Annotated in this window: 41 protein-coding genes and 2 tRNA genes (1 of these 43 cut by a window edge); 17 read left to right on the top strand and 26 right to left on the bottom strand. The window is 36.5% G+C overall.

Annotated features, from left to right (window positions below):
• Positions 1-63: 63 nt before the first annotated feature.
• Positions 64-1,239, bottom strand: coding sequence for an 8-amino-7-oxononanoate synthase (locus ACSVH7_RS14195; RefSeq protein WP_438067342.1), 1,176 nt, complete (start codon positions 1,237-1,239; stop codon positions 64-66).
• A gap of 131 nt (positions 1,240-1,370) precedes the next feature.
• A complete protein-coding gene (locus ACSVH7_RS14190) occupies positions 1,371-1,859 on the bottom strand; it encodes a DUF1761 domain-containing protein (RefSeq protein WP_438067341.1) in 489 nt (162 codons plus the stop codon).
• 179 nt (positions 1,860-2,038) lie between these two features.
• Between ACSVH7_RS14190 and ACSVH7_RS14185 the strand changes: the two genes are divergently transcribed.
• Entirely contained in the window at positions 2,039-2,857 is an 819-nt protein-coding gene (locus tag ACSVH7_RS14185) for a leucine-rich repeat domain-containing protein (RefSeq protein ID WP_438067340.1), read from the top strand.
• A 191-nt stretch (positions 2,858-3,048) separates the two neighbouring features.
• On the opposite strand, the gene ACSVH7_RS14180 is transcribed toward ACSVH7_RS14185, so the two are convergent.
• Positions 3,049-3,121, bottom strand: a tRNA-Met gene (locus tag ACSVH7_RS14180).
• Positions 3,122-3,156: 35 nt separating this feature from the next.
• A tRNA-Met gene (locus tag ACSVH7_RS14175) sits at positions 3,157-3,229 on the bottom strand.
• A gap of 116 nt (positions 3,230-3,345) precedes the next feature.
• Between ACSVH7_RS14175 and era the strand changes: the two genes are divergently transcribed.
• The gene (gene era, locus ACSVH7_RS14170) at positions 3,346-4,227 is read left to right on the top strand and encodes a GTPase Era (RefSeq protein ID WP_438067339.1); all 882 of its coding nucleotides are present in this window, start codon (positions 3,346-3,348) and stop codon (positions 4,225-4,227) included.
• A gap of 266 nt (positions 4,228-4,493) precedes the next feature.
• On the opposite strand, the gene ACSVH7_RS14165 is transcribed toward era, so the two are convergent.
• Positions 4,494-4,988, bottom strand: a complete 495-nt coding sequence (locus ACSVH7_RS14165) for a hypothetical protein (protein ID WP_438067338.1) — start codon at positions 4,986-4,988, stop codon at positions 4,494-4,496.
• A gap of 140 nt (positions 4,989-5,128) precedes the next feature.
• Between ACSVH7_RS14165 and der the strand changes: the two genes are divergently transcribed.
• Entirely contained in the window at positions 5,129-6,439 is a 1,311-nt protein-coding gene (der, locus tag ACSVH7_RS14160; protein ID WP_438067337.1) for a ribosome biogenesis GTPase Der, read from the top strand.
• 100 nt (positions 6,440-6,539) lie between these two features.
• Here the strand turns inward: der and ACSVH7_RS14155 are convergent, their stop codons facing one another.
• From ACSVH7_RS14155 to ACSVH7_RS14130, 6 genes are all read right to left on the bottom strand, one after another.
• Complete coding sequence (locus ACSVH7_RS14155) at positions 6,540-7,268, bottom strand: DUF2490 domain-containing protein (RefSeq protein ID WP_438067336.1); 729 nt, start codon at positions 7,266-7,268, stop codon at positions 6,540-6,542.
• Positions 7,269-7,619: 351 nt separating this feature from the next.
• Positions 7,620-8,432 carry a TPM domain-containing protein gene (locus ACSVH7_RS14150; protein WP_438067335.1) on the bottom strand — a complete coding sequence of 271 codons (813 nt, stop codon included), beginning with the start codon at positions 8,430-8,432 and terminating at the stop codon, positions 7,620-7,622.
• 3 nt (positions 8,433-8,435) lie between these two features.
• Positions 8,436-8,873, bottom strand: coding sequence for a TPM domain-containing protein (locus ACSVH7_RS14145; RefSeq protein ID WP_438067334.1), 438 nt, complete (start codon positions 8,871-8,873; stop codon positions 8,436-8,438).
• Between the two features lie 43 nt (positions 8,874-8,916).
• Complete coding sequence (locus ACSVH7_RS14140) at positions 8,917-9,504, bottom strand: LemA family protein (protein ID WP_438067333.1); 588 nt, start codon at positions 9,502-9,504, stop codon at positions 8,917-8,919.
• 32 nt (positions 9,505-9,536) lie between these two features.
• Positions 9,537-9,869, bottom strand: coding sequence for a MerR family transcriptional regulator (locus ACSVH7_RS14135; protein ID WP_438067332.1), 333 nt, complete (start codon positions 9,867-9,869; stop codon positions 9,537-9,539).
• A gap of 59 nt (positions 9,870-9,928) precedes the next feature.
• Complete coding sequence (locus ACSVH7_RS14130) at positions 9,929-10,900, bottom strand: M23 family metallopeptidase (RefSeq protein WP_438067331.1); 972 nt, start codon at positions 10,898-10,900, stop codon at positions 9,929-9,931.
• 321 nt (positions 10,901-11,221) lie between these two features.
• Here ACSVH7_RS14130 and alaS point away from each other — a divergent pair, with 321 nt between their 5' ends.
• The 4 genes from alaS to ACSVH7_RS14110 all read left to right on the top strand — a co-directional run bounded on the left by alaS (position 11,222) and on the right by ACSVH7_RS14110 (position 16,165).
• Entirely contained in the window at positions 11,222-13,852 is a 2,631-nt protein-coding gene (gene alaS, locus ACSVH7_RS14125) for an alanine--tRNA ligase (protein WP_438067330.1), read from the top strand.
• A gap of 174 nt (positions 13,853-14,026) precedes the next feature.
• Entirely contained in the window at positions 14,027-14,404 is a 378-nt protein-coding gene (locus tag ACSVH7_RS14120) for a GxxExxY protein (protein ID WP_438067329.1), read from the top strand.
• 172 nt (positions 14,405-14,576) lie between these two features.
• Complete coding sequence (locus ACSVH7_RS14115) at positions 14,577-15,542, top strand: GSCFA domain-containing protein (protein WP_438067328.1); 966 nt, start codon at positions 14,577-14,579, stop codon at positions 15,540-15,542.
• 2 nt (positions 15,543-15,544) lie between these two features.
• Positions 15,545-16,165, top strand: coding sequence for a DUF4230 domain-containing protein (locus ACSVH7_RS14110; RefSeq protein WP_438067327.1), 621 nt, complete (start codon positions 15,545-15,547; stop codon positions 16,163-16,165).
• Positions 16,166-16,363: 198 nt separating this feature from the next.
• Here ACSVH7_RS14110 and ACSVH7_RS14105 read toward each other — a convergent pair whose 3' ends face one another.
• The 5 genes from ACSVH7_RS14105 to ACSVH7_RS14085 form a co-directional block, all read right to left on the bottom strand.
• Positions 16,364-18,127 carry an aromatic amino acid hydroxylase gene (locus ACSVH7_RS14105; protein WP_438067326.1) on the bottom strand — a complete coding sequence of 588 codons (1,764 nt, stop codon included), beginning with the start codon at positions 18,125-18,127 and terminating at the stop codon, positions 16,364-16,366.
• A 539-nt stretch (positions 18,128-18,666) separates the two neighbouring features.
• Positions 18,667-19,062, bottom strand: a complete 396-nt coding sequence (locus ACSVH7_RS14100; RefSeq protein WP_438067325.1) for a group III truncated hemoglobin — start codon at positions 19,060-19,062, stop codon at positions 18,667-18,669.
• A 69-nt stretch (positions 19,063-19,131) separates the two neighbouring features.
• Positions 19,132-19,668, bottom strand: coding sequence for a DUF4136 domain-containing protein (locus ACSVH7_RS14095; protein ID WP_438067324.1), 537 nt, complete (start codon positions 19,666-19,668; stop codon positions 19,132-19,134).
• 179 nt (positions 19,669-19,847) lie between these two features.
• Positions 19,848-21,833 (bottom strand): urocanate hydratase, encoded by a 1,986-nt coding sequence (locus ACSVH7_RS14090; protein ID WP_438067323.1) that lies wholly within the window; start codon positions 21,831-21,833, stop codon positions 19,848-19,850.
• 684 nt (positions 21,834-22,517) lie between these two features.
• Positions 22,518-22,703 (bottom strand): DUF5522 domain-containing protein, encoded by a 186-nt coding sequence (locus ACSVH7_RS14085; protein ID WP_438067322.1) that lies wholly within the window; start codon positions 22,701-22,703, stop codon positions 22,518-22,520.
• Positions 22,704-22,805: 102 nt separating this feature from the next.
• On the opposite strand from ACSVH7_RS14085, the gene ACSVH7_RS14080 reads away from it, so the two are divergent.
• The 4 genes from ACSVH7_RS14080 to hemL all read left to right on the top strand — a co-directional run bounded on the left by ACSVH7_RS14080 (position 22,806) and on the right by hemL (position 26,296).
• On the top strand, positions 22,806-23,147 hold the full coding sequence (locus tag ACSVH7_RS14080) for a hypothetical protein (protein ID WP_438067321.1): 342 nt from the start codon (positions 22,806-22,808) through the stop codon (positions 23,145-23,147).
• A gap of 111 nt (positions 23,148-23,258) precedes the next feature.
• On the top strand, positions 23,259-24,149 hold the full coding sequence (locus tag ACSVH7_RS14075) for a 1-aminocyclopropane-1-carboxylate deaminase/D-cysteine desulfhydrase (protein ID WP_438067320.1): 891 nt from the start codon (positions 23,259-23,261) through the stop codon (positions 24,147-24,149).
• Positions 24,146-24,949, top strand: coding sequence for a glucosaminidase domain-containing protein (locus ACSVH7_RS14070; protein ID WP_438067319.1), 804 nt, complete (start codon positions 24,146-24,148; stop codon positions 24,947-24,949). The genes ACSVH7_RS14075 and ACSVH7_RS14070 overlap by 4 nt, the downstream gene beginning before the upstream one ends.
• A gap of 60 nt (positions 24,950-25,009) precedes the next feature.
• Entirely contained in the window at positions 25,010-26,296 is a 1,287-nt protein-coding gene (gene hemL, locus ACSVH7_RS14065) for a glutamate-1-semialdehyde 2,1-aminomutase (RefSeq protein WP_438067318.1), read from the top strand.
• 43 nt (positions 26,297-26,339) lie between these two features.
• On the opposite strand, the gene ACSVH7_RS14060 is transcribed toward hemL, so the two are convergent.
• From ACSVH7_RS14060 to nadA, 3 genes are all read right to left on the bottom strand, one after another.
• Positions 26,340-26,801 carry a hypothetical protein gene (locus tag ACSVH7_RS14060; protein WP_438067317.1) on the bottom strand — a complete coding sequence of 154 codons (462 nt, stop codon included), beginning with the start codon at positions 26,799-26,801 and terminating at the stop codon, positions 26,340-26,342.
• 71 nt (positions 26,802-26,872) lie between these two features.
• Positions 26,873-28,414: an L-aspartate oxidase gene (gene nadB / locus ACSVH7_RS14055; protein ID WP_438067316.1), complete on the bottom strand. Its 1,542-nt coding sequence runs from the start codon at positions 28,412-28,414 to the stop codon at positions 26,873-26,875.
• Entirely contained in the window at positions 28,414-29,343 is a 930-nt protein-coding gene (gene nadA, locus ACSVH7_RS14050; RefSeq protein ID WP_438067315.1) for a quinolinate synthase NadA, read from the bottom strand. The genes nadB and nadA overlap by 1 nt, the downstream gene beginning before the upstream one ends.
• Positions 29,344-29,657: 314 nt before the next feature.
• Here nadA and cobA point away from each other — a divergent pair, with 314 nt between their 5' ends.
• The gene (gene cobA, locus ACSVH7_RS14045) at positions 29,658-30,431 is read left to right on the top strand and encodes a uroporphyrinogen-III C-methyltransferase (RefSeq protein ID WP_438067314.1); all 774 of its coding nucleotides are present in this window, start codon (positions 29,658-29,660) and stop codon (positions 30,429-30,431) included.
• Positions 30,432-30,500: 69 nt separating this feature from the next.
• Here the strand turns inward: cobA and ACSVH7_RS14040 are convergent, their stop codons facing one another.
• From ACSVH7_RS14040 to ACSVH7_RS14030, 3 genes are all read right to left on the bottom strand, one after another.
• Complete coding sequence (locus tag ACSVH7_RS14040; RefSeq protein WP_438067313.1) at positions 30,501-31,049, bottom strand: acyl-CoA thioesterase; 549 nt, start codon at positions 31,047-31,049, stop codon at positions 30,501-30,503.
• 161 nt (positions 31,050-31,210) lie between these two features.
• Positions 31,211-32,644 (bottom strand): rubredoxin, encoded by a 1,434-nt coding sequence (locus ACSVH7_RS14035; protein WP_438067312.1) that lies wholly within the window; start codon positions 32,642-32,644, stop codon positions 31,211-31,213.
• 36 nt (positions 32,645-32,680) lie between these two features.
• Positions 32,681-36,193 (bottom strand): molybdopterin-dependent oxidoreductase, encoded by a 3,513-nt coding sequence (locus tag ACSVH7_RS14030; protein WP_438067311.1) that lies wholly within the window; start codon positions 36,191-36,193, stop codon positions 32,681-32,683.
• 280 nt (positions 36,194-36,473) lie between these two features.
• Here ACSVH7_RS14030 and ACSVH7_RS14025 point away from each other — a divergent pair, with 280 nt between their 5' ends.
• The 5 genes from ACSVH7_RS14025 (at position 36,474) to ACSVH7_RS14005 (ending at position 42,180) form a co-directional block, all read left to right on the top strand.
• Positions 36,474-37,178, top strand: coding sequence for a Crp/Fnr family transcriptional regulator (locus ACSVH7_RS14025; protein WP_438067310.1), 705 nt, complete (start codon positions 36,474-36,476; stop codon positions 37,176-37,178).
• 305 nt (positions 37,179-37,483) lie between these two features.
• Positions 37,484-38,911, top strand: a complete 1,428-nt coding sequence (locus ACSVH7_RS14020) for an alginate export family protein (protein WP_438067309.1) — start codon at positions 37,484-37,486, stop codon at positions 38,909-38,911.
• 118 nt (positions 38,912-39,029) lie between these two features.
• Positions 39,030-40,241 (top strand): CmpA/NrtA family ABC transporter substrate-binding protein, encoded by a 1,212-nt coding sequence (locus ACSVH7_RS14015; RefSeq protein WP_438067308.1) that lies wholly within the window; start codon positions 39,030-39,032, stop codon positions 40,239-40,241.
• Positions 40,242-40,363: 122 nt separating this feature from the next.
• On the top strand, positions 40,364-41,251 hold the full coding sequence (gene ntrB / locus ACSVH7_RS14010) for a nitrate ABC transporter permease (RefSeq protein ID WP_438067307.1): 888 nt from the start codon (positions 40,364-40,366) through the stop codon (positions 41,249-41,251).
• 122 nt (positions 41,252-41,373) lie between these two features.
• On the top strand, positions 41,374-42,180 hold the full coding sequence (locus ACSVH7_RS14005) for an ABC transporter ATP-binding protein (RefSeq protein WP_438067306.1): 807 nt from the start codon (positions 41,374-41,376) through the stop codon (positions 42,178-42,180).
• Positions 42,181-42,668: 488 nt separating this feature from the next.
• Here the strand turns inward: ACSVH7_RS14005 and ACSVH7_RS14000 are convergent, their stop codons facing one another.
• The 4 genes from ACSVH7_RS14000 to ACSVH7_RS13985 all read right to left on the bottom strand — a co-directional run.
• On the bottom strand, positions 42,669-44,006 hold the full coding sequence (locus ACSVH7_RS14000; protein WP_438067305.1) for an MFS transporter: 1,338 nt from the start codon (positions 44,004-44,006) through the stop codon (positions 42,669-42,671).
• Positions 44,007-44,380: 374 nt separating this feature from the next.
• Positions 44,381-45,046 (bottom strand): response regulator transcription factor, encoded by a 666-nt coding sequence (locus ACSVH7_RS13995; RefSeq protein ID WP_159686535.1) that lies wholly within the window; start codon positions 45,044-45,046, stop codon positions 44,381-44,383.
• A 101-nt stretch (positions 45,047-45,147) separates the two neighbouring features.
• A complete protein-coding gene (locus ACSVH7_RS13990; RefSeq protein WP_438067304.1) occupies positions 45,148-46,959 on the bottom strand; it encodes an ATP-binding protein in 1,812 nt (603 codons plus the stop codon).
• Between the two features lie 6 nt (positions 46,960-46,965).
• Positions 46,966-47,459, bottom strand: partial view of a DUF4202 domain-containing protein gene (locus ACSVH7_RS13985; RefSeq protein ID WP_438067303.1) — the 3' portion only. The gene runs 94 nt beyond the window's last position; only the last 494 of its 588 coding nucleotides appear in the window; its start codon lies beyond the right edge, outside the window; its stop codon occupies positions 46,966-46,968.

Genomic DNA, 47,459 nt, shown 5'->3' with positions numbered 1-47,459 from the left:
TGCGTTGTAGAATTATTTTTTTTCAATTTTTGAAGGTGTTAGTGTGAAAATACTAGCACTTTTTTATTGAAAAGGATTACGTTCTTGCCAGGAAGTTTTGGGTTCTAAAAAGTGAAAGAAATAGGGTAAAAAATAGTTGATAATAGGATTTTTATGTTCCATTAAGCCAAACATAGTTTCAGGTTTTGCACCAACTGAACTTTTAATCTCTAGCGCTGTCCTAGCAAAAATGATTGTTTTGAATTTTTTTTTGATAGAATAGGCAATCATATCATATAGCATGTTCAAATAGAGCATTTTTTCTCTCTGTATGCTGTTGTCGTATCCTAAAAAATAGGTATCCATTGCCGATCCATTTTTGATTAAAGTGGTAAATCCAATTAATTTTTCATCCATAAAATAGCCGTAAAAAAGAAAATTATCTTTCCAAATTTTTTTCAATTCAATAAAGTGGTTTTGGGATAGAAAGAAGGAGTTAAAAGGAGCATTTTTGGCTACATGATAATAGAGGTCATAAATCAATTCTTGATTGTCTTCAATTTCGCTGATGGATAGTTTTCTTTTTACAATTCCTATCGCTTTTTTTCTTGCTCTTTTATATTGATCTCTGTATTTTTTGGTTAGTTCGGCAACATAATCTTCTTCGTTTTTCCAAGATTCAGAGATAGAAAAAATCATATTAGGTTGCGTCGTAAATTGGAAAACATCACAAATGGAAGTCTGATTGATTTTGGTAATCTCTTTTATGGAGAAATCTTTGCTTGTCAATAAATGTATTGTAATTCCTTGTTTTTTTAAAATTTTTTCAATCTCATCTCGAGCTTCATAGAGTACTTTTATTTGTTTTTCAAAAGGAACAGCCTCCGAAAAGACATAGGCATTTTCTCCAGTAAGCATGCAGTTTCCTATAAACAGAACATGAGAAGCAAAGCGTTTGAATAAAAAATTGCGAACGATTGTTTTAAGGCATTTGTCGCGTTCGCCAAAGGATTCTAAACTTTTTAAATCTAAAAATTGACTTATGGCGACTCCTACCAATTCTTTGTTTTGGAAAATGCCTATAAAAAAACATTTCATATTGCTAGGACACGAATGCTCTAAAATTTCAAAATATTTTTTTTGTAAAAAAAGAGTAGTATTAGCCACATGGTCCCAAGTATCGGGAAGGTCGCTACTAGATTGATAAATGACGTGGGAAAGGGGAGTGTTCAAAGAGATTAAAGTTGAAATGGTAGACAAATTTAATCTAAAAAAGTAAAAGTTGTAAGGGAATGTTGAAAAAGCCTTAATAGAAATTATGAGGTAACTACTTCTTCTTGGATTTTGTTGCCGATGCGCTTCAATACTAATAAAGCGCATCGGAAACTATATTAAATCCAACCACAAATAATAGCGCCCATGCAGGTAAGAGTAACAATCCAATAGCCTGAATGGATGAAAATGTATTTCCAAGATTTTCTTTCGAAAAGGCCATTGATAGCAATCATAGGAAAAGCAAAAAACAGTCCCGACAAAAATCCATGAAGTGCACCGTGTTTGTAGGTTCTAAAGGCGGTTCCATAATCTGACATAAATGCCGTAAACGAGGGGAGTACCTCATTTATTTTAGAAGGGCCTCCCACCATTCCCAAGGCTCCCATTTGATGAATGGTAAGTGTCATTTCTATAGAAGCAATAAAAAGTCCGAAGAGATACGTACATCCGAAAATCATGAGCATATTTCCGGTTTTTAGCTGGGCCTCCGTTAGACTCGCTTCTTTCATCCATAAGGTGCCAAATACTTTGGGGTGATACCAAATAAATCCTATTAACAGGGTTACTAAAGCGGCTACAAATAATGATTGAAAATTCATTTCCATACTTGATTTGTTTTAAGATTAATACCCAAATGTATGAAAAAAACGCACTTCTTTTTTTAAAATATTTTGTAGGAATATATGTTTTTTTAATTTTATTGATGTATTTCATCGATTTTATTTGTATTTCATCTTTATGTATTCTATTTTTAGAACATTAATTTTGAATATATTTAACAATCATGAAAAAAACATTTTATCTTTTATTTTTGTCTTTTTCTCTCAGTTCTTTTGCTGCAGTTTCTGTCGTTGAGCGGGAAGCTTTGTTAGATTTATATCAATCTGCTAATGGTAAAAAATGGATAAATCAATGGGATTTATCGGCACCAATAGCTACTTGGTTTGGGGTTGTTCTTAAAGAGGATAAAGTGGTAGGTCTTGATTTATCAGGAAACAATTTGACAGGGAGTTTGCCAGTAACCATCGGAAATTTATTTTATTTGAAAGAATTAAATCTTAGTAAAAATAGGCTAGAGGGATGTATACCGAAATCTATTGGTAGTTTGAATTCTTTAGAAAGTCTTGATTTATCTTATAATCATCTTTCGGGAAGTATTCCTTCAACGATTGGTGCACTTCTACATGTGAAAAAGATGATTTTGTGCATGAACAAGTTAACTGGTGTTTTGCCTTTTGAATTAGGAAAACTTCACCATTTAGAAGTTTTGTCGCTTCACAATAACGAAATAGAGGGTAAAATTCCTAGTTCTTTGTTTGGGATTCAAAGATTGAAAATGATGTTGTTGAGTGGGAATAGATTAAGTGGGGAATTACATTCTGATATTGCTAAGTTAAAAGATCTTGAAACTTTAAGCTTATTTGATAACGAACTAAAAGGATTGATCCCTAAGGAATTGGAGTCGTTACGAAAATTACGAGAGTTAAATATTTCTTACAATCATTTCAACGGTCCGGTTTCTAAAATTTTAGTAGATAAAGATGTTTTAAATATGACAATGCTAACCTCAAATGGAAAAGTTGTCCTTTTGGAAATAATATAATTTGTATTGATGTGCTTTTAAATTTAGTTACTAAAACCTGCTTTTTTGCAGGTTTTTTTTGTAGAATTTTCTTAAAAATTTTGCTCCGCAACTTTTTCAAACTGATTTTTGCTTTGATCTCCCTTTTTTGAACTGATGCTTTAAAATTTCAATAAAAAAAAACACCAACTTGTGAAAGTTGGTGTTTTTAGTAGCGGGAACAGGACTCGAACCTGTGACCTTCGGGTTATGAGCCCGACGAGCTGCCTACTGCTCTATCCCGCGATGTGCGTTTTGTAATCTCAGTAAAATTAACTTAGTAGCGGGAACAGGACTCGAACCTGTGACCTTCGGGTTATGAGCCCGACGAGCTGCCTACTGCTCTATCCCGCGATGTTTCGGGTGCAAATATACGTTGATTTTATTGAAATGCAACTAAAATTTTAAAAAATGTTTTATTTCGTCTATTGGGTTGATATGGCTACCTTTGCAACATAAATTTATTTGAAATGACACATAAAGCCGGTTTTGTAAATATTATAGGGAATCCAAATGTTGGAAAATCAACGTTAATGAATGCGTTTGTGGGAGAAAGATTGTCCATTATTACTTCAAAAGCACAAACTACTCGACATAGAATATTAGGAATAGTTAATGGAGACGATTTTCAATTGATCTTATCGGATACTCCTGGAATTATTAAGCCTGCTTATGAAATGCAAGAGGCGATGATGAGTTTTGTAAAATCGGCATTTGAAGATGCTGATGTTTTGATTTACATGGTCGAAATTGGAGAACAAGAATTGAAGGATGAGGCTTTTTTTAATAAAATTATCCATTCTAAAATCCCAGTTTTGTTGTTGTTAAACAAAATTGATAATTCAAATCAAGAACAATTAGAGCAGCAAGTAGCTTTTTGGACCGAAAAAGTTCCGAATGCAGAGATTTATCCCATATCGGCTTTGCAGAATTTTAATGTTCCTGAAGTGTTTCAAAGAATTATTGCTTTGTTACCAGAATCGCCAGCTTATTATCCTAAAGATCAATTGACGGATAAACCGGAACGTTTTTTTGTGAACGAAACCATTCGCGAAAAAATATTGTTGAATTACAGTAAAGAAATTCCATATGCTGTGGAAATCGTGACTGAAGAATTCGTCGAAGACGAAAATATTATCCGTATCCGTTCTCTAATTATGGTAGAGCGTGACACACAAAAAGGTATTATCATTGGCCATAAAGGTGCCGCTTTGAAGAAAGTAGGAATGGATGCCCGTGTTGATTTGGAAAAGTTCTTTGGCAAACAAATTCATATTGAATTGTATGTAAAAGTGAATAAGAATTGGAGAAGCAATGCTAATATGTTGAAACGTTTCGGGTATAATCAGTAGGGACAGGTCGCGACCTGTCCGTACAAAAATTGGAGAGCAACGCCAATATGTTGAAACGTTTCGGGTATAATCAGTAGGGACAGGTCGCGACCTGTCCGTAAGGATGTTTTTTAGCCCAGATCGTAATGAAAACCCCGGAGTGCCAAAAACTAGTGGTTCTTGTGCTGGCAGAGCGACCAACGGAAGCTCCTGCAAGCGCAGTAGAACCACAGTTTTTTGGAACGAGGAGTTGTAATGGAGAGCTGGACTAGCTACTAGAAAACAAATTATTCTAGGATTTTTAAAAATAGTTCTTCTAGATCATTCATCTGTTTTTCGCCATTAGATCGGATTTGTCGGGCGATGACATAGAGCAGAAACCAAGCAAAAATCATCATGGAGAGTACGATGCAATCCCATTGTGTGGATTCTTTGAGAACATAATGGGTGTAGGCAATACCGCAAAATACGATGAAAGTGCCGGCAATCATAAAATGCAGAAACATAAATAAGGTCCATAAAGTTGGGTCTGGACCGAAGAGGCCTCGGATATGGGTTTCGTTTTCGGATTTTTTCTCTAATTCGAGATGTAAATGGGGGGACCAATATCTTTTTTTATCACCTTTTATGTTGAGCCAAATGTGATACCCTCTGATTTTTGCATAATAATCTGGTGATTTTTCATAGATAAAATTTTCGAATTTTGCTCGAATGGTGTCGGTGTTTTCGATGATGTCTTTGTAGAACCTAAGGCGTAAACGTATCTCATTATCTGGACTCATGGTGGTTTGGGTGAAGAAGTTGAACAGGTCAAATTACGCTAATATACCAAAAAAATTGATTCTCATGGTTTTAAACACTACCTTTGCACGCCTTAACCGCAAAAGTGTGCGCTAAGGATAACTATTTGAATACGAATAAAATGAATAATATTGTTGCGATAGTAGGAAGACCTAATGTAGGGAAATCGACCCTTTTTAATAGGCTGATACAAAGAAGAGAAGCTATTGTGGATTCGGTTTCTGGGGTGACCAGAGATAGAAATTACGGCAAAAGCGAGTGGAACGGAAAAGAGTTTTCTGTGATAGATACGGGTGGATATGTCCGCGGATCTGATGATGTTTTTGAGGGAGAAATCCGCAAACAAGTAGAATTGGCGATAGATGAAGCCGATGTAATTGTTTTTGTGGTGGATGTAGAAGAGGGAATTACACCGATGGACGAGACGGTGGCTAAGTTGTTGCGTAAAGTGACTAAGCCAGTTTTATTGGCTGTGAACAAGGTGGATAATGCCATGCGTGAGAAAGATGCTATTGAGTTTTACAACCTTGGTTTAGGAGAATATTTTACTTTTGCTAGTATTTCAGGTAGTGGAACAGGAGATTTATTAGATGCTTTAATCGATGCTTTTCCAGTAAAACCTGAGCCAGTTCAAGAAGAAGTGGTTTTGCCACGTTTTGCTGTAGTAGGTCGTCCTAATGCTGGAAAATCTAGTTTTATCAATGCCTTGATTGGGCAAGATCGTTTTATGGTGACGGATATTGCGGGTACAACTCGTGATGCTATTGATACTAAATTTGACCGTTTTGGATTTGAGTTTAATTTAGTGGATACAGCCGGAATTCGTCGTAAGGCCAAAGTTAAGGAAGATTTAGAATTTTATTCTGTGATGCGCTCCGTTCGTGCTATTGAACACGCTGACGTTTGTATTTTGGTGATTGATGCTACTCGTGGTTTTGAAGGACAAGATCAAAGTATTTTTTGGTTGGCAGAGAAAAACAGAAAAGGGGTAATCATTTTGGTAAACAAATGGGATTTGGTAGAAAAAGACACCATGTCTACTCGTGATTACGAAGAAAAAATTAAAAAGGAATTAATGCCGTTTACCGATGTGCCTATTCTTTTTGTTTCGGCTTTGACCAAACAACGTTTGTTGAAAGCGCTTGAAGCGACTGTAAAAGTATATGAGGATAGACAACAAAGAATACCTACTTCTAAGTTTAACGAATTCATGTTGAAGGTTATCGAGGCCTATCCACCACCAGCTACTAAAGGGAAATATGTGAAGATTAAATATTGTATGCAGTTGCCAACGGCTACACCGCAATTTGTATTTTTTGCGAATTTGCCACAATATGTAAAAGAGCCTTACAAACGCTATTTGGAAAATAAAATTAGAGAACAATGGGATTTTTCTGGTGTTCCGATTGATATTTATATTAGAGAAAAATAAAAATGTAAAGACCAAAACTATTTGTAGTTTTGGTCTTTTTTTGTTATAAATTGTAGTTTTCTTTCAAAGCTGACAGCAGAATATCTTCTTGAGAGGCTTTTTATAAATGGATTTTGTGAAAAACACTTAAGCGAATAATATCTCTATCAAAATAATCGATTCCGCTGGGACGTTGTTGAAAACTTTTGAGATAGCCTAGTTCTACTGCAATATTTTTATTAAATCCATATTGTAGGGCCCCATAAATTCTGTTTTGGTCAAAAGTGTTGTACACTATATTTTTTCCGGCATTGATTAGAATTTCATCATACACAATTGCTTTGAGGTACTTATTTTGCTTTTCCCAAACTGGATATTCTGCTTGTAAACGATAGCGAAATCGCCAATTAAAAGTGGTTCCTTCTAACAGTTTTGTTTTTGAGGCGTTGTGTATGAATCGTTCTTCGATTTGAAAGCGTTGGTTAATAGTTATTTTATTGTAATTTTTCTTGTAAGTAATATCTTGTTGTCCCCTGTATTCAGGAATTTCAAAGCCGAAATTTTTATTTGGATCTTGAGTATAAACCGAAAAATAAGTGAAACCACTACCAACTTCGACAGCAGAATTGATTTTATATCTCCCTTGGATTCTAAAAACAAATAGGTTTTCGGCAATAGGTTTTAAAAAAACACGATTGTCAAATTCAGTATGTACGGACCATTTGTTGTTTAAAGTCAATTGATTGTAATAGCGTGTCCAAAGAATGCTTTGATGATCAACTTTTTTTTCATTTTGCGAAAAGGAAAAAAGGGAGGATAATAAAAATAGAATCAGGTGTTTTTTTTTCATTATGAAAAGTGTTTTTAGATAAAAACAGATGTTACTGGTTTATAGGTTAGTTTTTTTGTGGTAAAATAGGTTAAAATAGCTATTTTGTTACTAATTGTTTTAGCTCTGTTGATCAAAAATAATTTTTTTTCATAAAAGTATACTCTAATAACTATTGTTTTTCGGAAACAAATATAATATTAGTTCTATTAAATTAGTAGAATTATTAAAATATTTTTTATCTAAAAGCAAAGCACTGATTAATAAGGTTTTTTGGTTTGAATTTAAAATAAAAACAGCGCAATGTACTATCATTGCGCTGTTTTTTTATGCTTTTGTGAATGTGTTTTTATGCTAAAGTAGAAGTTTTACTTACCAACTTCCGCTTGATCCACCACCAGAGAATCCGCCTCCGCCGAATCCACCTCCGAATCCGCCACCGCCAAAACCTCCGCCGGATGAACCACCAAATCCGCCTCCGCCGCCACGGCCAAGGTTACTTAAAATGATTACATCAAGTAGGCTAGGACCACCACCGCCTCGGTTTCCAGAATTGCCTCCGCCTTTGTTTTTAGAGAACAAAATTATTAGCATGACAATAATAAAGATAAGGGGAAGAATAGGAAAACTATCTCCTTTTGCTTTTTTTCGTTCTCCTTTGTATTTGCCTTTAAAAACATCGAATAGGGCATCGGTTCCTTTGTCGACGCCATTATAATAGCTGCCTGCTTTGAATTCTGGAAGAATAATGTTTCGGATGATTTCGCCGCCAATACCTGCAGTCAGTCGATCTTCCAGACCATAACCCGCTTGAAGCGCAATTTTTCGGTCATTTTTTGCAATTAAAAGAATGACTCCATTGTCTTCTTTGGCTTGACCAAATCCCCAAGTTTGTGCCCACTTGGTCGCTAATTGATTGATGTCTTCATTTTTTAAACTTTCAATCGTAATAACCACAATTTGTGTTGTAGTTGAATCAGAATAGTGTATGAGTTTTTCTTCTAGTTGGGCTTTTTCATTAGCATCAAATAGACTGGCGTAATCATACAGCGAAGTTTGAGCATTGGGTTTTTCTGGAATCGTAAATTGAGCAAAGCCAATAGTGAAGGTAAAAAAGGCTAGTAATAAGAGGGCTAATTGAAAAATTCCTTTGGAATTTGGAGTTTTAAATTTGGAGTTTTTCATTCTTTATCCTTTAGAAATTTCATTTGATAATTCGTTGGTGTCGCCTTCTTGCCAAGGAAAGTGTTTTTTGAGTTGTTCGCCAGCATTCAGGATACCATCAATCAAACCTTGTTTGTAATTGCCTACTTTGAACTGGCTAATCATAGCGTCTCGCGTACAGTTCCAAAAATCAGGGGTTACAACATCGTTGATGCCTTTGTCTCCGCAGATTACAAAAGTTTTGTCGGCCACGGCCAAATAAATTAATACCCCATTTTGTAATTCGGTAGCATCCATGTTGAGTTCGTGAAAAACTTCCATAGCGCGATCATAGGCATCTAGAGAAGTGGTAGCTTCTATGTGAACTCTAATCTCACCCGAAGTGTTTTTTTCGGCCACACGAATGGCTTCCACTATGGCGCTTTCCTCTTCTTTAGTTAAAAAGTCTTCTACTTTTGACATTATGTTGTGTTTTAATCCCCTCTTTTAGAGGGGATGGGGAGGATTAGAATTTTACTTCCACAGGTTTTTCTGCACCTTCAACAGCTTGGAAATAGGCTTTTTCTTTAAAGCCAAACATTCCAGCAAAAATGGAGTTAGGAAAGGTTTTAATGTGCGTATTGTAAGGTTTTACCGCTTCGTTAAAACGAGTTCTAGAAGTCAAAATTTGATTTTCAGTACTAGCCAATTCGTCTTGTAACTTCAAGAAGTTAGCATTAGCTTTAAGATCAGGATAGCGCTCTACCGATACCAACAATTTAGATAGTGAAGAGGAAACACCTGATTGTGCTGAGTTGAATGCTGTTAATTGTTCTGGTGTAATGTTAGTTGGGTCAACGGTAACCGAAGTAGCTTTTGCACGGGCTTCAATAACTGCAGTTAATGTGCTTTTTTCAAAGTCAGCGGCGCCTTTTACAGTGTTTACTAAGTTGCCAATCAAATCGTTTCTTCTTTGGTACGAAGTATTGACATTACCCCATGCTTCGTTGATGGTTTGTTCGTAACCAACAGCCGTGTTGTTAATTCCTTTAACCCAGCTGTATATTCCAAAAATTACGACAGCTCCGATAATCCAAGGCAAAAATCTTCTCATGTTTATTTAATTTTAGTTGTTAATTTTAATTTTTAAAGTTCTGTTTTTATTTGTACTAATTGTGTTTTTATGGCTTCTAATTTTTGAATAATTTCAAACTTGTCTAGACTTTTCTTTTGACCTTCTTTCAGATGGGTTTTGGCACCTTCTAATGTAAACCCTCGTTCTTTGACCAAGTGATAGATTAACTGCAGATTTTTAACATCCTCAGGAGTAAACATTCGGTTCCCCTTTGCATTTTTTTTGGGTTTTAAAATATCAAATTCACTATCCCAGAATCGAATCAATGAAGCATTAACGCCAAAGGCTTTGGCTACTTCACCTATGCTATAATATCTTTTATCTGGTGCTAATTCTATATGCATTTTCTCTTGTTTTTTTAACGCTCTTTTTATAATTATATGAACCGATTACTTCTGAAGTATTAATCCAGAGACTGGTTTTCTTGGTTGGCAGCATTAGAAATAGCTACATATTCTACCGCTGAAATTGAACCGTAATAAAAATTCAACGGATTGACTACTTTACCATTTTTGTGCACTTCATAATGTAAATGTGGAGCCTCGGAGCGTCCTGTACTTCCTACATAGCCAATGATGTCTCCTCTTTTAACACGTTGTCCCGCTCTGCACTTGTATTTGCTCAAATGTGCGTATAGCGATTCGTAGCCATAACCATGCCGAATTACAATATGATTCCCAAATCCAGAAGCCGAGTTGTCTGCTCTAGCTACAATTCCGTCGCCACTAGCAAAAATTGGTGTTCCAGTTTTTGCTGTAAAATCCATCCCCTCATGCATTTTGCGTGCTTTAGTAAACGGGTCGGTACGATAACCAAAACCAGAAGCAACATATCTTAATTTTTCATTTTGCACTGGCTGAATGGCAGGAATACTGGCCAAAAAGTCCTGTTTGGCTTCTGCCAATTTCAAAATAGCATCTAAAGATTTTGATTGAATCGCCAATTCTTTACTCAAAACATCTACTTTCTTCGTAGTTCTAATCACCAATTCAGAATTGTTATACCCTTGCAAGGCAACATAACTTTTTTTGTAGCCCGACTTACGCTCTTCTTCAGTGATGGGAGCCGTATTAAAATAGGTTCTGTACAAATTATTGTCGCGCTCAGCCATTTGGTCAGCAACTACTTGCAATTGCTCCAGTTTTTTATTTAAAATCGAATAATTTAGCCTCAAATTTTCAATCTCTCTTTGCTGAGCTCTATCATTCGGAGTCTTAAAATAAGGTACATTCAATAAAACAACAAACGACAAAAAACCAAACAAAGCCGAAGCAACAATAAATAAGGCAGCAAAACCAATCTTTTTTCTCTTCTTGGGCGTAATTTTTCGGTACGCTAATTTTTCGGAATCGTAATAATATTTTACTTTCGCCATAGTTTAAAATACCCTATTTTTGCAACCTGTAAAGAGTTAGTCGAACAAATTTAAGAAATGTTTCAAATCTTCTTTCTTTTTACATAAATAAAATAAGGGCCTAATCCAGCTATTCGTTGCAAGTTCTCGGTTACAAGCCTTTTTTTTCTAGCTACGTCAGGAGCTTCCTCTGGTCGCTCTGCCCCAGCAAGAAAAAAATAGTCTTCTAATCCTCAAAGCTTTCCACTACTATCTGGGGCAAAAGTTGAGCGGTTACATTGCCGTTTCGTCATTTCGAGACACTCAAGAACCCATCAACAAATAACCGATTAAAAAATAGAAATGAAATCACAAGACGTACGTAAGCAATTTTTAGATTTTTTTGAAAGCAAAGGACATTTAATTGTTCCTTCTGCGCCTATCGTTCTTAAAGATGACCCAACGCTGATGTTTAATAACTCAGGAATGGCACAATTCAAAGAGTATTTTTTGGGTCTAGGAACGCCAAAAAGCCAACGTATAGCCGATACTCAAAAATGTTTGCGTGTTTCAGGAAAGCATAATGACTTAGAGGAAGTAGGTATTGATACCTACCACCACACAATGTTTGAGATGTTGGGGAACTGGTCTTTTGGAGATTATTTCAAAAAAGAAGCCATTCACTGGGCTTGGGAATTGCTAACAGAAGTCTATAAAATAGATAAAGACATATTGTATGTAACTGTTTTTGAAGGAAGCGTTGAAGAAAATGTTCCTTTCGACCAAGAAGCCTATGATATTTGGAAAACTTTAATCGCTGAAGACCGAATTTTATTAGGAAATAAAAAAGACAATTTCTGGGAAATGGGAGATCAAGGTCCTTGTGGTCCTTGTTCCGAAATTCACGTAGATATTCGTTCAGCCGAAGAAAAAGCAGTAATTGACGGTAAAGAATTAGTCAATGCTGATCATCCTCAAGTGGTGGAGATTTGGAATAATGTATTTATGGAATTCAACCGTAAAGCCGATGGTTCTCTTGAAAAATTACCAGCACAACACGTAGATACAGGTATGGGATTTGAACGTCTTTGTATGGTTTTACAAGGGGTTCAATCGAATTATGATACGGATGTGTTTACCCCAATTATCAGAGAAATCGAGACGATTACTGGGACAACCTATACCATCAAAGCTTCCAATGAAGAAGAAGAAAAAATAAATATTGCGATTCGTGTGATTGCAGATCACGTTCGTGCAGTTGCTTTTGCCATCGCCGACGGACAATTGCCATCCAACACAGGCGCAGGATATGTAATTCGAAGAATTTTACGTCGCGCTATTCGTTACGGCTTTACTTTCTTGAATACCAAAGAACCTTTTATATATAAATTAGTAGATACGTTAAGTGCACAAATGAGTGCTTCTTTCCCTGAAATTCGTTCTCAAAAAGCCCTTTGTTCTAACGTAATTCGTGAGGAAGAAAGTTCATTTTTGCGTACTCTAGATCAAGGTTTGGTTTTATTAGATGCAGTGATTGCAAACAATCAAAGCAAGGTGATTGATGGTAAAAAAGCTTTTGAATTGTACGATACGTATGGTTTTCCAATCGATTTAACAGCTTTGATTTTATCTGAAAAAGGATTGCAACTAGACGAAAAAGTTTTTGAAGAACAATTACAATTGCAAAAAGAACGTTCACGTGCGGCTTCAAAAGTTACTGCGGGTGATTGGAATGTAATTGTAGAAGATGATATTCAGGAGTTTGTAGGCTATGACCGTTTGCAACACCAAGTAAAAATCACAAAATACCGTAGAGTAGAGAGTGTAAAAGAAGGGGAAATCTTTCAATTAGTTTTTAATTCTACTCCTTTTTATGGGGAAAGTGGAGGACAAACTGGCGATAAAGGATATCTTGAAGCTAGCAATGGAAACATCACTTACATCATCGATACCAAAAAAGAGAATAATCAAACGATTCACTTGGCAAAATCATTGCCAGAAAATTTAACCGACACTTTCCAAGCGATTGTAGATGTAAAACAAAGAGCAAGAACGTCTTCTAATCATACCGCAACCCACTTGTTGCATCAAGGATTGCGTAAAGTGTTAGGAACGCATATTGAACAAAAAGGTTCTATGGTGCGTTCGGCTTCTTTACGTTTTGACTTTTCTCACTTCTCTAAAGTAACAGACGAAGAATTGAAAGAAGTAGAAAATTTTGTTAACGCAAGAATTCGCGAAAGTTTGCCATTAATTGAGAAGCGTGGAATTGCCAAAGAACAAGCGCTAGAAGAAGGAGCTATTGCTTTGTTTGGCGAAAAATACGGCGACTTGGTGCGTATGATTAAGTTTGGAGACTCCGTTGAACTTTGTGGAGGAACCCACGTGGCGAATACTTCTGAGATTTGGCATTTCAAAATTGTTTCAGAAGGTGCTGTTGCTGCAGGTATTCGAAGAATTGAGGCAATCACCAGTGAAGCGGCTAAGGATTTCTTTGAATCCCAATTGATTACTTTTGGAGAAATGAAAGAAGTGTTGAAAAATGCTGTTGACCCTATAAAAGCGATTCAAACACTGCAAGATGAGAATGCTTCTTTGAAAAAGCAGATAGAAGCGTTGCTAAAAGACAAAGCCAAGAATATGAAAGGCGAATTAGCAGCAGCTTTCCAAGAAATAAACGGTGTTAAATTCTTAGCGCAACAAGTAGATTTAACGGCTGAAGGTGCCAAAGATTTGGTGTATGAATTAGGTAATTTAGGAAACAATATTTTCATTGTTTTGGCTACTGTAAATGAAGACAAGCCAATGTTGACCTGCTATATTTCTAAAGAATTAGTAGCTAATAAAAATCTAAATGCTGGACAAGTAGTTCGCGAATTAGGGAAATACATCCAAGGAGGCGGAGGAGGACAACCGTTCTTTGCTACAGCTGGTGGAAAGAACGCAGCTGGTGTTCCTGAAGCTTTAGCAAAAGCTATTGAGTTTGTGAAGTAGTTCGCTAATCTTTTAGACAATAATATCTCGCAAAGACGCAGAGCCGCAAAGTGTTTATTGAATACCTATTTGATAAGCTATAAAATTTGCTACTCTGCGTCTTTTTTTATTTTATGAATAAATGGCATTATTTTTTTTGAAGGAATTTTAGTATTTTGTATCAAAATTACAAATATGACTGAAAACGAAATTTTCAGAATTGTTGTTAATGTTTGTTATAAAATTCATACTAAACTTGGGCCAGGATTGTTGGAGTCGGTTTATGAGGCTATACTTTATTACGAGTTGACTAATAGAGGATTAAAAGTTGAAAGACAGAAGCCATTACCAGTAATTTGGGATGAAGTATTTTTAGATATAGGTTTTAGAAGTGATTTGATTATCGAAGAAAAAGTGATTATTGAAATAAAATCGGTTGAACAAATAGCTAATGTCCATCCTAAACAACTTTTGACCTATCTGAAAATAACTGGAATGAAATTAGGGTTGTTGATTAATTTTAATGAATCATTGATTAAAAACGGAATTACAAGAATTGTGAATAATCTTTAGTCTATAACTCTAAGTTTAAGGATTATTTCTCTCAAGGATTTTACTAAATTTATCTCACAAAGGCGCTAAGGGCAAAAGTAGAGTTGTGTTTTCTTTGCGACTCTGCGCCTTTGCGAGAAAATGAGTTTTAAACTATTTTTATTTTCAATGATCAAAACTTGAGAGAAAAACTATGAACTTTACAACGAAAATACCCATTTCCCAAAATATCAAGCCAATAGATTATAACTCTAACATTGTTTCTTTAGGTTCTTGCTTTGCCGAAAATATGGGGGATAAATTGCTCTATTATAAATTTCAAACCCAAGTGAATCCTTTTGGTATTATTTTCAATCCATTCTCTATTGAAAAACTTATTGAAAGAGTGGTGTTACAAAGATTTTTTACCAAAGATGATATTTTTTTCTTCAATGAAAGATGGCATTGTTATGAAGTTCATTCTGAATTGAGTGACGCTGATTCTGAAGTATTCTTGAGTAAACTGAACCAAATTCTTTTAGACACCCATAAGCAATCACAGCAAGCGACGCATATCATTATTACCTATGGTACTTCTTGGGTGTATCGACATATTGAAACCAACGTTATTGTAGCAAATTGCCATAAAGTACCACAAAAGCATTTCAGCAAAGAGTTGTTGTCGATTGATAACATCCAAAAAGCGATTCAAAATACAGTCTCTTTGATTGCAACCCTAAATCCAAAATGTAATTTCATTTTTACTGTTTCGCCCGTTCGCCATCTCAAAGACGGTTTTGTCGAAAATCAAGTAAGTAAAGCGTATTTGATTGCGGCTATTTATAACTTTATACAAGAGTCGGAAGTAGTTCCCCCTTCGGGGGCTAGGGGGCTTTTTCCCAGCTACGAAATCATGATGGACGAGCTTAGAGACTATCGTTTTTATGCCGATGATATGATGCATCCTAGTCCAATGGCGATAGATTACATCTGGGAACGATTTACAGCCACTCAAATTGACGCCAGTGCAATAACTACAATGGAATTGGTACAAACCATACAAAAAGGCTTGGCGCACCGACCCTTTAATCCAAATTCAGAAAGCCATCAAAAGTTTGAGGCGAATCTGAAAGAAAAAATAGCTACATTAGAGGCACAGTATTCATTTATGAAATTTTAGTTATGTTGAAACGCATTTTAATTGGAGTTGGAGTTGTAGTCATTGGCTTGTTGTTGTTCAAATACTGCGATTTTAAAAAAGAAAAAGAAGACGAGTTCGATTACAATACGAATCTCATTCAGCAACAAATCCTAAATGTGGGGAAATTGGTGGTGACCGAAGGACATTTTTCGGAAGTCATCACGTTTAAGAATTCGAATAAGTACTTTTTGGATATGATTTCTTTTGAAAAAAAGGCGATTGTGATTGTGAATGCCAAAGTAACAGTGGCTTATGATTTGCATCAAATGAAATACGATATCGATGAAAAGAACAAAACCATAACGATTCTTTCCATTCCAAAAGAAGAGATTTCGATTTATCCTGACATCCAATATTATGATGTGGAGCAAAGCAAACTCAATGAATTCACAGGAGCCGATTACAACAAAATCAATAAAACGGTTAAAACCAGAATGGCTCAAAAAGTAGAGAAGTCAACTTTGAAAACCAATGCTAAAAATCGTCTGGTAAGCGAAATCTCTAAAATGCTCATCTTAACGAATTCTTTGGGCTGGAAACTACAATACAATGGTGAAGTCATCGAGAATGAAAGCCAGCTAAAACAGGATTTGAAGTTATAAAGCAAAAGTAAATTACAAAAAATAAATTCCAAATTCCATAAAAAAAACGGTTTACATCGAAAGGTGTTTTTAAAAATTAAACCGCCAATTCGCAAATTTTTATTTCATATTAAAAATTTGCGAATTTGCGGTTATTTTTTTTATTTGATTGATAAGTAGCAGTTAAAGGGGAATCTACACAATCTGTGTTTGTAAATTTTAGTGAACAGTTTCCTCTTTTTCAAAAATCAATTCCAAACCATTTGAAATTAATTGGGCAACTTCAGGACGCTGTTTTTTAAGATTTTCTAAATGAGAAAGAATCTCGGTAAGTAATTGCGTTTCGTTTCTTGCTTTTAAAAGTTCTGCCAATTCAACGCAAAGTAACCAATCATTAAAATGTTCTTGTTTTAATTTTTCAAAAATGGGAGCCAATGAGGTCGTCGTGTCTTTTGTCTCACGGATATTTCGAACGGTTTGATACAATACTTCTAAGGCATCTCTTTCTTCTGAGGTTGAAGCTTTGATGGTTTTGCTGCTCGGTACGTGAGCAATCAAATCAAAACTATTCACATCCGCAGGGCCAGAAAAAGCCGAAACTAATTTTTTACCCACCGCCATATCATAAGTACCCCATTCTGGTTGAAAAAGAACCGTTTCACCGTGTGTAACCATACAGTTTTTGAAAGAAATTAAGATGATTTCGCCGTGTAGATTTCGTTTCCCAGTTATGATTTCCCCAACTACTTTGATGTTACCTTCAAATTCCAAAGTGGCGGTTTCGCCTTCGTAAATGTCGTATGCTTTTAAGTCACGTGGACTCATATCTTCAATAGCAAGGTTGATGCCTTTGAGTTTCCCGATGGGACTACCAAAACCTTCTAAGTGAGCAGCAGTTCCGTGTCCTACTAATTCTTTTTCACGATTGGCCAAAGCTGTTTTTCCAGTCGTTTGTAAGTAAATCGGTTTGCCTTCGTGTTCTATTACGTTGGTAAAAACACCCGATATTTGTAAACCAGTACTCAATTCCACAGTTCCCAAAGCTTTGGAATCGATGAGTTTTTGGATACCAGATAAACCGCCTGTTCTCAAAGCCATCGTGTTGGCAAATTCTTCTAGGATTAAACTCAAGTAAGCAAAATCAGGAGTTACATAGAGTTGAGGTTGTACTTTGGTAATGTCAAAACTTTGTTGTGCTGCACTAAACGTGTACGGTTTTTTTTTGACGTTATCGGTCATACACCAAGCGCTTTCTCCAATAGAGGAAAGTAAGCCGGCGCCGTAAATTTTTGGGTTTTCAAGCGTGCCAATTAAACCGTACTCCACGGTCCACCAATGTAAGTTTCGGATTTGAGCCATTTCGGAGAGTTCGCCCATATTGTTTTGTAAATCTTCTACTGCTTTTTCAGCAGCTTCTATTTCGCTTTGTGGGGTTCCTTCGGCTTCTTTTAAAATCGAAAGTAAACGGATGGCTTCATACATTTCGTAATCTTTGTGCGAAGAGATGGCTTTGCAACCAATTTCGCCAAAACGTCGCAAGTATTCCGCATACTCTGGATTAGCAATAATAGGAGCGTGTCCCGCGCCTTCGTGAATGATATCTGGAGCTGGAGTGTATTCGATATGTTCAAGTTGACGAATATCTGAGGCAATCACCAGCACATTATAGGCTTGAAATTCCATAAAAGCGTTGGGTGGAATAAAACCATCAACGGCAACCGCTGCCCATCCAATTTCGGACAGTATGCGATTCATACCGTACATACTCGGAATGGAGTCGATTTCGATGCCTGTTTTTTGTAACCCTTCGAGGTAGGAACTGTGGGCGACCTTGGATAGGTAGTCCACGTTTTTGCGCATCACATAGCGCCAAACGGCTTGGTTGATGGGCGTGTAATCTTCGTAATCTTGAGGTTTGATAAACTGTTTCAAATGTTTCGGTAATCGCTCAATTAGGGGATTACTTTCTATTTTTGCATTCATATCGAAATCGGTATAGTTTTTTGTAAAAATACAATTTCGAATGATTATTTGCAGTTTTTTATTGGGGATTTTTAGTAAACCAAGTGTTTTTATAGGATTTTAACAATGGTTTACTTTTTAAAAATAGTCCCAATGAAACCTCTTTAGCCCCGACAGTAGTGAAAATCCTTTGGTGCCGGGGTTCGGCACCAAAGGATTGTAGCGGATGGCGGGAACCCATACTGGCTGATAATGCCTTTTGTTTCGCTCCTGATTGTAAGGCTAATTTTCTTAGACACAAAATGACACAGATTTTCACAGATTAAAAAGACAATGTGTCTTGTAACTATTCAGCTCGTTTTGCTTTCAATTGGCTCCAGCTTTAGCTGGAGTAATGGGTGTGGATTTGTGTTGGCTTTAGCCAAATAAATCAGCTAATTTTGGCTAAAGCCTTTAAAATATTCAAATTTCACTCCTCCAGCTAAAGCTGGAGGCAATTGAAGTCCAAAAAAACAACTGAACAATTACCTGATTTTTATGCTTTTGTCTAGGAGACAGTACTATTTCAATTGGTCTCTTTCGGCTTGTCTGAAATACTCAATCTTATAGTGGAACATTTCGGCCATATTTTTGGCTCTAAACTTAGCTTCTTCGGCGAGTGGGCCGGCAAACAAGCCGTCGATTGTGGTGGTAAAAATCGCCATCCAGCGATCGAAATGGGTTTTGTCTACGGGCAATTGTTTGTGTGGCGGAAACGGACTTCCCGAATAGGTGTGAACTTCGAGTAAAATCGTTTGCCAAAAGCGGTACATTTTCTCGAGATGTTCTGGCCAGCGTTCGCCTATTTTTTCATTGAAAACTGGGCCAATAGCTGCATCTTGGCGTACATTGGTATAAAATGTATCGACCATTTTTTTAATATCGTTTAGGTCTTGTATGTCTTGGGGGGGTGTCATAATATATAAATAAAAAAGCCTATGCAAAGATAGGCTTTTGGTGTTTTTATTTCTTTTAAAATAGAAGTGTTATTTTTTTACAGGAGGATATTGTGCTAAAATTTTTCCAACAAATTCAGCAATTACTTCGTCTTTTTTGTCCGTGTTTTTAGTTAAGGTCCCAATACCTTCACCTTGCCAAATCATTTCTTTCTTTTTGGCATCGATGAGGTCGATAAACAAAGTGCCTTCGGTAGAGGTAGAAACGGTGGTTTGGTTACCGCCCATCATCCAAGGATTCCAGCCCCAACCCCAGCCGTAACCCCAACCTGCGTTGAATTGGTTTACATTGACTTGCTCTCTGGATTTGGTAAAAATATTAATTAACAAATCAGGTGTTTCGCTTTTAGTAAATCCTTTGGCTGCCATTTGTTGGTCAATGGCTCTCAAAATACGTTTTTTGTCCAAATCAGAAATCTCTACTTTATCAATGCCTGCTTTATAATACGCATAGGTTTTGTAAGGAGAAAAATCTACATTTTTATCGTAATCCGAATATACTCTAACGGAACTACAAGAACTAAAAAAAACAACTAGCACTAAGGCAAATAATGATATTGGTTTCATATGGATATTATTTAAATTATTATCTATTATGATTCTCGCTTTATGCTGCAAAATAATCTATTTTCAGTTCAAGATAGTTTTTTTAACATTAGATTATAACTATCAAAATGTTTAGTTTAAAACCATCAGTACCTTTCAAAAAACGGATTTGTAATGAAGATTTCAAAGGAAATCCTATGTTATAGCAAATGGTCTTCAACAGCATTCGGAAGTGTCACTTTTAGTAAAGGTTCTACTTCCATAGCACGTTTGATGGCAAAAATCGCTCCTTCGTTACGCGCCCAGCTTCTGCGAGAAATTCCGTTGTTGACATCCCAAAACAACATTGATGCCAAACGTTTAGAAGCTTCTTTAGAACCATCAAGAACCATACCAAAGCCGCCATTAATAACTTCTCCCCAGCCCACACCGCCGCCGTTGTGGATAGATACCCAAGTTGCACCACGGAAACTATCGCCAATCACATTATGAATGGCCATATCAGCGGTAAATCTTGAACCGTCATAGATATTTGAAGTTTCTCGATAAGGCGAATCGGTTCCTGAAACATCGTGGTGGTCACGGCCTAAAACTACATAACCAATTTCGCCTTTGGCAATGGCTTGGTTAAATGCTTCGGCGATTTTAGTACGACCTTCGGCATCGGCGTATAAAATTCGCGCTTGTGAACCTACCACTAATTTATTTTCTTGAGCTCCTTTAATCCATTGAATGTTGTCCTGCATTTGTTGCTGAATTTCTTCAGGAGAGGTTTCCATCATTTTTTCTAAAACTTCGCAAGCAATAGCATCTGTTTTGGCCAAATCTTCTGGTTTTCCTGAGGTACAAACCCAACGGAAAGGACCAAAACCATAATCAAAACACATCGGTCCCATAATATCTTGCACGTAAGAAGGGTATTTGAATTCTCTACCAAGCGTTGGATTTTCGGCCATCACATCGGCTCCCGCTCTTGAGGCTTCTAGTAAAAAGGCGTTGCCGTAATCAAAGAAATACGTGCCTTTTGCGGTATGTTTGTTGATAGCCACAGCGTGACGACGCAAAGTTTCTTGCACTTTTTCTTTAAAAAGTTCCGGTTGGTTCGCCATCATTTCATTGGCTTCCTCAAACGAAATGCCCGCAGGATAATACCCGCCAGCCCACGGATTATGCAATGAAGTTTGGTCAGAACCCAAATCGATATGCATATTTTCTTGGTCAAAACGTTCCCAAACGTCTACGATATTACCTAAATACGCAATAGAAACGGTTTCGTTATTCGTTTTTGCCAAGGCAACACGTTGCACTAAAGCGTCTAAATCTTCAATCACTTCATTAATCCAACCTTGGCTGTGACGAATGTGGGTAATTTTTGGATTCACTTCGGCGCAAACGGTGATACAACCCGCAATATTTCCCGCTTTGGGTTGCGCGCCACTCATGCCGCCCAATCCAGAAGTTACAAACAAACCGCCTTTTGGACTCTTTTTGATCTTTCTAAAACCATTCAAAACCGTGATGGTCGTTCCGTGAACAATACCTTGTGGACCAATGTACATATAACTTCCAGCCGTCATTTGTCCGTATTGCGAAACGCCCAAGGCATTCATTTTTTCCCAATCGTCTGGTGATGAATAATTCGGAATCACCATTCCGTTGGTTACCACCACTCTCGGCGCCTCTTTATGCGACGGAAACAATCCCATCGGATGGCCCGAATACATCGTCAACGTTTGCTCATCGGTCATTTCCGACAAGTAGTGCATTGTCAACAGGTATTGTGCCCAATTTTGAAACACCGCACCATTTCCGCCATACGTAATCAATTCGTGCGGATGCTGCGCCACCGCATAATCCAAATTGTTTTGAATCATCAACATAATGGCTTTCGCTTGCTCGCTTTTCCCGGGATATTCGTCAATCGGACGCGCGTACATTTTGTAATCAGGACGAAAACGGTACATATAAATACGCCCGTATTTCTCTAATTCTTCCGAGAACTCAGGCACTAATTCCGAATGATGTTTCGGGTCAAAATAACGCAACGCATTGCGCAATGCTAACTTTTTTTCTTCAGCCGTCAAAATCTCTTTACGTTTCGGAGCGTGATTTATGGTCGCATCATACGGCTTAGGTTGTGGTAATATATCGGGAATTCCTTGTTGGATTTGTTCTTTAAATGTCATTTTTTTTTGTTTTTAAAATCGAAAATAAAATAATATTGATACCCATTTCGTGAAATTATTTTTACCACATAGAATCATAGAATTTATAGTTTTTTAAAAGAAGTCAAGAGACGTTTTACTATTCACATAGCTAATCTATTGTGAGAAATAGTGCTATTTCTTTTTTTTCTATGTTGATTTGCTAGTAATCTATGGCTCTAGCCTGCACTGAGGCATCGAAGTGTGGTTAAGTTTTTATTTTATTAAATTTCACCCAATTGGCTAATAGCGATACTTTTTAGTAAGATTTGGGCGAGACCCCAATACCCCAAGTGGCCAATGCAGCGTTGTCGTGATACGGCCACTTGCGGTATTGCGGTCGGGCTATCCACGCTACTTCGGTAGCCAGTTCCTATCCCTCTCGCGACCCGTTGATCAAGGGCTTTTCGTTTCAAAAACTACTTTAGGTATATATCGTCACCCTCTAGTTGGTAAAAACCGACTAAGGATACCTAATATCCGACCGATGGTAGGACTTGTATATTTTGATTCTGTATTGTAAAGAAACGATATCCATTTCTAAGAGTTTTTTATATTTTGAGTTCAATCATTTCATCGAGACTTGTGAACTTTGATTAATCGGCTATAGCTACAATCTGTTTTGTATTTTATTCAATCTGAACACTAAAAACTGACCACTGACCACTACTTTTCTACCTTCTTAAACCCTCCCGTCTTCTTATCAAAACCATAGGGACAATGACGGCAACCGCTTTTGCAACAATACCCTCTTTTTAGGTGGTGTTTTTCAGTAAAACATTTATAGCCTTCGGGAGTAAAGTAAAAATCTTCACCTTCGATTAATTTATTTTCATTACTTTGCTCTAACATAAGCGATTTGTTTTTTTGGAAGGTTCGTGCAAATAGAACGAATAGTATTTTTCCTTAAATAAAAGGGTATAACAGTTGCAAATCTATAAATTTTAAAGCGAAATGATTCTTATTGTTGCTAAATATTTAATTCCAAAAGGATATAGCGGTTTGGCTGCTTTTCCGTTTGTGTTCGTTAAAAAAGCAGGATATAAAGCGAACCTCATTTTTCTCAATCACGAAAAAATACATTTGCGACAACAACTCGAATTGCTGATTGTTCCTTTTTTTATTTGGTACAGCCTTGAGTTTTTAATCCGTTGGTGTTACTATCAAGATAAAAATGTAGCGTATCACAACCTTAGTTTTGAACGCGAAGCTTATGCCAACGAATCCAATTTGGAGTATCTTAAGACTAGAAAATATTTTAGTTTTTTAAACTATTTGCAAACAAAAAAAAATTAAAAGCCTATTTAACCGCAAGGTTCGCAAAGAAAGCGCAATGACCGCAAAGCTGAGTGAACTTTGCGTAAATCTTTGCGAACCTTGCGGTTAATTTTATAAAATCTATACACTTTGAATCAAGAAATAGCATACGAATTGCCCAATGGAATTACCCTTGAAATAAAAAGAGAGGATTTGCTTCATCCTTTTGTCTCAGGCAATAAATTCCGAAAACTAAAATACAATGTACTCCAAGCCAAAGCCGAAAATCATTCGGTTTTGCTCACTTTTGGGGGCGCTTTCTCCAATCATATTGCTGCTGTGGCCTATGCTGGAAAAGAGCAAGGTTTTGAAACTATCGGTGTGATTCGAGGTGATGAATTGCGCGATAAAATTTCGGATAATCTTACCTTGTCTTTTGCTCAAGAATGCGGAATGCGTTTTGAATTTGTCACCCGCGAAGCCTATCGTCATAAAACCGACGCTGCATTTATCGCACAACTGCAAGCACAATTCGGGTCTTTTTATTTGGTTCCAGAAGGTGGCACGAATGATTTGGCCGTCAAAGGCTGTGAAGAAATTCTAACCGAGCTTGATGCCGATTTTGATTTTGTTTGTAGCGCTGTTGGAACGGGAGGCACCATTTCGGGACTCATAAACAGTGCTTTGCCGCATCAAAAAGTTTTGGGATTTCCAGCGTTAAAAGGAGATTTTTTACAAGATGAAATTCGTAAATTTGTAACCAATAAAAATTGGGATTTGGTAACCGATTATCATTTTGGAGGATATGGTAAAGTAACCGATGAATTGATCGATTGGATCAATAAGTTTTTTCTCCAAACCCAAATTCCGATAGATCCTATTTATACAGGAAAAATGGCATTTGGGGTAGTAGATCTTATTCATCGCAATTTTTTTCCGCCGAAATCCAAAATATTGATGATTCATACGGGTGGACTACAAGGGATTGCAGGGATGAATATTCAATTAAAAAACAAGCACAAGCCAATAATTTTACAATGATTAAAAAAGCATTATATTTTTTTACCCTAATCGTTTTGGTGAGTTGTAATAGTTCTAAAAAAGCAGTTACTTCTTCAAAAAACAACACTTCTTACTCCAAAAAAAATAAAACAGAAGTCATTCAATCTACCTCAAAAACGGTAACTACCAATGATGTGGTGCACAGATACATTGCCCGTTACAAAGAGGTAGCCATGAGCAATATGAAGCAATACGGGATTCCAGCTAGTATTATTTTGGCCCAAGGAATACTGGAATCGGGAGCAGGAAGAGGTACTTTGGCGGTCAATTCCAACAATCATTTTGGGATAAAATGCCATAGCGATTGGGCAGGTGAGAGTGTGTATCACGACGATGATTCGGCACAAGAATGCTTTCGGAAATATGATAATCCCGAAGGTTCTTATAAAGATCATGCGTTGTTTTTGACCAGCAAAAAGAGATATTCGGCATTGTTTTCCTTAAAAAAAGGAGATTACGAAGCTTGGGCGAAAGGTTTGCGAGCCGCAGGTTATGCCACCGATCCTCAGTATCCCAATAAATTAATTTCGTATATCGAACGTTACAATTTGCATCAGTACGACAATAAAGTTCTCGGAAAAAAATATTCTTTTGATGAAAGTCAAAATGCCGTAACCACAACAATTGAGAATCAAAATTCCTCTCTGTATGAAGTCCAAAAAGGCGATACTTTGTATTCTATTTCCAAAAAATTCAATGTTTTGGTCGAAGATTTGCAACGAAAAAATAATTTAAAAGATAACGCCATTTCGATTGGACAAAAATTGATTGTGAAGTAAAATTGGCGTTCATTAGAATTGATTTTTTAAAATTAAATATACTTTATAAATAGTAAAAATATGATATACCAAAGAAGCAGTCAGCTTTTTGCTGAAGCGGAAAAAGTAATTCCAGGAGGCGTAAATTCGCCAGTACGAGCTTTTAAAGCCGTGGGTGGCACTCCAATTTTTGTAAAAAGTGCGAAAGGCGCGTATTTATATGATGAAGACGGCAACCGATTGATTGATTACATTAATTCTTGGGGACCCATGATTTTGGGGCACGCTTACGAACCCGTTGTGGATGCACTAACGGAACGTGCCAAATTAGGAACTTCTTTTGGAATGCCTACAGAGTTGGAAACCAAAATTGCTGCTTTGGCGGTTGCTATGGTTCCGAATATCGATAAAATTCGTTTTGTAAATTCGGGTACAGAGGCTTGTATGAGTGCGATTCGTTTGGCGCGTGGCTTTACCAAAAGAGATAAAATTATCAAGTTTGCAGGTTGTTATCACGGTCATTCCGATTCATTTTTGATTGCTGCGGGTAGTGGTTTAAGTACTTTTGGAGTACCCAATAGTCCAGGCGTAACCGAAGGTACGGCTAAAGATACTTTACTAGCTCGTTATAATGATTTAGAAAATGTTAGCGCTTTGATTGCTGCCAATCCCAATGAAATTGCAGCCATTATTGTGGAGCCTGTTGCGGGAAATATGGGTTGCGTACCACCACGCAACGGATTCTTAGAAGGTTTACGTGAGTTGTGTTCTGCTAACGGAATCTTATTGATTTTTGATGAGGTAATGACAGGTTTTCGTTTGGCAGCAGGTGGAGTTCAGGAGTTATATGGTATTCAAGCGGATATTGTGTGTTTCGGAAAAGTAATTGGGGGCGGATTGCCAGTAGGGGCTTTTGCTGCTCGTGAAGAAATTATGAATTACTTGGCGCCTCTTGGGCCAGTGTATCAAGCTGGGACATTGTCAGGTAATCCGTTAGCGATGGCGGCTGGATTGGCGATGTTAGAGTCATTAAACAACGACAGAGCTGTATTTCAACGATTGGAAGAAAAAACCGCTTATTTAGAAGCAGGAATTCGTAAAGTGCTTACCGCAAATGCTGTGGTTTTTACCATCAATAGAGTTGGTTCCATGATTTCGGTTCATTTTGATGCGGAAGCCGTAGTTGACTTTCAATCGGCTGCTAAAGGCGACAATGCAACCTTTAAAAAATTCTTTCATGGTTTGTTGCAAGAAGGAATTTATATTGCACCATCGGCTTATGAAACTTGGTTTATTACCGATGCGTTGACTTATGAAGATTTAGATGCGACTATTCAAGCAATAGATAAAGTATCTAAGACTTTTTAAAAATAAAAAAGGGGGTGTCATTGTTTTGACAGCCCCTTCTATTTTAATTTTTATCTGCGTTTTGCATTCTTCTATCTCCTTTTCTACCTCCTCTTTTTTCCATCATTTTTTCTTTTCGGATGGTTCTATCATTCTCCCATTTGGTGTATTGTTCTGAGGTAAGGATTTTTTTCATTTTGGCATCATTGGCTTCTTTTTCTGCTTTCATTTTGGTTGTCAATTCCTTTCTTTCTTTGGCGGAAGCTAACAATTGTTCGTCTTTTTTAGCGTCTCTTTTGGCTTTAAAGTCGGTCATTTTTGCGCTTTGTTCTACCAATAATTTTTTTACTTCTTCTTGTTGTTTGGCATTCAAATTCAAATCGGTAGTCAATTTGTTTAAATGTTTCTCCTGACGTTGTTCTGGAGTCATTTTTTCCATTTCGTCACGATTTGATTTTTCTTTTCTTTGTTGAGCAATGCTAGTTAAGCTTATCATCAAAAGGGTAACTACAATTAATTTTTTCATCTTATTTTCAATTTAAAGGATTATACATGTTAGATAGCCAAGAAGAAGAAAGGTTTAATGTTAACAAAATTTTAGAGTGAGGCTTTGCTGATTTTGAAAAAACCACCTCGATTTTCCTCTCGAAGTAACGAATGCTGAACGATTAAAATCCCAACAGTAATCATGTTTTTAAGCTCATAAAAAGCAGTATTTCCTTGGTAATTACTTTCTAGTGCCACCAATTCTTCTAGCCAATTATTAAGTTGATGTTTGGCTTTCTTTAAATCGTGATTGTTGCGCACAATACCAGCATTACTTCGCATTAAAAGTTGTAATTCACTTTTGATTTGGCTCAGCATGGAGTTGGTAATGAGCGGTAAACGGTTTTTTTGAAGGACTACTTCAGAAGTTTGCTTTGCGAGAGTCGAGGGTTCGTCCGTTGCATCTGAAAGGTAGTCATAAATCGCATTTGAAAAAACCAAGGCTTCAAGCAGTGAATTTGATGCCAAGCGATTCGCACCATGCAAACCTGTTCTAGAACATTCTCCACAAGCAAAAAGACGATTGACTGAGGTTTTTCCGTTGAGGTCTACTATAATTCCGCCACAAAGATAATGTTGTGCAGGAACAACTGGTATCCAATCTTGGGCTATATCGATACCAATACTTAGACAGTGTTCATAAATCATTGGGAAATGCGCTTTGAATTTGGTTAGGTCCAAATGAGTACAATCAAGATACACGCAAGATTCTCCGGATTTTTTTAATTCAAAATCAATACTTTGTGAAATAATATCTCTAGAGGCGAGTTCCATTCTTTCGTCATAATCAGCCATAAAACGATAGCCTTTTTTGGTTTTTAAGTAGGCGCCAAATCCTCTCACAGCCTCTGAAATCAAGAACTGTGTTCCAAGGACATTATGAAACAAAGCTGTGGGATGAAATTGAATGAATTCCATTTCCTTAATTTCTGCTTGCACACGATAGGCCATCGCGATACCATCACCTGTTGCAATGATCGGATTGGTGGTGTGTCCATAGACGTTGCCGATCCCGCCTGAAGCCAGTAGGGTATAGTCAGCTAAGCAAGTAAAAATGGTTTTATCGTTTTGATTCAAAACCTGAACTCCCAAACAATTATTGTTTTCTACAATCAAATCAATGGCAAAATGATGGGGAAGAACGGTAATGTTTTCTTTAAGGTACACTTGTTTTAAAATAGCGCGTTCAATTTCAAAACCCGTTTGGTCTTTGTGATGAACCACGCGATTTTGTGAGTGGCCTCCTTCTTTGCCTAAGTCGAAGTTGCCGCTACCATTTTTGTCAAATTGTGCGCCCCAGTTGATTAATTCTTGTAATCGTTTTGGACCTTCGGTAATGACTTTGTGTACTACTTTTTCATCGCACAAGCCATCGCCACAAATCAAGGTATCTTGAATGTGTTTTTCGTAGGAATCATCGAGTTTATTGGTGACAATTGCGATTCCTCCTTGCGCATATTTCGTGTTGGATTCTTCGGCATTGGCCTTAGTAATAATGGTTATTTTTTTTTCTGGAAAGCGAGTGGCCATTTTTAAGGCAAAGGTCAAACCTGCTACACCAGATCCTATGATTAAGTAATGGGTTTGTATCATTAGATAGAGCGTTCAAGCATGCGTTCAATTGGAATTAGAGCTTGTTTTCTTATGTTTTCTGGAACAATAATTTCTGGGGTTTCATTTAGTAAACAATCGTATACTTTTTGCAAAGTGTTTACTTTCATGTAGGCACATTCGCTGCAAGCACAAGTGTTGTCTTCTTTTGATGGAGCAGGAATCAGTATTTTTTCAGGGACTTCTTGTTGCATTTTGTGTAAAATACCCGCTTCGGTAGCTACGATGAATTTGTTTTTAGAACTCTTTTTTACATGCGATATCATACCTGCAGTTGAGCCAATATAATGGGCCGTTTTTAGAATATGAGTTTCTGATTCTGGGTGGGCGATGATTTCCGCGTCCGGATTCTGTTGGTATAAATCGATGAGTTTTTCTAATGAAAAAGCTTCATGTACGACACAAGATCCGTCCCAAAGCAATAGTTCTCTTCCGGTTTCATTAATGATATATTTGCCTAAGTTTTTATCTGGTGCAAAAATAATTGGAGTTTCTTTGGGCACCGAATTGACAATTTTCAAAGCATTGGCAGAGGTACAAACAATGTCTGTTAAGGCTTTTACCTCGGCAGAACAATTCACATAAGTAATCACTAAGTGATCTGGATGTGCTTCTTTAAATTTCTTGAATTCATCTGCAGGACAAGAATCGGCTAGGGAGCAACCGGCATTGAGGTCTGGAAGAATTACTTTTTTGGTAGGATTTAATATTTTGGCGGTTTCAGCCATAAAATGTACCCCGGCAAAAAGGATGATAGAAGCCTCTACTTTAGTGGCTTCTTGCGATAAACCTAAACTGTCACCCACATAGTCGGCCACATCTTGAATATCGGCATCTTGATAATAATGTGCCAATATAACGGCGTTTTTTTCTTTTTTTAAGGCTATAATTTTTGCTTTTAGATCTTCCATTTTTGTTCCTTTTTTTTTAAATAAATTATTCCAAAGGGGCTGTAAAAGTATCCTAATATCATTGGAATATAAATGATAAATATCAGGTTTAGAGGAGTTTTTGAAGCTATTCAATCCGCTAATTACTGCTGTTTAAAAGGAGGATAAAAATATTTTTTGGGCTAGTAAACGCGATTTTTTGTTTTTTTTAAACAATACTAAAATTAATTTTTTTTTGGCAATATACAGATTTAAAAGCAATTTATTTTTTCAGTTTAGTATAAATACTTATATTTGAATTAAGTATTTGTACTTATTTTTTAAATTCTAAGAAGATGAACAAAACAATACAACCTCAGTTAACCTTGGTTGGTGCTGGCCCAGGAGACGAAGAGTTAATCACTTTAAAAGCAATTAAGGCTTTACAAAAGGCTAATGTTGTATTATATGATGCCTTAGTCAATGAGAATTTATTGCAATACACTACCGCTTCTAAAGTGATTTTTGTGGGCAAGCGATTGGGTTGTCACGCTTATACGCAAGATCAAATTAATGAGCTAATTGTGGTTATGGCTCATAAATATGGGCATGTTGTTCGCTTAAAAGGAGGGGATCCTTTTGTTTTTGGACGCGGAATAGAGGAGATTGCTTATGCAGAACAGTTCGGTATTGTTACAGCGATAGTTCCCGGAATTTCATCAGCACTGGGAGTACCCGCTGCCAACGGAATTAGTTTGACCCAACGTTGTATTGCAGAAAGCTTTTGGGTAATAACAGGAACAACGTCTAATCACGAATTGTCTAAAGATGTGTTTTTGGCAGCACAATCAGCAGCGACAGTGGTTATTTTGATGGGAATGCATAAACTAGAAGAAATTCTAGCGATTTACCAAAACCTCCGAACTGACGATTTGCCCATTGCGATTATTCAAAACGGAACTAAAAACGATCAAAAAAAAGTCATTGGTACCATTTCTACCATCAAACTATTAATAAAGCAACACCAGCTTTCCTCGCCAGCAATTATCATTATTGGCGAAACCGTAAGGCAGGCTATCAAAGATATTCGCCATCTGGAAGCAGTAGGTCTAAGAGAGAATGGTGCTTAGTCTCTAGTCCTTATTACCGAGTATTTATAGTTTACATTTTGATATTCACTAATCAAAAAGCACTAATTTTTACTCCAAACTCACCTTTACTTTATATTGATTGGATTTCAAAATCGATTCAATCGTACCGAATGTGGCGATACTTTTTTGATATTCTCTTTCCTTTTTCAAAGCAATTTGTCGCACCCCATTTTCAAAACGACTCACCTCTTTGAGCGTAGTAAGCAAAAGCCCAGGTACGGGAGCATTCTTCCCAGTTTTATCTTTAGAAACCATTGTGAAATACGAAGAATTACAATGTTTTACGACGCCAGTTTGTATGTTTTCGGCCTCAACTCTAATGCCTACAATCATCGAACTATTCCCTACAAAATTAACGCTAGCTTTCATAGTAACCAGTTCGCCCACTTCTATGGGGTTCAAAAAATTGACCGTATCTACCGATGCAGTAACGCAATAATTGCCAGAAAATTTGGAGGCGCAAGCAAACGCAATTTGATCCAATAACGATAAAATATAACCACCATGAATTTTACCACTAAAATTAGTGTGGGAGGGCAGCATTAATTCCGAGATCGTTACATAAGAAGAACTTACCGTTTTAAAATTGATTTTCATTTAAAAGAGATTTGAAGTAATTATGATTTGGGCGTGACCCGCCAGAAAAAGACGGGTCGGGCTGTACGTTCCCGCTTCCCGATAAAAAAATCGGGAGAGCTCCACTGCCATCCCTCACGCAAAAAAAAAGACGTTTTTAGTGTTTCTATTATTCTATTTAATTAATAACTTTTTTGCTTTGTTACTAGTTTAAAATCTGTTTTTGCTGCTTCACAAAGCGAACAACAGTAGGTTTCAGGTAAATGCTCAAAAAGTGTATCTTTTTCAATGCCTTGTAAACTATCCCCAAAGGCTGAATTGTAAATCGTTAAGCAATTTTGACATTGATACAAATCTTGAATTTTTTCTACTTTTTTGGTCGAAGCACTGCTAATTTCTAATACAGAATCGCCTAATTTGTCAAAATACAATTTACTCAACTCAATCAGTATGGTTGGTAATTCTAATTTATCCACATCTTGCGTGTGTACAATATATTCCTTGGTATTTGGGTCAAAGTTCTTAGCAAAAAGCACGTTGTAGGTAGCTCTTATTTTTATAGTATCTAAGTCTTTTGGAGGATCGTTTTTTTCGACAACAATAGAGGTAAAATAATGGCCTTCTCGGTTATAATCCGATAATCCAAAGGTGAGTCCATAGGTGCTAATATCAAATTGATCTAAGGTTCTAACTAAAAAGGTTTTAAGGCTCAAAGCCCATTCTTCGGCTACTGGTAAATGCCAATTCAATTCCAAAAGCGAATGTCTCACATTGATTCCTTTTTTTCCTAGGAACTTTTCCCAATCTAATTTTCGTTCTTTCGGAATTCCTTTGACAATAAAAGATTTCCAAGGCGTGATACAGATTTTTCCAATTTTGCAATCAAAGCAAAGGTTACACATTTCATTCAAAAACTGCAAATCATAGAGGTTGTTTCTCCAATATAATCCAAGCCAATACTGATCAATTCCCATTTTGTTCATTCCTTCATAATACGGGAATGGGTAAAACGGAATGTGCAGGGGTTGGTCTATGGTTCTATTATTCGTATCTAAAGTTTCATTGATTAATTGAAAAATCATTTCGGCAGAATCGGGCACTTCATGCAAAATGGCTTCTATGGCATAATAAATAGATGCAATATTCCAACTATACACCAAAACGGGATAGCGATCCATTTTCTCCCATTGAGGCAATCGAATGTACAAAAACCAATAATCCTCATGTTCCGAGGCAATAAAATTGATTTGTCCCGTAAACAAAGGCACTAATTGTTGTTTGGGATCCGTGATGTTGATTTTTAGCTTTGGATTTTCTTTGAATTGTTCTAAAACATACAAAAATTTGTTTCCAGTAAGCCAAGGTGTGTTTCTAAAAATATCTGTTGAAACATAAGAAGAAACAATGTTATTACCACTTTGTTCATTTGGGAAAACAAAATGATGTTTTCCTGTTTTTTCTTTATCAATAGTATTGAAACCTTCTGGGAAAATAATATCCTGACGGGATCCAAACGAAAGGGCCTTTTGACCTTGAGACAGCCCCATCGAGACAATTTCTTTTAATTCCCCGGGAGAAATCACCCCCCCTTTGACTATTAATCGTGTTAAATCCATTTTTTATAGTTTTCAGCCTTTAGCTTGTAGATGTAATTATTTATATTTTGATAGTTGCTCTTTTACTTCTGTTTTGCAACTGCCACAACCCAATCCAGCGCCTGTTGTATTGCAAAGTTCTGTAAAATTAGTTACGCCACTTTTTATAGCTTCTTCGATGTTGCCACTCCCTACTTGGCTGCAAGAACAAACCAATTTTCCTAATACAGGTTTGTTGTTAGAGCTACCTCTTAATAGAGAATTTCTTTTATCAGAAAGTTCTATTTTGCTTTCAATCATGGTTTTGAATTCTGCAAATTCGTTTTTATCTCCCATCAGGATTGCGCCAATGAGTAAATCGTTTTTGACAATACATTTTTTGTAGTATCTTTTTCCTAAATCCGAAAAAATAATCTCCTCATAGGAATCGTCATTTTCTGGAACTTCAATTTCTCCTATACTACACAAGTTGATGTCCTCAAGTTTTAAAATATTCATTAAAACCGAACCTTTATAGCAGCTACTTACATCACCTGCCATATAATTGGCTAGAATGTCGGCTTGTTCTTCTGCCGCTGAGGTGATGCCAAAGAGTTTGTTGTCAAATTCAGCAATTTCTCCAATAGCAAAAATACTTGGATTCGAGGATTGTAAATGTTGATTGACTTTGACGCCTCTAGCACAAGTGATTCCAGCTTCTTTGGCTATTTCAATATTTGGAATAGTGCCAATCGTATAAACAATAGCATTGGCCGTAAGGGTACGCCCACTTTTCAAAGCGATTTCCAATTCGTTAGAACGTTTGGTGCTGAAAACGGTACTAACTTCATTATCAAAATAAATTTGAATGTCCCTAAGTTGTACTTCTTCGGCCAATAATTTACTCGAAATTCGGTCTAATTGGCGTTCCATTAATCGGGAGGCCCTTTGGATGATCGTGATTTTTACTTTTTTGTGTTTTAGCGCAGCGGCTAACTCTAAGCCTAATAATCCACCCCCTACAATTACTACATGTTGATCTTCGGGAGGTAGTCCAGTTTGATCTAAATAGGTTCTAAGCCGATCGGCATCTACTTTTTTTCTCATAATAAAACGCCCAGGTAAGTGTAATTGCGCGTTTTCAGGAACAAAAGGACGGCTGCCTGTTGCCAGTATTAAAGTATCATAGCTATGTGATAGGCCTTGGCTATCTTCTATTGATTTGCTAGCGGTGTTGATGGCATTTATGGCAATATTTGATTGTAAAGTGATATTTAATTTACCCAAGGCTTCTGCTTTAATCTTCTGAAGTTGTTCCCATGAAAGTTCCGCAGTCACATATTCAGGAAGTAAAACTCTATTGTAGAAAGGATTTTCTTCATTCGAAAAAACAATGATTTCATCTTCACTATTGAGTTCTCTGTAGTTTTGAATGAATCGAAAGGCGGCAGCACCAGCGCCAATAACGGCGATTTTTTCTACGGGTTTTATATACTTTTTAATGGCTACTGTGGTGTATTTAAAATCGGGCTCCTTCGAGATAGGATCTACTAGAATATTGGTAAGATTGTTGGTGCGATTTAAATCGTTGTCTAGTTGTTTCCCCCAGTGCATAGGCAAAAAAACAACCGATTCTCTTATAGCATTCGATACTTTTGCTTTGACTCTTACGGAACCATTTTTGCTAGTAACCACTACGATATCTCCAGATTTTATTCCTTCTTTGTAGGCATCTATGGCATTGATGTCTAATACCGGACTTGGAATATGAGTCATCAATCGGGACACTTTTCCAGTTTTGGTCATGGTGTGCCATTGGTCCCTAATTCTTCCGGTGGTTAGAATAAAAGGGAATTCAGCACTAGGGGCTTCCGAGGTGTTTTCTATGGCCGTTGGAATATTGAATATTGCTTTTTGAGACGGGGTATAAAATTTTTTATCGGTGAATAATCGAGGTGTTCCTGGATGTCCATAATCAGGGACAGGCCACTGGAAAGTACCTTCGTTTTGTAATCGGTTATAGTTTAAGAACGAAATGTCGAGGTTAGTATTTTTAGTTAATAAGGTATGTTCACGAAAGATTTCTTCGGTTTTGGCATAATCAAAACCGCTAAAATTCATTTTTTTAGCAAAACGAGTCAGTATTTCTACATCCGGTAAGGCTTCTCCAGGCGGATTAATACCTTGGGCTAAATAAGAGATGCGACGTTCAGAATTGGTCATGGTACCTTCTTTTTCTAGCCATCCTGCGGCAGGTAAAAGTAAATCAGCATATTTTGTTGTGTCAGAGCGATGTGAGATATCTTGAACGACTACAAACTTGGCATTTTCTAGTGCTTTTTCTACGCGTCTAGAGTCGGGTAAGCTCACTAATGGATTGGTGCATATTATCCATATGGCTTTCATTTTACCTGAAGCCAAAGCATCGAACATTTCGGTAGCGGTTAGTCCGGGTTGTTCAGAAATGTCTGAAACGCCCCAAAAATCAGCTACTTCTTTGCGATGAATAGGATTGTTTAATTCTTTGTGAGCAGCCAATAAATTGGCCATTCCGCCTACTTCTCGCCCTCCCATAGCATTGGGTTGCCCAGTTAGTGAGAACGGGCCCGAACCTGGTTTTCCGACTTGTCCCGTAAGTAAAGAAAGATTCAATAGGGCCGTGTTTTTATCAACACCTATAGCACTTTGATTAAGCCCCATGGCCCAAAGCGATAGAAAACCTTTGGCTTTGCCTATCCAATCTGCCGCAAGTTTGATGTCATTAACCGAGACACCACATAATTTTGAGGCTTTTTCTAACGAACTCGCCCCAACTAATGCCTTATAGGCTTGGTAATTTTCAGTATGATTTTTAATAAAATCAAGGTCAGTATATCCTTTTTCGATGATTCTTTTGGCTAAGGCATGGTATAAAACGATATCTGTGCCTGGGATAATTTGTAAATGCAAATCGGCATTTAAAGCCGAATCTGTTTTGCGAGGATCAATGACAATAATTTTTACTTTCGCGTTATTTGCTTTGTGTTGTTCAATTCGTCTAAATAAAATAGGATGGCACCAAGCAGGATTGGCTCCTGTGATTAAGAAAGTATCGGCAAGTTCAATATCTTCATATGCTATAGGAACCGAATCTTCTCCAAATGTTTTTTTGTAGCCCGCAACGGCCGAGCTCATACACAATCTCGAGTTGGTATCTATATTATTGGTTTTCAAAAAACCTTTTACGAGTTTGTTGACCAAATAATATTCTTCTGTCAAACATTGCCCAGAAATGTAAAAACCCACACTATCAGGACCGTGTTTTTTTATGATAGTCGAAAAAACAGCAGCAGCTCGGTCTAATGCTTGGTCCCAATTGATACGCTCTAAAGGTTGATTTCTGCTCCAACGCATTTCAGGATATAAAATGCGATCCGAAGTATCATTGGCTACATAATGTAGATTCATTCCTTTGGAGCAAAGCATTCCTTTATTTACTGGATGGTTAGGGTCTCCTTTTACACTTACCCCTTTTTTAGCATCATTTGTAACAAGGATACCGCAACCAACGCCGCAATAGGAACAGGTAGTTTTGATTTCAGAATTTTGCATTATTACACTTCTTTATTTATACTTTTCTTTATTATGATTACCTAAAATTGGATTTCGATAATTCAGTTGTAAAAATACGTATTTTTACGTAAAAATACGTATGTGATTTGTTTTTTTTCTTAAGTTTGAAGAGAAATAAGGGATCATAGAAAAGCATAGCTCATTTTTTAGAATACCATAATTTAGGTAATCCTAAAAACAAAATAATTAAGGGAATCGATGCTATAATACTTTTTACCCTTTGTATAAAAATGAATTTAACCTCAAAATAGATGCAATTATGAAAGAAGCCTTAGTCCATTGTGATAGTTGTTTCAATGAAAATTGTTTTATTAAAAAGCATCTTCACTTAGAGCAAATGAAACGTTTTATGGATAGAAAAAACAGTTTTATTTGCAAAAAAGCGCATCAGTTTATTATTGAAGGCGCGCCTATGCAGGGGCTTTACTTTATAAAAAGAGGAAAAGTAAAAACTGTAAAAACGGGGATTAACGGAAGAGAACAGATTGTTCGTCTAACCAAAGATGGTGATACCTTGGGCTTTCGAGGCTTCGGAACCAGTAAACGCTATTTAATTGGAGCTTATGCCTTGGTAGATACCATTTTGTGTAATTTTAGTAACGAGGTGATGCTTGAAATTTTGCATACAGTACCTGAATTCACTTTTGATTTGATGCTGTTTTATGCTGAAGAATTAAACAAAAGCGAGAATAACATTCGGAAAATTGCCCACATGAATGTTAGAGAACGAGTGATAGACACCTTATTATATATTCATAGAAAATTTGGACAAACCGATGGTACTATTGATTTGGAGTTGTCTCGAAAAGAAATAGCTGATTTTGCGGGTACTACCGAGGAACAAGTTACTCGAATGATCTCTAGTCTAAAAAAAGATCAATTGATTGAAACTTTAGGCAAGAGAATAGGACTGCTCAATATTACTAAGCTTAAAGCCGAGATTATGGATCATAAATACATTTAAATTTACATACGTATTATTTTGAAATAGATATAGTTATGAAAACCTCTTTATGAGGTTTTTTTTATGGATTGCAATTTTCTATTGCTGATAGTAAATGTACTAGTGTTAATTATCTACGTATTTTATTTCTGATAACGCCCTGTATTTGCTGAGATGAGCGATTTCTTGCTGCGAAAACACATAAAATAAACTACATTTTAGTGGTAAAAAAAGTGAAGTAAAAAGAGTTTTTTGTTTGTAAAAATGCAATACGTAAGTAATAATACGTATTTATATTTGTAGTGTACTAATCAAAACAGAAAACTATGCTAACCATTACCAACCATTCATTAAGAAAAGAAGTAGTAAAAAAGTCAAGAAAAGAATGTAAGATAGCTTTGCTTGCAGGAGTTGTCACTTTCTTTTCTATTTCTTCAGCCAAAGCACAATTAACAGCAACAGGACAAATTAGAGAAAGAACAGAAATTAGAGGAGGATTTGGAACCTTACAAAAAGAAGGAGAAAAAGCAGCTTTATTTAACTCACAACGAGCTAGATTGAATTTAGGATATTCAGGATATCGTTTTAAAATTTTTATGGCACTGCAAGATGTGAGAGTGTGGGGGCAAGACGCTTCCTCAATCAATAGAACCACAACCGAGGCGAATAATGGTATCTTATTGCACGAAGCTTGGGGAGAAATAAGTTTAATAGACACCCTAAGTACCATTCAAAATTTCTCCGTTAAAGTTGGTCGTCAACAAATTTCCTATGATGACCAAAAAGTAATAGGTGCTTTAGACTGGTTACAACAAGGCAGACGTCATGATGCTATTGTGTTTAAATACGCCAACAAAGGTTGGACAGCCGATGCAGGTGTGGCTTTTAACCAGAATAAAGAACTTAGTTCAGGTACGATTTACAACGGAACCAATCCAGCCTATGGTGCAGGAACAAACGGAATTGGGACCATGTACAAATCCTTTCAGTATTTATATGTAGACAAAAAGTTTTCTTTTGGAGATATTTCCTTTTTGTTCTTTAAAGACGATTTTAATAAGTATACCAATGTCACATCTGGAACTCCAGCAGTGGTTACAAAAGTCAATACAGAAGGAGTTTGGAGCCGTAACACCACAGGTTTTTTCTTCAATACTTTTGTGACTCGAAAGTTGAATCTTACAGGAAGTGCATATCATCAAGGAGGCAAAGACAAAGACGGCCGTTCGATAAATGCTAATCTAGCCTCAGTAACTGCTAGCTATCAGTTGGGTCGTAAATGGTTTGTAGGACCAGGAATTGATTATTTATCTGGAGATGATGGAACAAAAGCAGTTACCGCTACTAGCAAAAACAATCGTTTCGATCCCTTGTATGGCACACCACACAAATTCTGGGGGTATATGGATTACTTTTATGTAGCAAGCGGTTTCGGTAAACAAGGATTACTCAACTATTTCCTTAAAGCGAAATACAATGCTAAGGATAATTTGAGTTTCACTTTTGATTTGCATGGATTTGAATCAGCCAATACCTTGGCAGGGAATCTCAATAAATATTTAGGAACTGAGTTAGACATTACTGTAAAATACGCATTGACCAAAATGATCAATCTAGAGGCAGGTTATTCTTATATGCAAGCCACCAACACTATGGCTTCTGCAGCTGTAAAAAACGTTGCTAATGCTGATTTAACACCTCACTTTGGATACATTATGCTCAATATTACCCCTAATTTTTTAGCTAAAAAGTAATGCTATGGTGAGTGTTAGGTGTTGTGCATTAGTGATTTGATAATTCTGTTTATTTCAAACCATAAAACCACAAACCACAAACCACGAACAATAAACTATAAAACTTAAAACAAGAAATATGAAAACATTAATAAACAAAGCCATACAATCTGTTTTTGTGATTGTAGCTGTCGCATTTTTTCAATCCATTGCGGCACAAAATGACCCTGTACGATTAGGATTTATTCCTTTAACCGATTGTTCCCCAATCGTAATGGCCAAAGAATTGGGACTTTTTAAAAAGTATGGTGTTGAGGTAGTAGTGACCAAAGAATCTTCTTGGGCCAATGTTCGTGATAAGATTTTAACAGGCGAACTTGACGGTGCTCATTGTTTGTATTCCATGCCTTTCTCGGTTTATACTGGAGTAGGAGGGAAAGCAGGTTCAGAAATGATGATTGCTATGATGCTTAACGTAAACGGTCAAGCCGTTACTTTATCCAATGATTTTTGTGGCAAAGTTGGTTTTAAACAAATGAATAAAGTTACACCAGTAGTTGCGGCTAAATTGAAAGCCGAGAAAGAAGTCACTTTTGCTATGACTTTTCCAGGAGGAACGCACGATTTATGGTTGCGCAACTGGATGTCTGTAGCAGGATTGAATCAAAAAGCAGTCAAAATTATAACCATTCCACCGCCACAAATGGTTGCCAATATGAAAGTTGGAAATATGGACGGTTACTGTGTTGGCGAGCCTTGGGGTGGTGTTGCTGTAAAACAAGGGATAGGTTTTACACAAGTAGCCTCACAAGACATCTGGAAAGACCATCCTGAGAAAGCCTTGGTAGTTAACAAAGAATTTAGTGCCAAACGCAGAACCGATTTAGTAAAAGTTATGAAAGCGGTTATGGAAGCTTGTAAGTGGCTTGACGTACCTTCAAACAGAAAAAAAGCCGCCGCGATTATTGGTAAAGCGCCTTATGTAAATGCTCCAGCCGATGTTATCGAGGCAAGACTTATGGGAGACTACAACTTAGGATGTAACCAAGGTGTTGAAATTTATGACAATGACTATATGTTGTTTCATAAAGGCGGAATGGTAAATTATCCTAGAAAATCGCATGCTATTTGGGCCATGGCACAGTATGTTCGTTTTGGCTACTTAAAGGAAGCGCCCAATTATACCGCCATTGCTGATAAATTGATTCTGGATGATTTATACAAAGAAGTGGCCAAAAGTATGAATGTAAAAGTACCCAACGACGATATGAAACCTTTTGCATTAACGATGGATAAAACCGTATTTGATCCTTCCAATCCTGCGGCCTACCTAAAAGTGGTTAAAAAGTAAAGACAAACAATAATGAAAGTTGTAACATATAAGTTATTTAAGTGTTTAAAATAGAGAAAAAAACATCAATGCTTATATGTTTCAAACAATAAAAAAAAAAATAGAAATTTAATTAGCATACCATGTCAGATAAAAACACCCTCACTATCGATGCTTTGAGTATAGAAAATAGTCAAGAGCAAACCGTCGCTTACAGCAGCGATAAAGGAAACACAAGTTTGAAGCTTCTATTTAATAACGTGTTTCAAAAATCGAAATCAGCCCTATTCGCTTTAGTTGGATTGGTATTTTTTGCTGGATTTTGGAGTCTAGTAAGTTATTTTACAGAACAAGCTTTACCTGGTCCAGTAGCGACACTTACGGTGCTCAAGGAAATGTTGAGCGATCCTTTTTATGATTATGGTCCTAATGACAAAGGAATCGGATTGCAGTTGTTTACCTCCATCAAAACAGTGCTTTCAGGATTTTTAATTGGGTCATTATTTGCCATACCGATTGGAATATTGATGGGAGCCAGCACGATTTGCAAACAAATCTTTTATCCCATTGTGCAGTTGTTAAAACCGGTGTCGCCTTTAGCTTGGTTTCCAATAGGTTTGGTGGTTTTTAAAGACACCGGAATGGCTACTATTTTCATCGTTTTCATTACATCACTGTGGTCAACGCTTATCAATACCTCTTTTGGAGTAGGGTCCATACCACAAGATCATAAAAACGTGGCTAAGGCCTTTGGTTTTTCCAAAATGCGTTACCTCACAAAAATACTAATTCCGTATAGCTTACCACATATCATAACCGGATTGCGACTCAGTATCAGCGTGGCTTGGCTGGTAATAGTAGCAGGTGAAATGCTTTCTGGAGGCGCTGGAATTGGGTTCTTTGTTTGGGACAGTTGGAATGCCTTGAGCCTCGAAAAAGTAATATCGGCCATCATTATCATTGGATTAGTAGGACTACTTTTCGATAGGATTTTTACTTACATCGAGCACAAAGTTGCTTACAAAGGGTAAAAAAATGTTTAAAGTTTAAGGTTTAAGGTTGTTTAAACCGGATAAGTTCTTGAACAACTTAAACCCTATTAAACTTTAAACAACCTTAAACCTTGTCAAAACCTCAAAAAAAACAAATCAAAATGAGCTATTTAGAAATCAAAAATTTAGAAATATCCTTCCCAACTCCCAAAGGAAAATATACCGCTGTACGTGATATTAACTTATCCATAAAAAAAGGCGAAATCATTTCTATCATTGGGCATTCTGGTTGCGGAAAATCAACCATTATGAATGCCATCGCTGGAATGCTAACTCCTTCAGGAGGTACGGTCGAGTTAGACGGAAACACCATCAAAGGACCAGGCCCTGATAGAGGAATAGTGTTTCAAAACTACTCCTTATTGCCTTGGTTGACGGTTCACGAAAATATTTTTCAAGCCGTAGATTCGGTAATGAATTGTTCCAAAAAAGAAAAACACGACATTGTAGATGCCAACCTAAAAATGGTCAACTTGTTACAACATCGAGACAAATTGCCAGGCCAGTTATCTGGAGGAATGAAACAAAGAGTTGCCATTGCAAGAGCTTTCGCCATCAATCCTGGAGTACTACTTTTGGACGAACCTTTTGGAGCTTTAGATGCCTTTACCAAGAGTTCTATGCAATTGGAAGTGTTGAAACTTTGGGATCTCAATAATCGCGATAAAACCATCATTATGATTACACACGATATTGAGGAAGCCTTATTTTTATCGGACAGAATTGTGGTGTTAAAAGATGGTCCTTCGGCCACTATAAGAGAAATTGAAGAAGTGCATTTGCCAAGACCGAGAAACAAAATTGAGATTGTAAAAATGCCAGAATACATTGAGTTGAGAGATCGTTTGCTCCACTTATTGACCGATGCATTTTCTATTGAAGATATGGGAATGACTTATAAGAGTTAGTTTCAATTCAATTTGGTGGAAAGAATCCTTGCGTTGTTTAGGCAATTTGCAAGGATTTTTTATGGATTAAAGTAGCTTTTGAAAAGGAATGAGTTTAGCTCGTTCTTTTTTTGTAAAGTTTCAATAGAACTAAGCTTTAGTTCATTCTAATATTCTTTTTAATGTGCATTTGAATAGCAATGTTTACCCGTTCTTTTTTTGTAAAGTTTGAATAGGAATGGGCTTTAGCCCATTTTTTAAAATGAGATTCAAAAAAGGCTTTAGCCAAAATTTAACCTAGTTTCGATTAAAGCCTATTTAATAATTATTCCCACTGCTGTGAGATGTATTTATTTACATCAATCCTTGATTTACGGAACTGCTTTGAATAATTCCCGTGCTATACTGGAACGTAAACAAGCAAAAAAAGGAATGAAAGTATATCCAAAATTGCTGGTATAATTTCATTCCTTCTTTATTTAAGTGCTAGTTACCCAAAGCGGAAGTAGTTATTCACTATCCTTTGTTTTGATGGCATATTTTACTGCTAAAACAATGATTCCTGTAATAAAGATGATGATTCCCAGTGTGTAAAAAGCATCAGTATAATCAATTAATTCTTTGGTTTTAGAAAGACCATTAGTATCGATCACGTCTTTTGTTACTTTAACTGCTTTTGCTTTAAATAAAAACGCAATTAGCATAGCACCTATGTTTCCTCCGGCTCCAACAATCCCTGCCACGCTTCCAACAGCCTTTGGATTGATAAAGGGAACAAGGCTATAAGTGGCTCCGTTTGCCATCTTTAAACTCATTCCAAAAAGAAACATTAAGAAGATAGCAAGCCCCAGCTGCTCTGTCAACCCAAAGAAAATGATTCCAATTCCTTCTACAATTAATAGCAAAGCAAGCAATACGTTTTTTCCAGAAAAACCATATATTTTGCCTACTTTATCGGCTACAATTCCTCCTAAGGGACGAGCAAAAATATTAATCATGCCAAAGATTCCTGCGCATAATCCAGCTGTTTTTAAACTGGCATCAAAAGTATCTGTGAAATAAATTGGGGCGAAATTATCAATCGTAATTTCAACACCAAAGCAAGCGGCATAGGCAACCGTTAAGACCCACGTGCGGTAGTCTTTTACAGCTAGCATAAAGGTATTTTCTTTGTTTTGATTCGAAATCCCTAATTCCTTGTAGTTCCCGTTGGGTAAATCTTTTGTATATCTAACATAGACAAAGGCGCAAATTAATAGTATAACTCCAGGAACTATCATTGCGTATCTCCAACTATCTTCGTGTGTACAAAATCCTAATCCTACAAAGCCAGCAGCAATTAATGGCATTGTGCTATTTGCTAAGCCAGCACCAGCATTTCCAAACCCTCCCGCTGTAGCATTTGCTGTTCCTTTTATTGAGGGTGCAAACATTACAGAAGTATGAAATTGTGTAATAACAAAAGAAGCTCCAATAACACCTATGGCTAATCGAAACAGTAAAAAGCTTTCATAGGATTGTGAAGTTCCTATTAACAAAACCGGTACAGCACATATCACTAGCAGCCAAGTGTACACCAATCGTGGGCCGTAGGCATCTACTAGTCGACCGATTAGTAATCGAGCTATTATTGTTGCAGAAACAGAGGCAATTTGAATATTACCCAATTGATCTTTGGTAAGGTGTAACTGTTCTTTTGCCAATGGCATCAGTGATGCCATACCAAACCAGGCAAAAAAACTAAAGAAAAAGGTAAGCCATGTAATATGGAAAGTTCGCATTTGAACGCCTTTAAAGCTGAAAATGTTTAAACGAGTAAGCGGTTGATGGGTTGAAATTGAGCTCATGTTCGATAGGTTAGTTATTTTTACATTATTTTAATACGTAGATGAAATCCTTTGTTTAAGTATTTCGTGTACTTTTATGGCAAAAATAATGACGAATGATATTGTAGAACCTGCCAAAACGCAGTTTTTGAAAAAAAAATTAAGTATTTATACTTAATTTTTATAAGTGTTTTGCTTAAGACCTTGTTTCGATAGCTGAAGAACTAACTAATAGTTTAAAAAAGACTTTTTTAATCTTTTTTATGGCAGCGTTGCATTTGGTGTAAACTGTAGGGAATCTATGAGGGATAGCTCATTTAGGAATTTGTAAAGCAAAAAAAAAGTGGTAAAATTACCACTTGTACGCATTGAATCAATAAGTTTTTGAATAAACACTAGAGCAGCGAATACTCTTTTGCTTTGTTTGCTAATTCAATTAAATTTTTAACCTTAAGTTTTTTCATCAAGTTAAAGCGATGCACTTCTGCTGTTCGTTTACTAATTTCAAGGGCTTCTGCAATTTCTTTATTGCCTTTTCCTGATAATAAAAGCTGTAAAATTTCTTTTTCTCTTTTGGTTATAACTAGCTCTTCGTCTAGTTGTTGTTTTTTTTCAGTGGTTAGTGGTACGTTGCCATTAGTAAGTTGGTTAATTAAAATAGAGGAAATATCGCCGCTAAAATATTTACCACCATTAGCAACAGTGTGCAATGCTTTTAAGAATTCTTCTTTACTAGATCCTTTAAGCAAGTAACCATCCGCGCCTGCTTTTATAGATTTTAATACATATTCTTCAGATTCGTGCATGGATAGTACTACAATCTTGAGTGGGGTATTCTCTTGACGTATTTTTTCAACCACTTCAATGCCAGTAAAGTGAGGCATTCTAATGTCTACGATAAGTAAATCAGGTTTTTCAGAGGCTACTATAGTCAAGGCTTCTTGTCCATCTGTAGCTTCCCCAACAACTATGATGTTATTTTCATTCTCTAACAGTGATTTGATACCATCACGAACGAACACGTGGTCATCTGCTAATACTACTCGAATGGGATGATTCATAAGTATTGATTTTTTTTTAAGTAAAATTAACTAATCTTGGGGCTAAGATACGTATTTTGTAATTATGTAGAATACATATCAAAACTATAAAGAGCGAATTCCTATATAGGAATATTGAAGGTAATTCGAGTACCTTCACCAGGAATTGAGTTAATAAAAATACGCCCATTGATGTATTGTATTCGTTCTTGCATAAAAACAAGCCCCATTCCAGATGAGCTATTGCGCTTTTTTTCTACAGATTGTAGGTCAAATCCTTTGCCATTATCATCAATCGTGATGCTTAAAATGCTAGTGCTATGCGATAATTGAACAATAATGTGTGTTGAATCAGCATATTTGATAGCATTATTTATGGCTTCTTGCGAAAGTCTATATATATTAATTTCCGTTAGTGAGTCCAAACGCTGTTCAAACTGGCTTTTGTTATAAAAAACAATACTTTTCCCAGTTAATTTGGATAGTTCTTGACATAACTTAGACAAAGATGAGACGATGCCATGATCACTCAATTCGGGAGGCATTAAGTTGAAAGTAGCAGTTCGAACACCTTTTATAATGTCTAAAGAAAGTTGTTTGAGGTATTCCATTTTTTGGGAGGTCTTTTCTTTATCATCTAGATTGATACTCTCAAGACTAAACTTAAGGCCTGTTAGCATTTGGCCTATTCCGTCATGAATTTCCTTGGCAATGCGATTTTGTTCGTTTTCTTGATTTTCGATAATTTTACTCGAAATTATTTTTTGCTGATTGATTTTTGCCTCACTGCTTTCAATGTTAAGGCGCTCCACTTCTTGTTGTGCTTTTTTTCTTTCCGTTATATCAAAGCAGATAATCAACAGCTCAGATGCTCCTTTTTTTATAGTTACAGGAACCATAGACAAGTCCAGCCAAATGGTAGTGTCTTCTTTACTTGTAAAGGTAATTTCTCCTTGCCAACCGCTTCTATGTTTTTCTGCAATAATACGATCAATGCTATGCTGTTCTTTTTCTGAAGCGGTAAGTACTTGTGAAAAACGTTGTTCAGTAGTGGATTTATTATAGTGTAATAATTTGGAAAATTTTTCTCCTATGTGAATTAAAGTTCCGTTAGGTGCTACTCTACAGTAAAGTAGTGTGTTTTCCATAGCATAATTTAAGGATTTGAGTTCTTTTACAGAGTTTTCTTTTATTTCACTCAAAACTTCGGTATTGTAAGCTAATTTAAGTGCTTTTCTTTCTGAGGTTAATAGTTTTGAAATTAGTATCTCAATCTTTTTATTAGTAGGTTTAAAGATAAAAAGGAATTCTAAAACCAATACCAGCAGGGTAAAAAGCAGTATGCCATATTCTGTTTTGCTTTGTAACGTTACCTTTTCCAAAGCTTCTTGATCATATTGTTCAACGATTTGATTCATTTTGGTCAAAAAAATACGTTCATTGTCCAAAATAATAGTTATCAATTGCTGTAGCTTCTCAGGATTTTGCTCGTTTTTTTTAATTTGTAAATACTGATGGCTCGCGGCTATTATGGCTTCGAAATTGGGTTGAATCGATTGATACAATTTGTTCAATAGCGCGCTTTTTTCTTCAGGAAAACCTAGTTTTTCATTGCCATACACTAAAGCATTATGATTAAATTTCCATTTATTTAGAATAGAATCAATCCTTTTTTTTTCCATTTCAACTTTGGAGGGATCTGTTGCAGCATGAAGGATTAAAAGTTCTTTAGTCAACTTTTGGCTTAACATTCTTTGTTTTCCAGAAGTGTTGATGATTTTGGAATCACTTAATTGACGGTTGAGATTGTATTGTAGAATAAACTGACTTACCAAAACAGTCAATGCAATTGTTAATAGTGCAAAGAGATACAATCTCCTTAAATTTTTGAAGGAAATGGAGTCTATTGTGGTGTCGTTTTTTGAACTACTCATAGTCAATTATAAGTCTAACGCCTTTTTTATGAGTTGTAAACTTGACGTTGAAAAAGATAAGGTTAAGGCTGTTTTTTGCCCTTTTTCAGACATTTTGTTCCAGGTTTTTATAATAATATTTTTGAGCTTCTCAGTGTCGTGTTTTAGGATAAACTCTTCTAAATAATATTCAAGGAAGACCAAACAAATTACGTCTTCGAGCAATTGGGTTTCAGCATCTTTTTTGAGTAATTTTTTTTCAATCAAAAAGCAAACGCGTTCAATGAACGAAGATTCATAACCTACTTCTTCAAGGATTGAAGTAGTTTTCGAAGCATGAAATTTTTTGAGTGCTTCTCTCCATTTTAAGTAGCCCACACGATCCATCGGATAGGTGTTTCTAGCAATTTCCCAACGGCAAATGTGTTGCCCTTTGGCGGCAATTTGAATGGCTTCAGATGCATCGGGAGCAAAATCCATCAAGCGGTTTAGCATTCTATCAGAATACAATAATTCTTTTG

Origin of the sequence: Flavobacterium sp. TSSA_36, assembly GCF_051547165.1 — a bacterium.
Lineage (GTDB): Bacteria > Bacteroidota > Bacteroidia > Flavobacteriales > Flavobacteriaceae > Flavobacterium.
Note: the sequence above shows the minus strand (reverse complement) of the source record. Positions and strands in the feature narration are given on the sequence as shown.

What these genes read in the sequence shown, in the direction of transcription:
- ntrB (WP_438067307.1), top strand. Translation starts at nt 40,364, where the DNA reads ATGTCAGATAAAAACACCCTCACTATCGATGCTTTGAGTATAGAAAAT.
- ACSVH7_RS14095 (WP_438067324.1), bottom strand. Translation starts at nt 19,668, where the DNA reads ATGAAACCAATATCATTATTTGCCTTAGTGCTAGTTGTTTTTTTTAGT.
- der (WP_438067337.1), top strand. Translation starts at nt 5,129, where the DNA reads ATGAATAATATTGTTGCGATAGTAGGAAGACCTAATGTAGGGAAATCG.
- ACSVH7_RS14090 (WP_438067323.1), bottom strand. Translation starts at nt 21,833, where the DNA reads ATGACATTTAAAGAACAAATCCAACAAGGAATTCCCGATATATTACCA.
- ACSVH7_RS14185 (WP_438067340.1), top strand. Translation starts at nt 2,039, where the DNA reads ATGAAAAAAACATTTTATCTTTTATTTTTGTCTTTTTCTCTCAGTTCT.
- ACSVH7_RS14020 (WP_438067309.1), top strand. Translation starts at nt 37,484, where the DNA reads ATGCTAACCATTACCAACCATTCATTAAGAAAAGAAGTAGTAAAAAAG.
- cobA (WP_438067314.1), top strand. Translation starts at nt 29,658, where the DNA reads ATGAACAAAACAATACAACCTCAGTTAACCTTGGTTGGTGCTGGCCCA.
- ACSVH7_RS14005 (WP_438067306.1), top strand. Translation starts at nt 41,374, where the DNA reads ATGAGCTATTTAGAAATCAAAAATTTAGAAATATCCTTCCCAACTCCC.
- ACSVH7_RS14040 (WP_438067313.1), bottom strand. Translation starts at nt 31,049, where the DNA reads ATGAAAATCAATTTTAAAACGGTAAGTTCTTCTTATGTAACGATCTCG.
- ACSVH7_RS14025 (WP_438067310.1), top strand. Translation starts at nt 36,474, where the DNA reads ATGAAAGAAGCCTTAGTCCATTGTGATAGTTGTTTCAATGAAAATTGT.
- ACSVH7_RS14145 (WP_438067334.1), bottom strand. Translation starts at nt 8,873, where the DNA reads ATGTCAAAAGTAGAAGACTTTTTAACTAAAGAAGAGGAAAGCGCCATA.
- ACSVH7_RS14190 (WP_438067341.1), bottom strand. Translation starts at nt 1,859, where the DNA reads ATGGAAATGAATTTTCAATCATTATTTGTAGCCGCTTTAGTAACCCTG.
- ACSVH7_RS14035 (WP_438067312.1), bottom strand. Translation starts at nt 32,644, where the DNA reads ATGGATTTAACACGATTAATAGTCAAAGGGGGGGTGATTTCTCCCGGG.
- hemL (WP_438067318.1), top strand. Translation starts at nt 25,010, where the DNA reads ATGATATACCAAAGAAGCAGTCAGCTTTTTGCTGAAGCGGAAAAAGTA.
- ACSVH7_RS13990 (WP_438067304.1), bottom strand. Translation starts at nt 46,959, where the DNA reads ATGAGTAGTTCAAAAAACGACACCACAATAGACTCCATTTCCTTCAAA.
- ACSVH7_RS13995 (WP_159686535.1), bottom strand. Translation starts at nt 45,046, where the DNA reads ATGAATCATCCCATTCGAGTAGTATTAGCAGATGACCACGTGTTCGTT.
- ACSVH7_RS14105 (WP_438067326.1), bottom strand. Translation starts at nt 18,127, where the DNA reads ATGAATGCAAAAATAGAAAGTAATCCCCTAATTGAGCGATTACCGAAA.
- ACSVH7_RS14110 (WP_438067327.1), top strand. Translation starts at nt 15,545, where the DNA reads ATGTTGAAACGCATTTTAATTGGAGTTGGAGTTGTAGTCATTGGCTTG.
- alaS (WP_438067330.1), top strand. Translation starts at nt 11,222, where the DNA reads ATGAAATCACAAGACGTACGTAAGCAATTTTTAGATTTTTTTGAAAGC.
- ACSVH7_RS14120 (WP_438067329.1), top strand. Translation starts at nt 14,027, where the DNA reads ATGACTGAAAACGAAATTTTCAGAATTGTTGTTAATGTTTGTTATAAA.
- ACSVH7_RS14115 (WP_438067328.1), top strand. Translation starts at nt 14,577, where the DNA reads ATGAACTTTACAACGAAAATACCCATTTCCCAAAATATCAAGCCAATA.
- ACSVH7_RS14000 (WP_438067305.1), bottom strand. Translation starts at nt 44,006, where the DNA reads ATGAGCTCAATTTCAACCCATCAACCGCTTACTCGTTTAAACATTTTC.
- ACSVH7_RS14030 (WP_438067311.1), bottom strand. Translation starts at nt 36,193, where the DNA reads ATGCAAAATTCTGAAATCAAAACTACCTGTTCCTATTGCGGCGTTGGT.
- ACSVH7_RS14080 (WP_438067321.1), top strand. Translation starts at nt 22,806, where the DNA reads ATGATTCTTATTGTTGCTAAATATTTAATTCCAAAAGGATATAGCGGT.
- ACSVH7_RS14085 (WP_438067322.1), bottom strand. Translation starts at nt 22,703, where the DNA reads ATGTTAGAGCAAAGTAATGAAAATAAATTAATCGAAGGTGAAGATTTT.
- ACSVH7_RS14155 (WP_438067336.1), bottom strand. Translation starts at nt 7,268, where the DNA reads ATGAAAAAAAAACACCTGATTCTATTTTTATTATCCTCCCTTTTTTCC.
- ACSVH7_RS14060 (WP_438067317.1), bottom strand. Translation starts at nt 26,801, where the DNA reads ATGAAAAAATTAATTGTAGTTACCCTTTTGATGATAAGCTTAACTAGC.
- ACSVH7_RS14070 (WP_438067319.1), top strand. Translation starts at nt 24,146, where the DNA reads ATGATTAAAAAAGCATTATATTTTTTTACCCTAATCGTTTTGGTGAGT.
- ACSVH7_RS14015 (WP_438067308.1), top strand. Translation starts at nt 39,030, where the DNA reads ATGAAAACATTAATAAACAAAGCCATACAATCTGTTTTTGTGATTGTA.
- ACSVH7_RS14165 (WP_438067338.1), bottom strand. Translation starts at nt 4,988, where the DNA reads ATGAGTCCAGATAATGAGATACGTTTACGCCTTAGGTTCTACAAAGAC.
- ACSVH7_RS14130 (WP_438067331.1), bottom strand. Translation starts at nt 10,900, where the DNA reads ATGGCGAAAGTAAAATATTATTACGATTCCGAAAAATTAGCGTACCGA.
- ACSVH7_RS14150 (WP_438067335.1), bottom strand. Translation starts at nt 8,432, where the DNA reads ATGAAAAACTCCAAATTTAAAACTCCAAATTCCAAAGGAATTTTTCAA.
- nadB (WP_438067316.1), bottom strand. Translation starts at nt 28,414, where the DNA reads ATGATACAAACCCATTACTTAATCATAGGATCTGGTGTAGCAGGTTTG.
- ACSVH7_RS14140 (WP_438067333.1), bottom strand. Translation starts at nt 9,504, where the DNA reads ATGAGAAGATTTTTGCCTTGGATTATCGGAGCTGTCGTAATTTTTGGA.
- era (WP_438067339.1), top strand. Translation starts at nt 3,346, where the DNA reads ATGACACATAAAGCCGGTTTTGTAAATATTATAGGGAATCCAAATGTT.
- nadA (WP_438067315.1), bottom strand. Translation starts at nt 29,343, where the DNA reads ATGGAAGATCTAAAAGCAAAAATTATAGCCTTAAAAAAAGAAAAAAAC.
- ACSVH7_RS14100 (WP_438067325.1), bottom strand. Translation starts at nt 19,062, where the DNA reads ATGACACCCCCCCAAGACATACAAGACCTAAACGATATTAAAAAAATG.
- ACSVH7_RS14135 (WP_438067332.1), bottom strand. Translation starts at nt 9,869, where the DNA reads ATGCATATAGAATTAGCACCAGATAAAAGATATTATAGCATAGGTGAA.